The following is a 49,492-nucleotide window of genomic DNA, read 5'->3' on the forward strand; positions in this document are numbered from 1 at the left end:
CCAGCACGACGGCCGTCTTGAAGACGAGCACGAGGAGGTAGACCGCGGTGGCGAGCGCGACGGCGGCCTGGCACCACCACAGCGGCGACGGCCCCCACCCGAACGCCAGGTGCGCGAGCAGCGCGACGGCGATCACCCCCAACGCCAGGACGGCGCAGGCGGCCTGCCCGCGGCTGAGCAGGCGCCTGGCGCTGAGCTCCGCGTCGAGGACGCCGATGCTCGCGTGCCCGGCTCGCTCGCGAGGTGGCGTGGTCATGACACTCGCCTCCGATAGATGTGCTGGACGGCGTCCCGGTAGACCAGCGTGAAGTCATGCGTCAGCGAGGGCCGGTCGCGAAGCGCGCGCCAGGTCCGGTCCTCCCTGCCCGGGGCGGTGCGCGCGTAGATCCACCCGATCCCCTCGCCTGCCGGATCCCGCAGCGCCTGCTCCCACAGGCGGAAGCTGCCCTCGTAGACGATCCGCCCCAGCGGGATGCGGGAGTCGAAGGCGGCGATCTCGTTGCCGTGGTTCTCCATGAGCACCAGCCCGCCGTCGTAGTGGCGCCGCCACCAGTCCACCGCCCGCGCGACGGCGCGCTCGTCGCGGCCCGCGTGCCAGCTCATCGGCTCGGCGAGCGTCGCGGTGCCGGGCACCGCCACGACGGTGGCGATCATGCCGCAGGCCAGCGCGGCGCGGGCCCAGCGGACCCGCGGCGGGGCGAGCGACACCAGGTAGCCGGCGAAGACCGCGGCGCCCAGCGCCATCACCAGCGCGAAGCGCACGTTGTAGAAGCTGCCGTGCACCTCCGGCACGTGGAGCGGGCGCTGGCCCAGGTACAGGGCGAGGACGAAGAACGGCACGAAGATCAGCAGCGTGTACGGGGCCACGTCCTCCACCCGGAGCCGGCGCCGCCAGGCGTACACCAGCGCTCCGGCCGCGCCCGCCAGCGGTGTCAGGAGGCCGAGCGCGTGCGCCATGGCGTGGGCGTAGGTGCTCGCGGCGACGCCCAGCGCGCCGATGTTCGGGTCGTCGGGCGAGACCCACAGCGCCGGCTTGGCGTACTCGCCGGAGTGCCAGTACAGCCAGTCATCGAAGATCAGCCAGCTCCAGGCCACCCAGCCCGCGATCCCGGCGAACGCCGCCACCCCGAAGAAGATCAGGTGTGCCTCCAGCCGGGCGAGATCGCGCCAGCGGCGGAAGGAGACGTACCCCACCACGGCCGTCATGGCCACCGCCAGCACCCAGCCCTCGTAGCGGGTCAGCGTGGCCAGCAGCGTCGCCGCCGAGGCGATCGCGAGCTGCGTGTGCCGTCCGGTGCGGCACCATTGCGCCAGGTGGTGCACCGCCGCGGCGATGCAGGCGAACAGCAGCAACTCGGTCATCGGGGTGCTCTGCAGGTAGAGCACGTTGGGGTTGAGCGCGAGCAGCCCGGCCGCCGTGACCCCGGCCGCCCTGCGGCGCGCGCGCTCGGCGCCCGCCGTCCCGGCGGCGATCAGGTACGCGTACCGCACGGTCACCACGTACGAGGCCATCGAGATCAGCGAGCCCGCCAGCCCCGAGTAGAACAGCGCGTCGTGCCAGACGACGGGCAGGGCCAGCAGGTGCGGCAGCGGCGGCCAGACGCCGCCGAGCTGGGCCAGCCCGGGGGTCGGGCTGTCGATGACCCGGCGGGCGATGAGCAGGTGCGAGCCGCTGTCGTTGTAGGCCAGCACGGAGCCCAGGTCCAGGTGGTACAGGCAGGCCAGGACCGACAGCACCACGCTCGCCGCCGTCACCAGGGCGAGCACCGGGTCCCGCGGCATCCGCCAGGCCGGGCGGCGCGCGCCGAGGCTGAGGCCCGCCCTGGCCCGTGAGACGGCGCGCGGCGCCGGAGCACGGCCCTGCCGGGACAGCGGGAGCTCGACGATCCGCACGTCTCCCCGCGCCGACGCCAGGGACGCGGGCCGCGCCGTCCCGCCGTGGCCCCACTCCTCCAGCAGCCACCGGTCGAGCAGCCGGTAGGAGCAGAGGCCGCCCCGCGCGCGGCTCCTCGGCAGCAGGCGGTCCCACGCGGCCCAGGGCAGCACGGTGGCGCGGCGGGTGCGTGACCGCGCCCGCTCCGGCGTCCCGACCACGGCGTCGGCCCGTTCCTCGCGCTGCACGCGCAGGAGCACGGGCAGGTCGGCGGCGTGGATCCGGTCGCCCGGCCCGACCAGCACGAGCCTGCGCATGTCGGTGCGCTCCAGCGCGGCCAGCACGCCTGCCCGCTCGGCCTCCGCCGAATCCGGCTCACCTTCGTGCGGCACGGTCAGGACGCGGTCGGGATAGCGCGAGGCCAGCATGTCCAGGGCGCCGGGGACGCCACGGGGCTCGCCGACGATGACGATCCGGTGCTCCAGACCCGCCTCCGCCAGCGTGGCGAGCAGCGATTCGACTTCGTGTTCCAGGCATTCGGGCCGGGAGCGCGCGGGGAAGACCACGGCGACGCCGTCGTCCTTCCCCACCGGGTTCAGGCCTGGCGGATGCTCCTGGGACGGCATGCGATGCTCACCGCCTCCGCGCCGCGCCGGCGGTGAATGCCAGACGGAAATATCCGAGATTAACGCGCAAGCTCGCCATCGCCCCGAATCGCAGAACGCGCACATCTCTACAAGTCATGTCTCTCCAACCATGCGATTCGAAAAGGCCACAGGTCGCCAGATTCACGGGGCCGGAAGATTTGCCCGTACCGCCCAACCGACACCGATTATCACTGTTGTCGCAGCTCAGAGCCGTGATATCGCCCCTCAAAGCCTGGCAAAGACTCGTATTGTCCGCACAGGTCGATAGATGTCCGCTTTATGCAGAATGCCGTAGCGATCGCGGACACACCCCGGAAACAGGGCGTGTGCATCCGGAGAATTCACGTGCTCGCAGTTAGCATGACTCCGCGATATTCGCGATGTTCACGTCGCCGAGCGCTAACCAGACCTACGCCGACAAGTGCTTCGACGTGGCCGGCATCAGCGCGGAGGACCGGGCCCCGATCATCCAGTTCGGCTGCGACGAGGAGGTCCACCAGCGCTTCAGGATCCGCCACCTGCCCGACGGCTCGGTGGCGATCCAGACCTTCAACGGCAAGTGCCTCGACGTCCTGCACGGCAGTGCCGACGACGGCGCGCCGATCGTCCAGTTCCGCTGCCACCTCAACCCCAACCAGCGCTTCCAGCTCGCGCCGGCCAGCCGCGGCCGCGTGGAGATCCGCACCTTCGCCGGCAAGTGCCTGGACGTGCGCGAAGGCAGCCTGAACGACGGCGCGCCGATCATCCAGTTCCGCTGCCACGGCGGCGTGAACCAGCGCTTCCACCTCGCGTCCGAGCCGTGGTCCGGCATGTGAGCAACGCGCCGGCCCGCCGGCGGCTGCAGGCGCAGGACCCTGCGCCTGCAGCCGCGCTGGCCAGCGGGGACATCGTCATCCCCGTGCTTGACGAGGAGCGCGCGCTGCCCGGCTGCGTCCGGACGCTGGCCGCCTACCTCGACGCGTTCCCGCTGCCGTGGCGGATCACGATCGTGGACAACGGCAGCACCGACGGCACCTGGCGGGTCGCCACCGCGCTGGCCGCGGAGCTGGAGCAGGTGCACGCCCGGCGGCTGGGCATCCGCGGCCGGGGCGCGGCGCTGCGGGCGGCCTGGCAGGACAGCTCGGCCGACATCGTCGCCTACATGGACGTCGATCTGTCCACCGACCTCGACGCCCTGTTCCCGCTGGTCGCCTCGGTGGCCAGCCGCCATTCCGAGCTCGCCGTCGGCACCCGCCTGGCACCCGGCGCGCGCACGCGCCGCTCGCTGCGCCGCGAGGTGGTGTCGCGGGGCTACAACGCCCTGCTCAGGCACGGGTTCGGGGTCCGGTTCAGCGACGCGCAGTGCGGGTTCAAGGCCGCCAGGACGGACGTGGTCAGGCCGCTGCTGGGCAAGGTCGAGGACGACTCCTGGTTCTTCGACACCGAGTTGCTGCTGCTGGCCGAGCACAACGGGCTGCGGGTGCACGAGGTGCCGGTCGACTGGATCGAGGACACCGACTCGCGGGTACGCGTCGTCAGGACCGCCATCGACGACCTCAAGGGCCTGGCCAGGGTCGCCTGGTCGATCTCCAGGGGGCGGGCCCGGGTGGAGGTGGCGCGGCCGGAGCCGACGCCCACGCATCCTGACGCGGTGGTCGCCCGGCCCCGCGAGGCCACGTTCCTGTCGTTCGCCATGGTCAACGCGGTCTCCTGCGCGCTGTACGCGCTGGTCTACCTCAGCCTGCGCGAGATCTGGTCCCCCGCCGCCACGAACCTCGGCGCCGTCGCCCTGACCTTCCTGGTGAGCGGCGCGGTCCCGCGCCGGTGGACGGTCACCCGGCTCAGGCGCGCCGCCGTGCGCGTGCGCTCCGCGGCGCGCTTCTCCATGGTGTACGCCCTGACCACCGCCGCCGTGCTGGCGGTGCCGGCAGCCGCGGGACGGGCGGCGGAGGTGGGCGCGGTGCTCGCCGCGTATGACCCGCTCGCGCTGTCCCGCTGGATCGCCGGGAGCAGGAGGACCCGGCAACGGTCATGGACGCGCCGCCGCCGCAACGCGCACCGCCGGATGGCATGCCGCCGGATAGCCCGCCGCCACCGCTTCCGATCCCCCGTCTGACGCCGCCGGGCGGCCCGCGTACCCGCTAGCGCTGCCGGGCGGCCCGTGTATCCGCTGGCGCTGCCGGGTGTGCCACGCCCCGGCTTCTAGCGCTCCAGGCGTTGCCGGGCGTGCCGCTCCTCCCGCTGGGTCACCTCCAGCCGCTGACGGGCCTCGTCCAGCTTCTTGCGGGCCTTGGCCAGCTTCTTCTCCAGCCGCGCGACCTTCTCCGCCCGCTCGTCGTGCTCCGCGCGGGCGGCCTCCAGCTCCCCCAGCCACTCCTGGTGCGCCGCCTCCGCCTCCTGGCGTTCGCGAGCCTTCCTGGCCTCGGCCTCCTCACGGGCGCGCGCCTGCGCAGCCTCGTCCTCGGCCCGCTCCTCCGCGCTGCGCCTCCTCCGGGAGACCGGCGCGCGCGGGATGGGCGCGGGCGCGAACCCGCTGTACTGCAATGGCTTGGCCAGGCGCCCCTGGCGCACCTCCGCGGCCGCCCCGGCGTCCACCAGCGCGGCGTCGAGCGTCTGGTCCACCTCGGTGCCGGCCGCCGCCGACAGGCCGCCCCCCTGCCTGGCGAGCCGGCCCGCCTTGGCGGCGACCTCGCCCCTTCGCTGGGTCAGCTCCGCCAGCGCGCCGGCGTCCTGCTCCTGCCAGGCCGCCCGCAGCCGCTCCCCCACGTCGAGGAGCTCGGCCAGCTCGCCGGGATGTTCGCGGGCGAGCCGGTTCACCGCCCAGGCGGACACCGTCGGCTTGCGCAGCCGCGCGATCTCGCGCGAGAGCCGTACGTCGCCCGCGTCCTTGGCCGCACGGGCCTCGGCCGTGCGTGCGGCGGTGAACTCGGACGGCGGCAGCGCGTAGAGCCGGTCCGCCACCTCGTCAAGATCCACACAGGACAAATACCCCACATGCGCGGTTTCCTAGCGCATAGTGGAGGCAGCCCCAGCCGAACGGAGGCATCCGGTGTTCGAACGCTTCACCGACCGTGCGCGCAGGGTCGTCGTCCTCGCCCAGGAGGAGGCGCGGATGATGAGCCACAACTACATCGGCACGGAGCACATATTGCTCGGCCTCATCCACGAGGGTGAGGGACTTGCCGCGCTGGTGCTCGACAGCTGTGGCGTGGAGCTCGACCACGTGCGCGCCTTCGTCGAGCGCGAGGTGGGCCGCGACCCGGCCGCGCCCAGCGGCACGCGCCAGTCCGCCGCCAAGGCGTCGGCGGGGCACATCCCGTTCACGCCGCGTGCCAAGAAGGTCCTGGAGCTGTCGCTGCGCGAGGCGCTGCAACTGCGGCACAACTACATCGGCACCGAGCACATCCTGCTCGGGCTGATCAGGGAGGGCGAGGGCCTGGCCGCCCAGGCGCTGGTGGACGCGGGGGCGGACCTGCCCGACGTGCGCCAGCGCGTGCTGGACCGCGTGGGCCGCGGCTCCAAGGAGCGCCCGGCCGAGATGTTCTTCGCGGGCGGCTCCATGCTGAGCGAGCGGCTCACCCAGATCCAGGAGAGCCTCGACCGCATCGAGCGCCACCTGGGCATCAAGCGGGAGCAGCCGCCCGGCGGCAGGGCCGGCGCGGGCGACGACGAGGGCCAGGGCGAGGGCCGGGGCGAGGGTGAGGGCGAGGGCCGGGCCCTAGGCTGACACCATCGCGCCGACCGGCAGCCGTGCCTCGATCACGCCGGGGTCCTCGGTGTAGCCGAGCGTGGCGCCCAGCGAGAGCAGCAGCCGGCGCATGCGCGCGTTGTCGGCCAGCATGGTGGCCCTGACCTCGGCGTACCCGAGGTCGCGGGCCGCCCGTACGAGCATCCTGGCCATCTCCGTGCCCAGACCGCGCCCCTGCCAGCGGTCCTCGACCAGGAAGGCCATCTCGGCGGTGCCGGGGTCGTTGCTGAACATGAGGTTGGCCATGCCCACGACCTGCCCGTCGTGCCCGGCGACCAGCGAGTATCCCCTGTTCCTGTCGCAGAGTTTGTCGAACATGCGGGGCGGCAGCGCGGGCATGGAGGTGAAGTAGCGGAACCTGCGCGACTCCGGCGAGCACCTGTCGTGCAGGTCGCGCACGGCCTCGCGGTAGATCGAGGTGAGCGGCCGGACGGTGACCTCGACGCCGTCGGCGAGCTTGATCGCCCGCTCCGCGGTGCCGTTCCGCTCGGTGGCGGGCTGGGCGAGCCGGGCGAAGGAGGCCGCCCTGGCCGCCTCGGTCAGGGTGAACGGCAGCTCGGCGCGGCGCAGCCGGACCGCCCGGCGCGGCGCCACCGGCACGACGAGCTGCGTCGGGTCGGGAAGATCACTCACGGCCTCACCATAGACCCACCGCGCGTCGTCGGCGCGCAGCAGCTCGGCGAGCAGCTCGGGCAGCCGCCACGGCATCGTGCGCAGCCTGGAGGCCAGCAGCAGCGCCCTGGTGGGCTCGTCGGTCAGCTCGTGGGCGGTGGCCGGCACCACCCTGACGTTGCGGCCCCCGGCGGCTTCGAGCGCCTCGCGCACGGTCTCGGGGTGGGCGGGGATGTCGGCGACGAACTCGTCAACGGTTCCGTCGGTGTCGGACTGTACGCTCAGGCCGAGGATGTTGCCGCCCCTGTGGGCCAGGGCCGCCGCCAGGGAGGCCAGCCGGCCGGGTCGCTCGTCCACCGTGGTGCGGATGCGCAAGAATCCCATGCACCCGAGCATGCCCGGCGGCTGTTACACGGCCGCTAACGACGTGTTTCATTGCGTATTTCGTCGCAAGATGCGCCGACTTATCCCGATATAGGAGGATATGTCGCCATGAGCGTGCGTGTTCCTTTGTCGTCCGAGTACGTGAACGGCGACGTGTCCTTCTGGTACCGGTCCGCCGGCCTGCCCGTCCCCGGCCCCCGGCTCGACGGCGACCTCCAGGCCGACGTGGCCGTCGTCGGCGCCGGCTACACCGGCCTGTGGACCGCGTACTACCTCAAGCGCGCCCGCCCGTCCATGAACGTGGTGCTGCTGGAGCAGGAGTTCGCCGGGTTCGGCGCGTCGGGGCGCAACGGCGGCTGGCTGACCGGCGACCTGGCGGGCTCGCACGAGCGCTACGGCGCGGGGGCACGGCGGCTGCAGCGCGAGATGTACGCCTCGATCGACGAGGTCATCAGGGTCTGCGAGACGGAGTCCATCGACTGCGACCTGGTCAAGGGCGGCGTGCTGAACGTGGCCCGCACCCCCGCCCAGGCCGCCCGGCTGCGCCAGAGCGTGGCCTCGGCCCGCCCCTGGGGCATCGAGGAGGCCGATCTGCGCCTGGTCGACCCCGCTGACCACGTACGCGTCGCCGGAGCCCTGGAGGCCTCCTGGAGCCCCCACTGCGCGCGCATCCAGCCGGCCAAACTGGCGCAGGGGCTGGCCAGGGCCGTACGCGACCTCGGCGTGCCCATCTACGAGCGCACCCCGGTGACCGAGATCGCCCCGCACCGGGCCGTCACCCCGTACGGCACGGTGTCGGCGGGCCACGTGATCCGCGCGACCGAGGGCTTCACGGCCCGCCTGCCCCACCTGCGCCGGCAGTGGCTCCCGATGAACAGCTCCATGATCGTCACCGAGCCGCTGCCCGCGTCGTTCTGGGACGAGGTCGGCTGGCAGGGCGCCGAGCTGCTCGGCGACATGGCCCACTACTACATGTACGCCCAGCGCACCGCGGACGACCGCATCGCCTTCGGCGGGCGCGGCCGCCCCTACCTGTACGGCTCGCGCGTGGACGCCCGCGGCCACACCCACGAGTGGACGGTCGAGGCGCTGTGGCGGCTGCTGACCGACTTCTTCCCCGCCGCCCGTTCCTCCTCGATCGCGCACGCCTGGTCCGGCGTGCTGGGCGTGCCGCGCGACTGGTGCTCGACCGTGCACGTGGACCCGGCCACCGGCCTCGGCTGGGCCGGCGGCTACACCGGACACGGCGTGACCACCACCAATCTGGCCGGCCGCACGCTGCGCGACCTGATACTGGGCGAGGAGACGGAGCTGACGTCGCTGCCCTGGGTGGGCCGCCGGGTGCGCTCCTGGGAGCCGGAGCCGCTGCGGTGGCTGGGCGTGCACACGATGTACCGCCTGTACCGGGTGGCCGACCACCGGGAGCGGACGATGCCGCGCACCTCGGTGCTGGCCCGCTTCGCCGACCTGATCACGGGACACTAGAAGGGACACCCCCCATGGACATCCTCTTCCGAGGCGGCCGCGTCTTCACCCCGCAGGGCGTGGCGGCGCAGGCCGTTCTGGTGCGCGACGGCGTGATCGCCGCCGTGGGCCCGGAGAGAGAGCTGGCGCGGCACCCGCACGAGACGGTGGATCTGAACGGCGGTCTGCTGGCGCCGGGTTTCATCGACGCGCACATGCATCCGGTACAGGCCGGGCTCGAACGGGCAAAGTGCGATTTGTCAGAGGTATTCGGCCTTGACGCGTACGTGGAAAAGATCGCCGACTATGCCGCAAACAATCCTGATAAAGAATGGATCGACGGCGGCGGCTGGGACATGTCGGCATTCCCGGGCGGCCTTCCCCACCGCGACCAGCTCGACTTCCTCGACCGTCCCGTCTACCTGATCCAGCGCGACCACCACGCCGCCTGGGTCAACACCGCCGCCCTCGCCAGGGCCGGCATCACCCGCGACACCCCCGACCCGGCCGACGGCCGCATCGAGCGCGACGCCGCCGGCGAGCCCACCGGCGTCCTGCACGAGGGCGCCATGGACCTCGTCGGCCTGCTCACCCCGCGCCCGACCGCCCAGGACCTTCACGACGCGCTGGCGGACGCGCAGCGGCACCTGTTCTCGCTGGGCATCACGGGCTGGCAGGACGCCATCGTGGGCTCGTACGCGGGCTCCGACGACCAGCTTCCCACCTACCTGGCGGCGGCCCGCTCCGGGCAGCTGCGGGCCCGCGTGGTGGGCGCGCTGTGGTGGGACCGCACGCGGGGCGCCGAGCAGATCGAGGACCTGGTGGCGCGCCGGGCCTCCGCCGAGGGGCTCGACCGGTTCAGCGCCACCTCGGTCAAGATCATGCAGGACGGCATCACGGAGAACTTCACGGCCGCGACGCTGGAGCCGTACTGCCTGTGCGGGGGCACGGGCCTGTCGTACGTGGACCCGGGCAAGCTCAGGGAGTACGTCGCCGAGCTGGACCGGCACGGCTTCCAGGTGCACTTCCACGCCATCGGCGAGCGCGCGGTGCGCGAGGCGCTCGACAGCCTGGCGGGCACCGACCCGGCCAACCGGCACCACATCGCCCACCTGCAGATCATCGAGCCCTCCGACGTGCCGCGCTTCGCCGCGCTCGGCGTCACGGCCAACCTGCAGCCGCTGTGGGCCACCCACCACGCCCAGATGGACGAGCTGACGCTGCCCTACCTCGGCGAGCCGCGCTCGTCGTGGCAGTACCCGTTCGCGGACCTGCTGGCGCACGGCACCCGGTTCTGCGCGGGCAGCGACTGGCCGGTCTCGAACGCCGACCCGCTGCAGGGAATGCACGTGGCCGTCAACCGCACCGAGCCGGGCAGCTCGGTGCACGCCGACTACCCGACCGCGCAGACCCCGTTCCTGCCCGGCCAGCGCATCGACCTGGCCACGGCGATGACCGCGTACACGGCGGGGTCGGCCTGGATCAACCGCTCGCCCGCCGGCGTCATCGAGCCGGGCCGCCCGGCCGACCTGGTGGTGCTCGACCGCGACCCGTTCGAGCTCCCGCCGGGCGACATCTGGACCACGCAGGTCCGGATGACGTTCGTGGACGGCGAACCGGTCCACGAACGACCCTGAACACGGCGAAGGGCCCCGGGAACGACTCCCGGGGCCCTTCGTCCACGCCTGTACTACCAGGGGGACTTGTTGTTGCGCAGGCGCTCCAGTGCCTCCTCGAGGATCGCCTTGCCGTCCTTGTCGCTCCTGCGCTCCTTCACGTAAGCCAGGTGCGTCTTGTACGGCTCGTTCTTCGGCGGGGCAGGCGGCGCAGACTCGTCCTGTCCGGCAGGAAGGCCGCAACGGGGGCAGTCCCACGTCTCGGGGACCGCCGCGTCGCTGGCGAAACTGGGGCGCGTCTCGTGCATGTTGGCACACCAGAACGAGACCCGCACTCTCGGAGCCGCCTCGCCGCGCTCGGCCTCCCCCATCGGGCCGGCGCCGACTCGGCTGCCACGGATCGCGTTGCCACTACCCACGGATGAACTCCTCGCTCGATCGCCCCGCGTACAGACACGGGGGGAGAATCACTGTCACGCGTTAACTTTGTTGCTCAGGGCCTCATGAGCAGGCCGAGAGCGATGATGCAGACGAACCAGATCGTGCCCGTGATCACGGTCAGCCGGTCGAGGTTGCGCTCCACCACCGAGGAACCACCGAAGTTCGACGAGAAACCGCCGCCGAACATGTCAGACAGGCCACCACCCTTGCCCTTGTGGAGCAGGACGAGCAGGATCATGAGAAGGCTCGCCAGGATGAGGGCGATAGAGATTCCGAGTTCCACGGTATGCCTGTTCCTTCAATGCTCTGTTACGCGTGACGATTCAGACTTGCCTCTTGAGGGTACGACCTGATGTCAAGTCGCACCCCCAGAACGGCTCAGTTAGCCCGGCATATCGGAGAATCGGCAGATCTTCGCGAACTCGTCGGCGTCGATGCTGGCACCGCCCACGAGAGCGCCATCGACATCCGCCTGAGCCATGATCCCCTTGATATTGCCTGACTTGACCGAGCCTCCGTAAAGGATACGGATCCCAGAGGCCACTTCGGCGTCGTAGAGCTCAGCGAGTCTCATTCGCAACGCTCCGCACGCCTCCTGGGCGTCCTCCGGGGTGGCCACCTCGCCGGTGCCGATCGCCCACACCGGCTCGTAGGCCACCACTATCGATTTTGCCTGCTCGGCGCTGATTTTGCGCAGCGCCCCGTCGAGTTGGGCAAGACAGTACGCGATGTGGCCGCCCTCTTGACGCACCGTCAGCGGCTCCCCCACGCACAGGATGGGAGTCACCGAATGCCGGTAGGCGGCCTGCACCTTGGCGTTGACCAGGTCCTCGTCCTCGCCGTGGTACTGGCGGCGCTCGGAGTGCCCGATCGTCACGTACGTGCAGCCCAGCTTGGCCAGCATGGCGCCCGACACCTCGCCGGTGTAGGCGCCCGCGTCGTACTGGGACAGGTCCTGGGCGCCGTAGACGATCCTGAGCTTGTCACCGTCGACCAGGGTCTGGACGCTGCGCAGGTCGGTGAACGGCGGCAGGACGGCGACCTCGGCCTTGTCGAAGTCCTTGTCGTTGAGCGCGAAGGCCAGCTTCTGGACCAGCTTGATGGCCTCGAAGTGGTTGAGGTTCATCTTCCAGTTGCCGGCGATGAGCGGCTTGCGCTGAGTCAACTAGTCCTCCAGAGCCGCGAGTCCGGGAAGGGTCTTGCCCTCAAGGTATTCGAGGCTGGCCCCGCCACCGGTGGAGATGTGCGAGAAGCCGTCCTCGGGCAGGCCCAGCTTGCGCACGGCCGCCGCCGAGTCGCCGCCGCCCACCACGGTGAAGGCGCCGGAGTCGATCAGTGCCTGGGCAACCGCCCTGGTGCCGCCGGAGAACGCGTCGAACTCGAACACGCCCATCGGCCCGTTCCAGAACACCGTCCTGGCGTCGGCCAGCTTCGAGGCGAACAGCTCGCGCGTCCTCGGCCCGATGTCCAGCCCCTCCCGGTCGGCCGGGATGGCCGTGGCCTCGACCACGTCGTGGTCGGCGTCGGCGGCGAAGGTGACCGCCGCGAGCACGTCCACGGGCAGTACGAGCTCCACGCCGCGCTGCTCGGCCTTGTCGAGGAAGCCGCGCACCTCGTCGAGCTGGTCCTCCTGCAGCAGCGAGTTGCCGACCTCGTGGCCCTGGGCCTTGAGGAAGGTGTACGCCATGCCGCCGCCGATCAGCAGCCGGTCGACCTTGGTCAGCAGGTTGGCGATGACGCCGAGCTTGTCGGAGACCTTGGCGCCGCCCAGCACGACCACGTAGGGCCGCTCGGTGTCCTCGGTCAGCCTCCGCAGCACCTCGACCTCGGCCACGACGAGCCCGCCCGCCGCGTGCGGCAGCAGCCTGGGCACGTCGTACACGCTGGCGTGCTTGCGGTGCACCGCGCCGAAGCCGTCGCCGACGTACAGCTCGGCCAGCCCGGCCAGCTTCGCGGCGAACTCGCCCCGCACAGCGTCGTCCTTGGACTCCTCGCCCGGCTCGTAGCGGAGGTTCTCCAGCAGGGCCACCTGGCCGTCCTGGAGGGCCTCGACCGTGCTCCTGGCGCTGTCGCCGACCACGTCGGTGGCGAAGGCCACGTCCTGGCCGAGCAGCTCGCCCAGGCGCGCCGCCACGGGCCTGAGCGAGTACTTCGGGTCGGCCTTGCCCTTGGGCCTGCCCAGGTGGGCGCAGACGACGACCTGGGCGCCGCGCTCCACCAGGGTCTTGATGGTCGGCACCGACGCGCGGATACGGCCGTCGTCGGTGATCGTCTCCCCGTCGAGGGGGACGTTGAGGTCGGCGCGCACGAGCACGCGCCGCCCCTTCACGTCGAGATCGTCGAGCGTGCGCATGCTCATGCTCCCGTTCAGCCGTGCGCTCAGAGGCCGCGGCCCACGAGCTCGATCAGGTCGGCGAGACGGTTGGAGTAGCCCCACTCGTTGTCGTACCAGCCGACGACCTTGACCTGGTTGCCGATGACCTTGGTGAGCCCGGCGTCGAAGATGCAGGACGCGGGGTCGGTCACGATGTCGGAGGAGACGATCTCGTCCTCGGTGTAGGTGAGGATGCCCTTGAGCGGGCCTTCGGCGGCCGCCTTGAACGCGGCGTTGACCTCTTCGACGGTGACCTCGCGGCCGACCTCGACGGTGAGGTCGGTGGCCGAGCCGGTGGGGATCGGCACGCGCATGGCGAAGCCGTCGAGCTTGCCCTTGAGCTCGGGCAGAACCAGGCCGATGGCCTTGGCGGCGCCGGTGGAGGTGGGCACCACGTTGAGCGCGGCGGCGCGGGCGCGGCGCAGGTCCTTGTGCGGGCCGTCCTGCAGGTTCTGGTCCTGCGTGTAGGCGTGGATGGTGGTCATCAGACCCTTCTCGATAGTGAAGGTGTCGTGAAGGACCTTGGCCAGCGGCGCCAGGCAGTTGGTGGTGCAGGACGCGTTGGAGACGATGGTGTGCTGGGAGGCGTCGTAGGTGCCCTCGTTGACGCCCATGACGACGGTGACGTCCTCGTTCTTCGCCGGGGCGGAGATGATGACCTTCTTGGCGCCGTTGTCGGCGTGCACCTTGGCCTTGCTGGCGTCGGTGAACAGACCGGTGGACTCCAGCACGACGTCGACGCCGAGCTCGCCCCAGGGCAGCTTGCCCGGGTCGCGCTCCGCGAAGACCTTGATCGCCTTGCCGTCGACGGTGATCTCGTCGCTCGACGCCTTCACCTCGTAGGGCAGGCGGCCCAGAATGCTGTCGTACTTCAGCAGGTGCGCGAGCGTCGCGGTATCGGTCAGGTCGTTGACCGCGACGATCTCGATGTCCTTGCCGCTGGCGGCGACAGCGCGCCAGAAGTTGCGACCGATGCGGCCGAAGCCGTTGACGCCTACGCGGATGCTCACGGGAACCGATCTCCTCGAACAGATGGCGGGCTGAAACCTCAATCACGAACCTTATCGGACCCAAATTGGTTTAGACCACTGCAGGTCCCGAGGTGTGAATCACCGTTCTGGCGACACGTTTTGCGAGGTTCGAGTAAAGTGCCCGACTCGTCGGAGTAAATTCGTGCATTCTCTGGGGGCTGAGATGTCACATAAGCGGTCCGGCCTACTCTGGGGGCTCCTCGCGGGCCTGCTCGCCGCACTCGTCTGCGCGGCCGGCCTGGGGGCGGCCATCCTGTTCCAGCAGCGCCTGCCGGGCGCCGTCATGTCGTTCGGCGGCGGGCTGCCCGTCTCGCTCGCGCTGTCCCTGCTGATCGCCGTCGTGGTGGCGCTCGCCATCGGCGCCGCCCGCCCGCGCAGCCTCCTCCTGCTCCCCATCGCCGCGCTGTACGCGGGCGGCGCGGTGGCGGCCGGCCAGGTCACGGGCAAGGCCGTCATGGACGGCGCCGCCCTGCGCACGCCGGACCGCTCCCCGGCCGGCATGGGGGACGTCACCCTGGAGAACCTCAACGCGGGCCTGGGGGGCGCGCTGTCGCTGTACCGGGGCACGCTGACGGAGACGGGGGCGGCCTGGCTGTGCATCGCCGTGGCGGCCCTGGCCGCCTTCGCCCTGGTCGCCCTCCGCGTCACCCGCGTCCGCCGGGCACAGCGCGCCGAAGAGGCCGCGGCGCAGGCGGAGCAGGAGCCGGAGTACCGGGCCCCGTTCGAGCCCGCCCAGCAGCCCACCCCCAAGCCGGCGGCGGACCTCTTCACCCCCCGCAACCCGGCCAGGGACTGACATCCCACCGCACACCGTCCAAGGCCGGCCACCCCAACGACCTGGCGCCGCACCACGCCAAGCGCGCACCGGCAGAGTGTGCGAGATCACCCCACCGATCGCCGCCACACGGCGCGGAGCACGCCTCCCCTACGTGCCCGCTGCGCTTACGGCCGGCGATCCGGCCCATCGCCGCACGGTGACCGGGTCACCACGCCCACGGCCCACTGTGCGCGCGTCACGGCGGCCCGCCACCTCCACCGCAGGAGCGTCTCCCTGGACAGGGCCCAGCCACGTACGTCGGGTGGGCCCTCCCGGGCCTGCCGTAACAGAAAAAAGATCACCCAGTTACGGGGCGAGCATGTCCACGGTGAGGTTCGCCTCGGTGTTCGGGATGCCGAGATCCGACGCCCGCTTGTCGGCCATCGCCAGCAGCCGCCGGATGCGCCCCGCGATGGCGTCCTTGGTCAGCGGCGGGTCGGCGATCTGCCCCAGTTCCTCCAGCGACGCCTGCTTGTGCTCCACCCGCAGCCGCCCCGCCACCACCAAGTGGTCGGGCGCCTCGTCGCCCAGGATCTCCAGCGCCCGCTGCACCCGCGCGCCCGCCGCCACCGCGGCCCGCGCCGAGCGCCGCAGGTTGGCGTCGTCGAAGTTGGCCAGCCGGTTGGCGGTGGCGCGCACCTCGCGGCGCATCCGCCGCTCCTCCCAGGCCAGCACGCTGTCGTGCGCCCCGAGCCGGGTGAGCAGCGCGCTGATCGCGTCGCCGTCGCGCACCACGACCCGGTCCACGCCGCGCACCTCGCGCGCCTTGGCGTGGATCTTCAGCCGCCGCGCCGAGCCCACCAGCGCCAGCGCCGCCTCCGGCCCCGGGCAGGTGACCTCCAGCGACATGGACCGCCCCGGCTCCGTCAGCGAGCCGTGCGCCAGGAAGGCGCCGCGCCAGGCCGCCTCCGCGTCGCAGGCGGCCCCCGCCACCACCTGGCGGGGCAGGCCGCGCACCGGGCGGCCGTGGTTGTCGATCAGGCCCGTCTGCCGGGCCAGCGCCTCACCGTCGCGGTAGACGCGCACCACGTAGCGGGAGCCCTTGCGCAGCCCGGCGGGCGCGAGCACGAGCACCTCCGCCTTGTGGCCGAACACCTCCCCGATGTCCTTGATCAGCCGCCGTGCGGTGGCGTTGGTGTCGAGCTCCGCCTCGATCACGATGCGCCCGCCCACCAGGTGCAGGCCGCTGGCGAACCGCAGCAACGTCGAGACCTCCGCCTTCCGGCAGCACGGCTTGAGCACCGGCAGGCGGCTCAGCTCGTCTTTCACCACACCTGTCATCGCCATGCGTTAGTCCTCTCCCCCATTCAGACCGGCTCCTCCGAGTCTCTCGCACCTTCGCGCCACGCCGACCAGGATCAACGCTTCGAGAGGAAAATCTCGTCCAGGACGGAGGCAAGACGTCGTGGGTCATGCCTCGGCGAGCCGTCCGTGGCCGCGACGTCGGCCATGACGAGCCGCGCGCCGAGCGCGGCGGCGGCCTTCTCCAAGGCGTCGGGGTCGTCCACCACCCCGGTGTCGGCGAGCACGACGTCGATCGACAGATCGGGGGCGTGCTGTCTGAGCACCTCCAGATGCTGCTGGGGGGAGAAGTCGTCGGTCTCGCCCGGCTGCGGGGCGAGGTTGAGCGTGACGAGCCGCCTGGCCCTGGTCGCGTGCAGCGCCCTGGCCAGCTCGGGAACCTTCAGATGCGGCAGCACGCTGGTGAACCACGATCCGGGCCCGAACACGACCCAGTCGGCCTCCTGCACCGCCGCAACCGCCTCGGGCCGCGCCGGCGGGTCTTCGGGCACCAGGGAGATGGCCTGCACCCGGCCGGGGGTCAGGGCGCACGCCACCTGCCCGCGGATGGTCGAGATGACGCCGTCGAGCTCCACCTCGGCCACGATGTCGAGCGGCACCGAGGCCATCGGCAGCACGCGGCCGTGCGCGCCCAGCAGCCGCCCGACCCAGTCGAGCCCGGCCACGGGGTCTCCGAGCAGCTCCCACAGCGCGACGATGAGCAGGTTGCCGACGGCGTGGCCGTGCAGGTCGCCCTCGCTGCGGAAGCGGTGCTGGACGACCTCGCTCCACGTGCTGCCCCACTCGTCGTCGCCGCAGAGCGCGGCCAGCGCCATGCGCAGGTCGCCGGGCGGCAGCACGCCGAGCTCCCGGCGCAGGCGCCCGCTGGACCCGCCGTCGTCGGCGACGGTGACCACGGCGGTCAACCGGTCGGTGACCATCCGTAATGCCGAAAGGGACGCGTACAGCCCGTGCCCGCCACCGAGCGCCACGACGGACGGCCCGAACCCGGCATACCTCGTCCCGCCGGCCGCCCGCCCGTCCGCCGCACGAACCTCGCCGCCGCCGCCCGCGTCCCCGGACGCGGGCGCGGGCGCGTTTCCCGGCGCGCCCACGTTTCCCGGCGCACCCGCGTCCCCGGCCGCACCCGCGTTCCCGGATGCGCCCACGTCCCCGGACGCGTCCGTGTTCGCGGGCGCGCGCCCTTCCTCGCCGCGTGCCACCGAACCCGGCGCATGTTCCGAACGACCCTCTACCGGACGCGGCAGAGCAGCTTCGAAGCCTTCATCGGTCACTCCCGCCCCACATCCCGGTGGCTCACCTGGACCTCCATCCCGCGGTCGCGCAGCCGGGCGGCCACCTGCTCGGCCATGGCCACGCTGCGGTGCTTGCCGCCCGTGCAGCCGACCGCGAGCGTCGCGTAGCTCTTGCCCTCGCGCGTGTATCCGGCCGCGACCACCTGCAGGACCTCTTCGTAGGCGTCGAGGAACTCCTTGGCCCCCGGCTGCCCGAGCACGTAGTCGCTGACCGCGGGGTCAAGCCCGTTCATCGGCCGCAGCTCGGGCACCCAGTGCGGGTTGGGCAGGAACCGGCAGTCGACCACGAGATCGGCGTCGACCGGCAGGCCGTACTTGAACCCGAACGACACGACGTTGAGCCGCAGCCCCGGCCGGTCCTCCCCGCCGAAGTAGGCGACGATCTTGTTGCGGAGGTCGTGCACGTTGTGCGTGGAGGTGTCGATCACCAGGTCGGCGTTGGCGCGCACCTCGCGCAGGATCCCCCGCTCCCGGGTGATGCCGTCGACCAGCCGCCCCTCGCCCTGGAGGGGGTGGGGCCTGCGCACGTTCTCGAACCTGCGCACCAGCTCCTCGTCGCTGGCCTCCAGGAACACCACGCGCACGCGGACGCCGCGCCCTTCGAGCTCCTCGATGGCCGCGTTGAGATCGGTGGTGAACGCCAGACTGCGCACGTCGACCACGGCCGCGACCTTGTCGGCGGCCAGCTTGACCTTGCCGGCCTCCTCGGCCATCGCGAACAGCAGCCCGGGCGGCAGGTTGTCGATGACGAACCAGCCCAGGTCCTCGAGGGCCTTGGCCGCGGTGCTGCGCCCGGCCCCGGACATGCCGGTGACGATGACGAACGCGGGCTCGGTGCTCATCGCCCCACCTCATGTTCGGTGCGGACGACACCCTGGCATCCTGGCGAGATCAAGGTGACTCTCCCTTCAGCGTCGACACGATGACCTCGGCGATGGACGGGCCGATGCCGGGAACCTCGCAGATTTCGGCGGCAGTGGCCTCGCGTAGCTTCTTCACGGAGCCGAAGTGCTTGAGCAGCGCCTGCCTGCGCGCCGGCCCGAGGCCGGGCACGCCGTCGAGCGCGCTCTCCTTCACCGTCTTGGACCTCTTGGAACGATGGTAGGTGATGGCGAACCTATGTGCTTCGTCTCTCACCCGTTGCAGCAGGTAGAGACCCTCACTTGAACGAGGCATGATCACCGGCTGGTCGTCGCCGGGCAGCCACACCTCCTCCAGCCGCTTGGCCAGCCCGCACACCGACACCTCGTCGATGCCGAGCTCGTCGAGCGCCCGCTGCGCCGCGGCCGCCTGCGGGCCGGCGCCGTCGACCACGACGAGGTTGGGCGGGTAGGCGAACTTGCGCGGCCTGCCCGTCTCGGGGTCGATGGGCCCGTGACCGTCGTCGTCATCGGCGGCCAGCTCGCCCGTGGCGGAGCGTTCCTCCAGGTAGCGGCGGAACCGCCGCATGATCACCTCGTGGATCGAGGCGACGTCGCCCTCCTTGGTCTTGACGGCGAAGCGGCGGTACTCGCTCTTGCGCGCCAGGCCGTCCTCGAAGACCACCATGGACGCCACGACGTTCTCGCCCTGCAGGTGGGAGACGTCGTAGCACTCGATGCGCAGCGGCGCCTGGTCGAGGCCGAGCGCGTCGGCGATCTCCTGCAACGCCTTGCTGCGGGTGGTCAGGTCGCCGGCGCGGCGGATCTTGTGCTGGGCGAGCGACTCCTTGGCGTTGCGCTCGACGGTCTCCATCAGCGAGCGCTTGTCGCCGCGCTGCGGCACCCGCACCTCGACGCGGGCGCGGCGCTGCTCGCTCAGCAGCTCGGCGACCGCCTCGTTGTCAGGCGGCAGGGCGGGCACGAGCACCTCGCGGGGCATCGAGTCGGGGCCGGCCTCGGCGTACATCTGCAGCAGGAACTGCTCGACGAGCTCGCCGGGCGAGGTCTCCTCGACCTTGTCGACCACCCAGCCGCGCTGGCCGCGGATGCGGCCGGCGCGGACGTAGAAGACCTGGACGGCGGCTTCGAGCGGGTCTTCGGCCAGCGCGATCACGTCGGCGTCGGTGCCCTCGCCGAGCACCACGGCCTGCTTCTCCAGCGCCCGCTGCAACGCCTGGATGTCGTCGCGCAGCCGGGCCGCCCGCTCGTACTCCTGCTCGGCGGCGGCCTCGCGCATCTCCTTCTCCAGCCGCTTGATGAAGCGGCCGGTGTTGCCCGCCATGAAGTCGCAGAAGTCCTCGGCCAGCGCGCGGTGCTCGTCGGGGGTGACCCGGCCGACGCAGGGCGCCGAGCACTTGTCGATGTAGCCGAGCAGGCAGGGGCGGCCGATCTGCCCGGCCCGCTTGAACACCCCGCTGCTGCACGTGCGCACCGGGAAGACCCGCAGCAGCAGGTCGACGGTCTCGCGGATGGCCCAGGCGTGGGAGTAGGGCCCGAAGTAGCGGGTGCCCTTGCGCTTGGCGCCGCGCATGACCTGCACGCGCGGGAAGTCCTCGCCCATGGTGACCGCGAGGTAGGGGTAGGACTTGTCGTCGCGGTACTTGACGTTGAAGCGGGGGTCGAACTCCTTGATCCAGGAGTATTCGAGCTGCAGCGCCTCCACCTCGGTGCCGACGACCGTCCAGTCGACGTCGGCGGCCGTGGTCAGCATCGTCTGGGTGCGCGGGTGCAGGGCGGAGAAGTCGGCGAAGTAGGAGTTGAGCCGCTGGCGCAGGCTCTTGGCCTTGCCGACGTAGATCACCCGGCCGTGCGCGTCCCTGAACCGATAGACCCCGGGGGATTCGGGGATGGAGCCCGGCCTGGGCCGGAAACTCAAGGTGCTACCCGCTGATCTCGCCACGCATTCAGCCTAGTAGCCCGCACCGACAAGGTTGCCCGCCGTACTCTTCGCGCACGTACGGCGCACGTACGGCGCACGCACGGCGGGCGCACCCCGGCTAGGCCAGCATGATCTGGTCGTTCTCCACCTTGATCTGCTGGGCGGCCAGCGGCTGCTCGGCCGGTCCGGCCGTGACGGAGCCGTCGGTGATGGCGAACTTGCTGTTGTGGCAAGGGCACACGATCGCGTCGCCCTCGACGCTGCCGACCGGGCAGCCCTTGTGCGTGCAGAGCGCGCTGAACGCCTTGAACTCACCGGCCGTCGGCTGGGTCACCACGACCTTCTGCTCCTTGAAGATCGTGCCTCCGCCCACGGGGATGTCGGCGGTCTTGGCCAGCGCGCCGCCTGCCTGCGGTGCGCTGGACGCTGAGGTGCTCGCGCCGGCCTGTGGCGCGCTCGATTCCGCGGCGGTTCCCGCCGTCGTGGCGCTGTCGGTGCCGCCGCTGCACGCGGTGATCGCAAGCGCCAGGCCACCCGCGCCGACGCTTGCGAACACCGCCCTGCGGCTCTGAAGGTCATCTGCCATGCAGCTCACCCAAGCGAACCAAGGTGAGAAATTCATGAGACCTTTCTCAGGCGAGTCTGATCTTCTCGCCGTCCACCTCGATCTGCTTCTCCTCAAGCGGCTCGGTCGCGGGACCGTTCGCCACGGAGCCGTCCGTGATGCTGAACGCGCTGCCGTGGCAGGGGCAGTTGATGGTGTCGGCGACTTCGTCGACCGTGCAGCCCTGATGGGTGCAGACCGCGCTGAACGCCTTGAACTCCCCCGCCGTGGGCTGCGTCACCACGATCTTCTGGTTCTTGAAGACCTTCCCGCCGCCCTCGGGGATGTCACCGGTGTTCGCCAGCGCCTTGGGCTTGGCCTCGCTCTTCTTCTTGGGCGCCTCGGACGACGGCTCCTCCGCAGGCGGCTCGACCTCCGCTTCCGTGGTCGGCGAGCCGTAGCTCGCGCAGGCCGTCAGAACGGCCGCGAGCCCAGCGCTCCCGGCACCGAGCATCACCGTCCGGCGCGTCGTTTCCGTCATGGTGCGTCCTCCCAGATTGGCTCTCACTCCCAGGTACGGCCAGCGCCCTGGCGCCGGTTCAGCGTGCCCGACGCCAATCCGGTTGGACTACGCACATTTACCTGTTCAGGCCACCACGATCCCGTCGCCTTCGACCTTCACCTGGAACGACGCGAGCGGCGCGGTCGCGGGGCCCTTGGTGGCCTGCCCGGTGTCGGCGGCGAACTCGCTGCCGTGGCAGGCGCACCTGATCACGTTGTCCTTGGGGGTGGAGACCTTGCAGCCCTTGTGCGTGCACGACGAGCTGAACGCCTTGAAGACGCCCTGCGTGGGCTGCGTCACCACGACCTTCAGGTCATCGATCAGCTTGCCGCCGCCCACGGGCACCTCGGCCGTCTTCGCCAGGACCTTGCCCTTGAGGTTCGGCTTGGCCTGCGCGCCCCCGGCCCCGCACGCCGTCAGCGCCAGCCCGCATGCGGCGACGCCGGTCGCGCCCAGCATGTCCCGACGTCCCAGCCCGGTTTCCGACATGGCTCCGCCCCCGATCGTGTGATTCATTCGTGCTCGCACCTCGTGTCGCTTTTGCCCCCCGTAGGTGCGGCCGTTACCAGGGTATTGACGCGACCCTTTGGTCCGGTCAGCGGGTGGTAGGCCGACGGTCAGCGGCGGGCCGCAGCCTGCGGTCATGACTCTCCCAGCCGAACGCCCGCCTGCCTCTCCCGTCTCCCCGCCCGGCCGTCCCCGCTGGTGGCGACGGCCGTGGGTGGCGCCGCTGATGGTGGTGGCGGCCGCGTTCCTGGCGTTCTCGCTGCCGCCGTACCTGTCGCTGGACCCCGGCCGGTCGCGCGTGCCCGCTCCCGGCTTCTTCCCGCCGCACTTCGTGCTGCTCTCGATGCACGTGGTGTTCGGCTCGATCGCGATGGTCACGTGCTGCCTGCAGATCTGGCCGTGGTTCCGCGCGCGTCACCCGCGCGCGCACCGGCTGATCGGCCGCGTGTACGTGTTCGGCGGGTGCCTGCCGAGCGGGCTGCTGGGCCTGGTGGTGGGGCTGGCGACCCCGTTCGGGCCGGTCACGATGGCCAGCGACGTCATGCTGGCGCTGCTCTGGCTGGGCTGCACGCTGGCCGGGTGGCGGATGGCCAGGCGGCGCCGGTTCGTCGACCACCGCCGGTGGATGGTCCGCAGCTTCGCGCTGACCATGTCCATCATCACCAACCGGCTCTACAGCGTGCTGTTCGCGATCCTGCTGGAGCCGCAGCTCGAGACCACCTTCCACGGCGACGTGGCGCTGTTCACGAGCACCGTCGCCGCCCTGGCCGCCTGGCTCGGCTGGACACTGCCGCTCCTGGCCGCCGAGTGGTGGCTCGAACGCACCTCCCCCGCCAGGCGCCGCCACCGCGCCACCGCCGGCGACCCGGCAGGCAGCATCCGCCACACCTCGCCGGACCTGACCGGCAGCACCACCGCACCCGCCGCTGACCTGACCTGACCTGACCGGCAGCACCCGCCGCACCTCGCCGGTGACCGGCCGGCGAGCATCACCGAGGTACGCCCGCCCGTCCCTCCACGGACGGGCGGCGTACGACGTCTCAGCGGCGCGTGTCAGCGGCGTCCATGCGGCGCCTCAGTGGGCGAGGATCTTGCGCAGGAAGCGCCCCGTGTGACTCTCGTCCACCAGCGCGACCTCCTCCGGCGTGCCGCTGGCCACGAGCGTGCCGCCACGGGACCCGCCCTCGGGCCCCATGTCGATGATCCAGTCGGCGGTCTTGATCACATCGAGGTTGTGCTCGATGACGATCACCGTGTTCCCGCCGTCCACCAGCCGCCCGAGCACCCCGAGCAGCCGCCGGATGTCCTCGAAGTGCAGACCGGTGGTCGGCTCGTCGAGGACGTAGATGGTCCGCCCGGTCTGCCGCCGCTGCAGCTCGGAGGCGAGCTTGACGCGCTGCGCCTCACCGCCGGACAGCGTGGTCGCCGGCTGCCCCAGCCGCACGTACCCCAGGCCGACGTCGTTGAGCGTCTGCAGGTGCCGCTTGATCGCGGGGATCGCCTCGAAGAAGCCCAGGGCCTCCTCGATCGGCATGTCGAGCACCTCGGCGATCGTCTTGCCCTTGTAGTGGACCTCCAGCGTCTCCCGGTTGTAGCGGGCGCCGTGGCAGACCTCGCAGGGGACGTAGACGTCGGGCAGGAAGTTCATCTCGATCTTGATGGTGCCGTCGCCCGCGCACGCCTCGCAGCGCCCGCCCTTGACGTTGAAGCTGAAGCGCCCCGGCTGGTAGCCGCGCACCTTCGCCTCGGCCGTGGCCGCGAACAGCTTGCGCACGTGGTCGAAGACCCCGGTGTAGGTGGCCGGGTTGGAGCGCGGCGTGCGCCCGATCGGCGACTGGTCCACGTGGACCACCTTGTCGACCTGGTCCATGCCGTTGATCCGGGAGTGCCGCCCCGGCACCGTGCGCGCGCCGTTGAGCTCCTTGGCCAGCGCGTTGTACAGGATGTCGTTGACCAGCGTCGACTTCCCTGACCCCGACACGCCCGTGACGGCCGTGAACACGCCCAGCGGGAACTCGATGTCCACGCCCTTGAGGTTGTGCTCGCGCGCGCCCTTGACCGTGATCTGCCGCTTCTTGTCGCGCTTGCGGCGCTTGGCGGGGATCGGGATGCTCCTGCGCCCCGACAGGTACGCCCCCGTCAACGACTCCTCGCTGGCGAGGAGGTCCTGGACGGTGCCGGAGACCACGACCTGGCCGCCGTGCTCACCCGCGCCGGGGCCGATGTCGACGACCCAGTCGGCCGCCGCGATCGTGTCCTCGTCGTGCTCGACGACGATCAGCGTGTTGCCCATGTCGCGCAGCCTGATCAGCGTGTCGAGCAGGCGCATGTTGTCGCGCTGGTGCAGGCCGATGGACGGCTCGTCCAGCACGTACAGGACGCCGACCAGGCCCGAGCCGATCTGCGTGGCCAGCCTGATGCGCTGCGCCTCGCCGCCCGCCAGGGTCGCGGCGGCGCGGTCCATGGTCAGGTAGTCGAGGCCGACGTCGAGCAGGAAGCCCATCCGGGCGTTGATCTCCTTGACCACCCGCTCGGCGATCTGCATGTCGCGGTCGGACAGCTTGAGCGCGGCCAGGAACTTGGCGCACTCGCCGATCGACATGCCCGAGACCTCGGCGATCGACTTGCCCGAGACGGTGACCGCGAGGCTGACCGGCTTGAGCCTGGCCCCCTTGCAGGCGGGGCACGGGATCTCGCGCATGTAGCCTTCGAAGCGCTCGCGCGCGGCGTCGCTCTCGGCCTCGGCGTGCCGGCGCTGCACCCACGGGATGACGCCGTCGTAGGTCGTGTAGTAGGAGCGCTGGCGGCCGTAACGGTTGCTGTAGCGGACGTGCACCTGCTCGTCGTGCCCGTACAGCAGCGACTTCTGCGCCTTCTTCGGCAGCCGGTCCCACGGCGTGTCGAGCGTGAACCCGACCGCGTGCCCGAGCGCCTCGATCAGCCTGGAGAAGTACTCGCTGGTGTGACCGCCGGACCACGGGTGGAGGGCGCCGTCGCCGAGCGTGCGCTCGGGATCGGGCACCACCAGGTCGGGGTCCACCTCCATCTTGGTGCCCAGGCCCGTGCACTCGGGGCAGGCGCCGAAGGGGGAGTTGAAGGAGAACGAGCGCGGCTCCATCTCCTCGAACGACAGGTCGTCGTAGGGGCAGTAGAGGTGCTCGGAGTAGAAGCGCTCGCGGCCCGGGTCGCCTTCCGGCAGGTCGACGAACTCGAGCGTGATCGTGCCGCCGGAGAGCTGCAACGCGGTCTCGACCGAGTCGGTGAGCCGGCGCCGTGCCGACTCCTTGACCGACAGGCGGTCGACGATGACCTCGATGTCGTGCTTCTCGTACTTCTTCAGCGTCGGCGGCTCCTCCAGCCGGACCACGGTGCCGTCGACCCTGGCCCGGGCGAAGCCCTTGGTCTGCAGCTCGCGGAACAGCTCGGCGTACTCGCCCTTGCGCTGCCTGATGACCGGCGCGAGCACCTGGAAGCGGGTGCCCTCCTCCAGCTCCATCACCCTGTCGACGATCTGCTGCGGCGACTGGCGGGCGATCGGCCGCGCGCACACCGGGCAGTGCGGCTTTCCGATGCGCGCCCACAGCAGCCGCAGGTAGTCGTAGACCTCGGTGATGGTGCCGACGGTCGAGCGGGGGTTCTTGCTGGTGGCCTTCTGGTCGATGGAGACCGCGGGCGACAGGCCCTCGATGAAGTCGACGTCGGGCTTGTCCATCTGGCCGAGGAATTGGCGGGCGTACGCCGACAGGGACTCGACGTAGCGCCGCTGGCCCTCAGCGAAGATCGTGTCGAAGGCCAGGCTCGACTTGCCCGAGCCGGACAGGCCGGTGAAGACGATCAGCGAGTCTCGCGGCAGGTCGAGCGAGACGTCCTTGAGGTTGTGTTCTCGTGCACCACGCACGATGAGGCGGTCTGCCACGGCGATCCCGGAAGTCGAAAGGCGGATAGGTCCACGGGGGATGGTAGACGGCGGCTCCGACAATTTCGGCGGCCCGCTTCGCGGCCCCCGAAAATCCGTCCCTCACAGGTTACGGGCAACTCCCCCGCAGGAAGGAGCCCTTCAACATTCAACCTCCTGACCTGCGGCTTTATGCCCGCCCTGCCACGCCACCCTAGATGACAAAATCCCTGGACATGACCGTCCTACCTGCGCTGCAGGCCGAGCTCGCCTCGGCGACGAACCAGCTGCTGGCCACGGCCGCGACCCTCTCCGGCGCCGACGCCGCCGCACCCTCTCTCCTACCCGGCTGGACCAGAGGACACGTCCTCGCCCACCTCGCCAGGAACGCCGACTCCTACATCAACCTGCTGACCTGGGCGAAGACCGGCGTCCGCACCCCTCAGTACACCTCCCACGAGGCCAGGTCGGCCGAGATCGAGGCCACCGCCGCCCGCCCGGCGGCCCGTCTCCTGGCCGACGTCGAGGACGGGGCGGCCCGTTTCGCCGCCGCCGTCCGCGACCTCCCCGCGCACGCCTGGTCGGCGCCGGTGGAGGGGATGCGCCCGCCGCCCCACCCCGCCTGGTACGTGCTCGTACGCCGCCTGCGCGAGGTCGGCATCCACCACGTGGACCTGGCAGCCGGATACGGCCCGCCGGACTGGCCGGAGCCGTTCGTCCGCCGCGAGCTGCACGACATCCGCCGCACCTGGTCACGCGAGCACAGCACGGTGAGCGAGATCGTGCTCACGGAGCGCGCCCCGGACGGCGGCGAGGCGGCGGTGATCTGGCCGGGGCTCGGTCAGGGACCGGCCGTCACGGGCACGCCACGCGACATGCTTGCCTGGCTCACCGGCAGGTCCGGGGGGCAGGGCGTTAGTCTGTTGCCCGCGGGGCAGTCGCATCTGCCAGGTCCCGGGGGCGCCGATCTTCCAGAGCCGCCACCGTGGCTGTCGATGCCGGCCCCCGCTGATCTACCCGCGACGCCCCCGAAGGACTACCCATGACCTATACAGGTGACGTCCAGGTCGGCGGCCCCGCCGACGTGCGCGAGCTGCCCGCGCTGACGATCTGCAAGCTCGCCGTCGGCCCGTACGACAACAACGCCTATCTGCTGCGCTGCACCGAGACCGGTGAGGGCCTGCTCATCGACGCGGCGGCCGACTCCGACCGGCTGCTCGCCCTCATGGCCGACCAGCCGGTCGGCACGATCGTCACCACCCACCAGCACGGCGACCACTGGCAGGCGCTGGAGCAGGTGACGAAGGTGACCGGCGCGCAGGTCATCGCCCACCCGCTCGACGCGCCCGCCCTGCCCGTGCCCGTGGACCGCACGGTCGAGCACGGCGACACGATCACGGTCGGCGCGGTCACCCTGGAGGTCATCCATCTGCGGGGGCACACACCGGGCTCGATCGCGCTGCTGTACGACGGCGGCGACGAGGCCGGGCCTCACCTGTTCACCGGCGACTCGCTGTTCCCCGGCGGCGTCGGCAACACGTGGGACGACTCCGAGCGTTTCACCCAGCTCTACGCCGACGTGGTGGAGCGGATCTTCGACCGCCTGCCCGACGAGACCTGGGTCTACCCGGGCCACGGCAAGGACACCACGCTGGGCGTGGAGCGTCCCGCGCTGCCGGAGTGGAAGGCCAGGGGCTGGTAGCCGGGTCGCGGGCGGCTCACTGGCGAGCGGCCAGCACGCGGACGATCCGGTCGGCCGCCAGGGCGGGATCGTCGGTCAGCCCGACGAGCTCGCCCCACGACCACCGGTAGAACCACCCCTCGGAGAGGGGCACGCAGTCGACTGTCTCGGCCAGCATGACCGTGTCGGGGTGGCTGATGCGCAACGCGGGCGGGTACGACCGCAGCAGGGCGGTCAGCCCGCGTTGCTCCAGCTCCGTGGCCAGCTTGCCGAGATGGTACGTGCGCGTGTGCTCGCGCGGCGTGGCCGACATGGCTCCATCAAAGCCGAAGTATGACGAAAAATCCCGCCACTTGCGGATCGGTTAGCCTTTGTAGTGCCCGACGCGCTGGGCTTCCTTGCGCTGCTCGCGCTTGTAGAACAGGACCCGCAGCGGGATCGCCGCCACGAGCGCGATCTGCATGGTCGCGCCGATCTTGATGGGCAGGTCGCCGCCCGAGGGCCAGGCCACCCAGAACGTGAGGAACGCCACGTTCACCATGATCCACCCGAGGACGACCGCCGCGAGCTGCCCCTTCGGCTTGGGGTACTCGATGCGGCTGACCATCAGCCAGGCCACGCCGAGCACGGCCAGCAGCGACCAGACACTCGGCTGGAACAGCAGCACGATGGAGATCACGGTCATGGCGCCCATCGGGATGGGCAGCCCCATGAAGTCGCCGCTCTTGGTCTTGACGCAGGCGAACCTGGCCAGGCGTACGACACCGGCGACGAGCACGGCCGCCGCCGCGGCCAGCACCGCCATGAACGGCACCTGCTGCGTGAAACCGCCCCAGATCACGACCATGAACGCGGGCGCGAACCCGAAGCTGATGACGTCGGCGAGGTTGTCGAGCTCGGCGCCCATCGCCGAGGCGCGGAAGCGGCGCGCCACGAGCCCGTCGAACAGGTCGCAGGTCGCGCCGATGAGCAGCAGCACGATGGCGGTCGCGAAGTAGCTGGGAGCGGGCGTGAACCGCCCGCCGTCGACCTGGAGCTGCTGGATGGCGGAGTAGGCCAGCACGCACACCGCGAGGAACCCGCAGACGGCGTTGCCGAGCGAGAGCGAGTCGGCGGCGGACAGGCGGAACGCCTTGCCGACCGGGCCGCGAGGCTCTTCCTCTTCCGCCTGCCAGCTACCGGCGTCAGCCGCGGTCAATTCTGGTCACCCCCGCCACCGTCTTCTGGCCCACGGACACCGCGGGAGCGATCCCTTCGGGCAGGTAGATGTCGACCCGCGAACCGAACCGGATGAGCCCGATCCGCTCGGCCTGCTCCACCTTGGCCCCGGCGGTCAGGTACGGCACGATCCGGCGCGCCACGGCGCCCGCGATCTGCACCATCTCGATGTCGCCCAGCGTGGTCTCGAAATGCCACACCACGCGCTCGTTCTGGTCGCTGTCCTTGTTGAACGCCGGCAGGAACCCACCTGCCACATGCTGCACGGAGGTGACATTTCCCGCAAGGGGGGCACGGTTGACGTGCACGTTCAGCGGGCTCATGAAGATCGCGACCCGGGTGCGGCCGTCGGGCCACGGGTCGATGCTCTGCACCACGCCGTCGGCGGGCGACAGCACGCGGCCCTCGCCCGGCGTGCGGTCGGGGTCGCGGAAGAACCAGAGCATGCCCCCGGTGAGCGCGCTCAGCGGCACCGCCGCGAGTGCCCATCGCCGGTCTCGGCGCGTCAGCAGAGCGGAGGCGGCCGCCGCAGCCGCCGTCGGGAGGAGCCACGGGGAGACCCCGCGCGCGAGCCTCATGCGGCTCGGCTTAGCAGAATCGTCTGACACGTACAACCTTTGGTGGTTACTGGACAAGGCGCTTTGCCGTGATGTTACAGAACCCGCAACCATGACACGGCAGAACTACACAAGCAAAGCGCCTCGAAGCCCATTTCGCTAGACCTGCTCCGGATGCGGCTCCTCGCCCTTGCGCGCGTCGATGCGGGCCTTGACCAGGCTCGCCACGGTGGTGATGACCATGGTGGCGCCGATGACCGAGAGCGACACCCAGATGGGAATTTCGGGCGCCCAGGAGACATGGCTGGAGTGCAACGCCTCCAATACGAGCTTAACCCCGATGAACCCCAGGATGAACGCCAAACCGTAGCTGATGTACACGAGCCGCTGCAGCAGCCCGCCCAGCAGGAAGTAGAGCTGACGCAGCCCCATCAGGGCGAACGCGTTGGCCGTGAAGACGATGAAGGGGTCCTTGGTGAGCCCGAAGATCGCCGGAATCGAGTCGAGCGCGAACAGCAGGTCGGTGCTGCCGATGGCGACCATCACGATGAGCATCGGCGTCACCATGCGCTTGCCGTCGATCTTGACGGTGACCTTGGAGCCGACGTAGGTCTCGGTGGTCGGGAAGGCCCGGCGCACCCACCGCAGCACGACGTTCTCGTTGAACTCCTCATCGTCGCCCTTGAGATGCTGGCGGACGATGTTGATCGCCGTGTAGACGAGGAAGGCGCCGAAGACGTAGAACAGCCAGCCGAACCGCTCGAGCGCCGCCGCGCCCAGCGCGATGAAGATGCCGCGCATCACGAGCGCGAGCAGGATGCCGACGAGCAGCACCTTGTGCTGGTACGCCTTGGGGACGGCGAACCGGCTCATGATGATGAAGAAGACGAACAGGTTGTCGACGCTGAGGCTGTATTCGGTGATGTAGCCCGCGAAGAACTCTCCGGCTCTGTCGCCTCCGGAGGTGAACCACAGCAGAATTCCGAACGCCACGGCGAGAGCGACATAGAAGGTGACCCAGTAGCCGGCCTGCCGCATGGAGAACTCACGTGCTTCTCCGCGGTCGACGATCCACAAGTCAACGGCAAGGACGACAAGAAGACCGCCGATCACGGCGATCCAGGCCCACAAAGGTTCAGTCACTCAGACCCTCCGGCAAGCATGCTTCAGCGCCGGAGGTCTCTCCCGCCCGCGGAAAACTGCGGACCGGCAGCCCCGGGGGCCCCGTGGAGCGGGGCTGCACCGTGATGACGAGGCTGTCGCGAAGGGATACTCCCCTCCCTAACCCAGGCAGTATATGAGAACGCATGGACCACGCGTAATCATCCTCCGGGCGTCATGCCCGGTACACCCCGAGCACGTCCGCCACGACCTCGTCGCTCCCGGGCATCTCCCGCCCCCGCCGCTCGGCCGCCGCTGCCAGCGTCCGCGCAGTTCCAGGCGTCTCCAGCAGCTCCCGTACGGCTTCGCGGAACTTCTCCGCCTCCCCGTAGGGCACGAGGATCCCGGCGTCCCCGAGAATCTCAGGAATCCCGCCCACCTTGGAGGCGATGGCCGGTGTCCCGGTCATGAGCGCCTCCCTGAGCGTGAGCGGCTGCCCCTCCCACCGGCTCGGCATCAGCAGCGCGACGGCCGCGCCGAGCAGGTCGGGCACGTCGTCCCGGTTGCCCAGCAGCACGACGGGCAGCCCCTCGGCGTCGATCCTGCGCTGCAGCTCGCCCCGCAGCGGCCCTTCCCCGGCCACGACGAACAGCGGCTCCCCGCCTCCCCCGCCCGGCGCTCCCGGCGACCCGTGAACACCTCCACCCGCGGCTCCGGCCGACGACCCGTCAGCACCCCCACCCGCGGCGCCAGCCGACCCGTCAGCACCCCCACCCGCGGCGCCAGCCGACTCATCAGCACCCCCACCCGCCGCTCCAGCCGACCCGTCAGCACCCCCACCCGGCACTCCCGCCGGCCCGTCGCCGACGGCGCGCCACGGCCCGGCCGCGATGTCGAGCAGCGTCTCCAGCCCCTTCTGCTGGGCCAGCCTGGCGACGGTGAGCAGGATGGGCCGGTCCCCCGCCTGCAGTTCGTCCCTGATCTCCTGAGGCGTCCGCTTCGCCGGCCGCGGCACGGGCGCCGCCACCATGGCCGCCCGGACGTCACGAGCGCCGAGTCGCCGCATCCGCTCGGCCAGGTCCGGCGAGACGGTGAGCACGTGCCCGGCCCGCCGTGCCACGATCCGCTCCAGCACCCCGTAGACGAGACCCACGAACCCGCCCGCGGTCAGCGCGTTGTGCAGGGTCACCACCGGGCCCCGCCGCCCCAGCGCGGCCAGCGCCCCGGCCCGCAGCCCATGGGCGTGCACGACGTCGGCGCCCCGGGTCAGCCGCCGGACCGCCAGCACCGCCCGCAGGTCGTTCACGGGATGCGGCCGGTCGGAGACGGGCACCTCGACGAACCTGGCCCCCGCGCCGCCGAACGAGAACTGCTCCTCGACACTCCCCGGCCCGATCACGAGCACCTGGTGCCCGCGCCGCACGAGCCCCTCCACGAGCATCAGCACATGCCGCCCGGTGCCGCCCGACGTGGTGCCCAGCACGAAAGCCACCCGCACGCCCCGCTCCCTCCTCATCCCGTCACCACGATCCTGCCGCCACCGAGCACTCAGCCGTCCCCGGCCCCACCACACCGAGCACTCAGCCTCGCCGCCCCATCACTGAGCACCTCAGTTCGTTCCCGCCGCTACCCCCGAGCACCTCAGTTCGTTCCGCCGCTACCCCCGAGCACCTCAGCCGTTCCCGCCGCCACTTCCGGGCGCCTCAGTCGTTCCCGCCCCGCCGCAGCAGCTGGGTCACCGCCGCCGCATCGGCCCGGTCCACCAGGGCCACGACGGCCCCGCCCACGACGAGCGCCACGACCGCGCCCAGCACCGCCGCCCCCGCGTTCGCCCACACGCCGCTCACACCGAGCAGCGCCACCGCGCCGGCCCCCGCGAGGTACCCCAGCACCCCTCCGGCGACCGCCGCCGCCCCGGCCCTGACGAGCCCGGCCACGGCCGCGCGCCCGCGTGCCCGCACCACCGACCACAGCAGCATCCCGCCGCCCACGCTCATGCCCACGCTCATCCCGAGCGCCATCCCGCCGATCTCCCACTCGTCGGGCAGCACCACCACGAAGACGGTCTGCGCCACCATCACGACACCCCACCCGGCCACGGTCCCGACGGCCACCGCCCGCCCCCGGCCGGCCGCGTACAGCACCCGGCTCAGATGCGCGATGAGCCCGTATCCGACGAGCCCCGGCGTGAACAGCGCGATCGCCGCCGCCAGCTGCTCCGGCGGCACCTCGCTCTTGTCCGCCAGGAACACCACGGCGCCGGGCCCCGACGCGGCGGCCAGCATGCCGGCGGCCAGCCCCGACACCAGCACCACGGCCCGGGTCGTGCGCGCCGCCAGCGCCGCGAACGCCTCGGGCTCTCCCGCCTGCGCCGACAGCCGGGGGAACGCGCTGGTGGCGATGGGCACGGCCAGCACCGCGTAAGGCACCAGGTAGATGGCCCACGCGTAGTTGTAGACGGCGATGGCCCCGTTGCCGATCGCGTGGTTCGACAGGACCAGCACCACGATCATGGCCGCCTGCTGGGCGAGGAGCGCCGCGATGCCCGCCAGCGCGAGCCTGCGCACCTGCCCGGCCACCCCGTCGGGGAACCGTAAGGTCGGCCGCCACCGCAGCCCCAGCCGCGCCACGGGCCCGATCACGGCCAGCACCAGCGACAGCACGCCCAGGCTCGTGCCCACCGACAGCGCCAGCTCGGCGGGCCTCGGCACCGCCCCCGGGTCGCTCTCCCCGCCGCTGAGCGGCACGAACAGCAGGTACGCCACGATGACCACGATGCTGGACACCAGGGGCGCGACCGCCGGCCCGGTGAACCGCTTGTGCGACTGCAGCACGCCGTAGAGCACCACGGCGACGCCGTACAGGGGGATCTGGGGAGCGAACACGACCAGCATGCGCGTGGCGACCGCGCTCACCTCGCCCACCTCGCACCGGTCGATGGCGCCGCCGAAGAACAGCCCGACGATCGGCCCGGCGAACACCGCCAGCAGCACGCCCACCGGGACGAGCACGACCAGCACCCAAGTGAGCAGCGCCGAGCCGATCCACCCCGCCCGCTCCCGCGAGCCCCGATCGGCGGCACCGGCCAGCATGGGCACGACCATGCCCGCCAGCGCGCCGCCGGCCACGACCTCGAAGATGATGTTGGGGATCTGGTTGGCCGTCATGTAGGCCGTGGACAGGCAGTTGGTGCCGACGGTGGTGGCGAACGCGTACTGCTTGGCGAACCCGATGACGCGCGCCAGCACGGTGATCGCCCCGATGAGCATCGCGCCGCCCGCGACGCCCCGCGCCGTCACCACACCCACCCGGCCTCCCTCAGCCATCTACGCTACGCAGACATCCTGGCAGGCCGGGCCGACAGTCGGGGAACGCGGATCACACGGGGTCGACCGGGCGGCGGCCGAGCATGTCGATGCCGTTGAGCACCCGGTTGCCGGCGATGACCTTGGTGAAGCTGACCTTCTCCGCCGCCGCCGTCAGCGCCACGACGGTGCCCAGCAGCGCGTACCGGCCGGGCCTGCCCAGCTCGGTGACGGCGGCCAGGCCGAGCAGGGCGCCCAGGGCGTTCGCGCCTGCGTCGCCGAGCATCGCGCGCTCGCCCAGGTCCTCCGGCAGCAGCGCGGCGGCGGCGCCGAGCGGCGCGGCGGCCAGCGCGGCCGTGGCGGGCGAGCCGCGGAACAGCGCGGCGGCCAGCAGCGGCCCGCCGGTCAGCAAGCCGACCTTGATGGCCCGGCCGGGGCGCAGGTCGAAGAGGTTGGCGAGGTTCGCGGTGGCGGCGATGGTGGCGCCGTTGGCCAGGGTGTCGACGGGGCCCTTGGAGACGAGCGCGGCGGCGGCCAGGCCACCGGCGCCGATGCCGAGGATCTTGACGGCGCCGCTGGTGACCTCGCCGCGGGCCAGCGCGCTGAGGTGCCCCTTGAAGCCCTTGGACGAGGTGGTGCCGTAGAGGTCGTCGTAGGCGCCCACCGCGCCGCTGCCGACGCCCGCGAGCAGCGCGGCGGCGCGCACCCGGGGGGGCAGGCCGGGCGTGAGCGCGACGGCGGCGCCGGCGCCGGCCGCGAACGCGGGGCCTTCGAGCAGAGTGATGGGCTCGCCGCGGTGGTTCTTCCTGGTCCAGCGGCCGCTCAGATCGGCGGGCCGGCCGCGGGTGAACGCCGTGTAGGCGGCGCGGGCGGCCACGGCGCCGATCGCGGCGCCGGCGATGGCGTACAGCAGGCCACGGGCCCGGCTGGCAGGCATGTCAGCTCCCTGACGTGGTGGTGGGGGACGGGGTCGCGGACGTCACCGCGGGGACGGGGGCCGAGGCTCCCTTGCCCACGCCGTACTGGCCGGCACGCCCGGACATCTGCTCCCGGAGAGAGTAGACGATCGCGACGCGCCCCACGGGCATGTCGGCGGTATCCACCGTGGACACGCGCTTGGAGACCTCGCCCTCGTCGCGTACGGCGCTGATCGCGTCGCCGGGCGAGGCCGCGGAGTCGGCCATCCCGGCCAGCACCGTTCCCTGGCTGCCGACGTCGAGCCCGTCGGCGACGGAGACGATCGCGCCCGCCTGCGTCTCGGCGTTCTCCCCCTCGTACGCCCGCTCCGGCGCGAACATCACCACGAGCGTGGCCCGCTTGACCGGGTCGCCCTCGGCGGTGAGCAGCCCGCCCGCCTCGAACGTGCTCAGGACGTCGGCGGTGGCGGGGTTCGGCGTGCCACCCTGGGCCTGGTCGGTCGTGACCAGGGCGGCGGCGAGCAGCGCGGCGGCCCTGTCCCAGCTCGTCGCGGTGGCGGGGAAGACCATGTTGACCGGCTTGAGCTGGTTGACCAGGCCGTCGAGCACGCCCTTGGTCTTGGGGTCGAAGAACTTCTCGCTCAGCGCGACCCGGCCGGAGATCTCCGCGCCCGCCTGGTCGAGCACCTGCTCGGAGGCCTCGCGCACGGCGTTGCTGGAGCCCGGCGACTCGACCAGCAGCACCCGCTGGCCGGCCAGGTCGCCGGCCACCAGGTCGGCCGTGGCCGAGATGATGAACTGGTCGTTGCCGGCCTCGCGCCCGCGGAGGGTGTCGATCTGCGCGCGCAGCTCGTCGTTGGACGCGGTGAGCCCCGCGGTCACCTCCTCGATGGACTTGACCGCCGGCCCCTGCAGCAGGGTGGTGCCCAGCACGATCCCCACCGCGAGGGCCAGGAAGATCGCGACGGTGGAGACGAGGTGGTAGCGAAAATCGATCACGAGAAGAGTCCGACCAGCCAGAAGATGAATGCGTTCCAGAGGTCTTGCAGGCCGTTCAGCCAGGTGCGGCCGAGGGGCGACAGGCCGAGCGCGACCCCCATGGTGATCAGCGCTGTGATCACGAGCAGGAGCAGTTGGGAGGTGGTGATGCGGCTGCGGTAGAGCCTGCTGACGCCCTTGGCGTCGATGAGCTTGCTGCCGATGATCAGCCGGGTGAGGAAGGTGCTGGCCATGCCGGAACGGCCCTTGTCGAGGAACTCCTCCAGCGTGCCGTGCGTGCCGACCGCGACGATGAGCTCGGCGCCCTTGTCGTCGGCCAGCAGCATCGCGATGTCCTCGCTGGTGCCGGTGGCGGGGAAGATCACCGCTTCCCGGCCGAGCTGGTGCACGCGCTCCAGGCCGGGGGCCCTGCCGTCGCGGTAGGCGTGCACGACGAGCTCGGCGCCGCAGGTCAGGGCCTTGGTGGAGACGGAGTCGAAGTCGCCGACGATCACGTCGGGCAGGTAGCCGGCCTCCAGCAGCGCGTCGGCGCCGCCGTCCACGCCGACGAGGACGGGACGGTACTCGCGGATGTACGGGCGCAGCGTGGCGATGTCTTCCTTGTAGTGATACCCACGCACCACGATGAGGACGTGTCTGCCCTCCATGGGGGTGCGGATCTCAGGCACGCCGACTCCGTCGATGAGAAGCTTGCCCTCACCACGAACGTACTCCATCGTGTTGACGGCGAAAGCCTCGATCTGCACGGCGAGGCCGGCGCGCGCCTCCGCCATCGCGGACTCGACGGTCTCCAGGCTCTGCTGCTCGCCCTTGCCGACCACGTCGTCGTCGAGGTAGACGACCCCGTCGCAGACGCGTACGACGTCGCCGTCCTTGACCCGCTCGAACAGCTCCTGGTTGGCGTTGTCGATGAACGGCACGCCGTTGTCGAGCAAGATCTGCGGCCCCAGGTTGGGGTAACGGCCGCTGATGCCGCTGGCGACGTTGACCACGGCCGCGGCGCCGCACGCGACGAGCGCCTCCGCGCTGACCCGGTCAACGTCGACATGGTCGATAATGGCGATTTCCCCGGGCTGGAGGCGTTTGGTGAGCCTCTTGGTACGCCGGTCGATCCTCGCCACTGCCGTTACACCGGGAAGGCCCTCGACCTTCCTACCGCGGAGGCCCGGCATTCTGCTTCCCGGAACCTTCATCAAGACCATCCTGCCAGAGCGAAACAGCGCGGAGGCCACGCATGGCGCGGCGTGTCCGCTATGTCACCCAGGATCACCTGTCCGCTGCCGCCAGGCCCAGGAGTTCCTCCGCGTGGGCCCGGCCCAGCTCGGAGTCCTCCATACCGGCCAGCATGCGGGAGAGTTCGCGTACGCGGCCCTCATGGTTGAGCGTGACGACACCACTGCGCACGACGCTGCCGTCGCTCGCCTTCTCGACCACGAGATGCTGGTCGGCGAACGCCGCCACCTGCGGCAGATGTGTGACGACAATCACCTGCGCGGTGCGGGCCAGCCTGGCCAGCCTGCGCCCGATCTCGACCGCCGCCTTCCCGCCGACCCCCGCGTCGACCTCGTCGAACACGAACGTCGGCACGGGGTCGGCGCCGGCGAAGACGACCTCGATCGCGAGCATCACGCGGCTCAGCTCACCGCCGGAGGCGCCCTTGTTGAGCGGCAGCGGCGGCGCGGCGGGATGCGCGGCCATCCGCAGCTCCACCTCGTCGCGCCCCTCGGGGCCGAACTCCGCGGCCTGGGTGAGCTGGACCACCACCCTGGCGTGCGGCATGGCCAGCGCCGTCAGCTCCTCGGTCACGGCCTGGCCGAACCGCTCGGCGGCGGCCTGGCGCACGCCGGTGAGCTGGTCGGCCAGCTCGGTGAGGCGGGCGGTCAGCTCGTCGTACTCGCGGGTCAGCTCGTCGATGCGCTCGTCGTCGCCCTCCAGCTCGGCCAGGCGGGCGGCGGCCTGCTGCGCCCAGGCCAGCACGCCAGTGCTGTCCTCGGCGTACTTCCTGATCAGGCTGGACAGCACCGACCGGCGCTCCTGCACGGCAGCCAGCCGCGCCGGGTCCGCCTCGATCGACTCCGCGTACGACGCCAGGTCGGTGGCCACGTCGGAGATCAGGTATCCGGCCTCGGCCAGCCGGTCGGCCACCCCGGCGAGCTGGGCGTCGAAGTCGCGCACCGCCTCGACGGCCGCCCGCGCCTCGCCCAGGAGCGAGATCACGTCGTGCGGGCCGCCCGCGGCCTCCATCGGGTCGCCGAGCAGCGCCGTGTGCGCGGTCGTCGCGGCACTGCGCAGGGCGTCGGCGTGCGAGAGCCGCTCCTCCTCGCTGCGCAGCTCGTCGTCCTCGCCCGGCTTGGGGTCGACCTTCTCGACCTCCTCCAGGCCGAACCGCAGCAGGTCGGCCTCCTGCGCCCGCTCCCTGGCCCTGGTGGTCAGCTCCTCGATCTGCGCGGCCACCTGCTTGTGCCGCTTGTACGCCTGGGAGTACGCCCGCAGCGGCTTGACCAGGTCGTTGCCGGCGTACCTGTCGAGCGCGGCCCGCTGCCTGGCCGGCTGCAGCAGCCGCTGCTGGTCCATCTGCCCGTGGACGGCCACCAGGTCGTCGGCGAGGTAGGTCAGCGTGCCCACGGGCACCGTGCGCCCGCCGAGCCACGCCCTGGACCTGCCTTCGGCCGAGACGGTGCGTGAGATGATCAGCTCGCCGTCCTCGGCCTCGCCGCCGATGTCCTCCACCTGCTGGGCGACGCGCCCGCCCGGCTCGATGACCAGCGTGCCCTCCACGCTCGCCCGATCGGCCCCCGGCCGCACGCGCGAGGGGTCGGCCCGGCCGCCGAACAGCAGCCCGAGCCCCGTCACGACCATCGTCTTGCCCGCACCCGTCTCGCCGGTGACCACGTTGAAGCCAGGCGAAAGCTCGAGCACGGCCTCGTCGATGACGCCGAGCCCCTGGATGCGGACCTCCTCGACCCTCGGTCGCACTGCCCACTCCCGTTCACTGCCGTGTCTGACGCCGCTGCCCGCCCCCAGGTGGCCCCTGGAAACGGCCGGTCATTGCCCACGTGATCCTACGCGCTCCGCCCTCCATTCACTCAGGGTCGCGCCCTTCCGCGCCACCCCTGGACGGGAAGCTCGAACTTGGCCACCAGCCGGTCGGTGAAGGGCGCTCCGGTGCTCTCCACGCCGTGCAGCCGCGCCAGGCGTACGGGCTCGGCGCCCCTGCGAACCTCCACCCGGGTCCCGGACGGGAGTTCGAATCTACGCCTCCCATCACACCACAGAACCCCGCCAGGCGTGTCCGGCAGGATCTCAACGGCCAGCGTGGAGCGGGGCGAGACGACCAGCGGCTTGGCGAACAGCGCGTGCGCGCTGATGGGCACCATGAGCAGCGCCTCGACCTCGGGCCAGACGACGGGGCCGCCGGCGGAGAAGGCGTACGCGGTGGAGCCGGTGGGAGTGGCGCAGATCACCCCGTCGCACCCCCATCTGGACAGCGGCCGGCCATCGATCTCGGCGACCACCTCCAGCATGCGCTCCTGCTTCTCGACGGTGGCCTCGTTCAGCGCCCAGGTGTCGGCCAGGACCCGGCCGTTCTGCCTGGCGAGAACATCGACCGTCATGCGCTCCTCGACGTCGTAGCGGCCGGCCACGACGCTGTCGACCGCCGCCGACAGGTCGGCGACCTCGGCCTCGGCCAGGAACCCGACGTGCCCCAGGTTCACGCCCAGCAGCGGCGTGCCCGCCGGCCGGGCCATCTCGGCGGCGCGCAGCAGCGACCCGTCGCCGCCGAGCACGATCATGACCTCGGCGTCCTTGGCGGCGCCGGGGTCGGCCGGCACCGCGTCGGCCTTGTCGCAGCCGATGTCCGCGCACTCGGTGTCCAGCACCCTGACGGTGATGCCGGCGTCGACCAGCCGGTTGATGACCAGCCGGGCGCTCTCGATGGCGGCGCCGCGCCCGGTGTGCACGGCGACCAGCACGGTCCGATTCATTGCGGCCCTTCCGCGACGGCACGCTGGATCTCGGCGTCGAGGTCGGCGACCTGCGGCGCGCCCTCCCCCTTGCCCAGCCAGAGCAGATATTCCACATTTCCCGACGGCCCCGGCAGCGGGCTGGCGGTCACGCCGCGCACGCTCAGCCCCAGCTCCAGCGCCTTGGCCGCGGCGTCGCGCACGGAGCGAGCGCGCAGCCCGGGGTCCCGTACGACGCCGCCCGCCCCGACGAGGTCCTTGCCCACCTCGAACTGCGGCTTGACCAGCATCACGAAGTCGGCGTTCGGCGCGGCGACGCCGGCCAGCGCGGGCAGCACCAGCCGCAGCGAGATGAACGACAGGTCGCCCACGATCAGCGTGGGCGGCTCGCCGACCATCCCGGGGGTGAGGTCGCGCACGTTGACGCGCTCCATGACCGTCACCCGCTCGTCGTTGCGCAGCGACCAGGCGAGCTGCCCGTAACCGACGTCGACGGCGAGCACGTGGCCGGCCCCGCGGCGCAGCAGCACGTCGGTGAAACCGCCCGTGGACGCCCCCGCGTCGAGGCAGCGGCGGCCCGCCACCTTCAGGGCCTCGAACGCGTCGAGCGCGCCGAGCAGCTTGTGCGCTCCGCGGGAGACGTAGTCGGGCCCGTCGTCGGAGGCGGCCACGACGATGGCGGAGGCGGTGTCGACCTGGGTGGCGGGCTTGCGCGCCCGCTGCCCGCCGACACTCACCCGGCCGGCCTCGATGAGCTGCGCGGCCTGCTCACGCGATCGGGCCATGCCGCGGCGGACGAGCTCGCTGTCGAGACGGATCCTGCGGCTCACCGGCGCCCCGCGTCCGCCGACTCCTCACGAGTCGTCTCGTCCACGGCGGCCAGCGTGCTCTCCAGCTCGGAGAACGCCTCGTCGAAGACCGCGACGTGCTCGCTCACCGGCAGCTCGCCCAGCCGGCCGAGGCGGGCCACGACGGCGTCGACCCGCTCGTCACCGGTCTCCTCCGGCACCACACTCATGACTCGACCGTAACGCCTCCCGCGAGCACCCGGGACCTTGGCAGGCGTGTCACGCGTTGAAGCACATACGGGGGTGCTACTGATGTGGAACGCTACCGTCCGCAAAGGGAAGAAGGGATGCGCATCATGGCAAGCGTCGAGGAGTGCCGGGCGGCACTGGCCAAGCTCGTCGCGCAGTTCGACGAGATCGACGAGGAGGACCGCGCCAAACACGTGGTCGAGCGTACGGTCAGCTGCCGGGTGTCCGACCTTGACGTGACCTTCCACGGCCGGCTGCACCACGGGGGGCTGGACCCGTTCACGCAGGAGCCGCCGGCGGACGGCAAGCCGGCCGACGTGAAGCTCACGATCGTGAGCGATGACCTGGTCGCGCTGGTCGACGGGGAGCTGGATCTGGCGCGGGCGCTGCTCGGAGGGCGGGTGAAGATCGACGCGAGCTTCGGCGACCTGCTGCGGCTGCGCCGACTCATCTGAACGTCCGGCCGCCCGCCCCGGGCGGCCGGCCCGCTTGACGCCTCCTGCCGCCCAGATATTTAATGATTTCATTAACTATTATGCGACAGATGAATCAGTATGGGTTTGATCATCGAGGTCGAGCACCTGAGCCGCACCTTCGGCGAGTAGACCGTCGCCGTGGACGGCCTCACCCTGGAGATCCCGCCCGGGGAGATCTTCGGCCTCCTCGGCCCGAACGGCGCGGGCAAGACGACCACGATCAGGATGCTCTCCACGCTGCTGCGGCCCAGCGGGGGCAAGGCGCGCGTGTGCGGGTTCGACGTGGTGCGGGCGGCTGCCGAGGTACGCGGCCGCATCGGCTACGTGATGCAGCAGGTCTCCTCGATGGGTCACTACATGCTGACCGGCAGGGAGAAGGCCGAGATCGAGGCGGCCCTGTACCACGTGCCCAGGCGGCGGCTGAAGGCCAGGGTCGCCGAGGTCCTCGACCTCGTGGGCCTGACGCGGCACGCCGACCGGCTCGTCCAGGAGTACTCCGGCGGCATGCAGAAACGCCTGGACCTGGCCTGCGGCCTGCTGCACCGGCCGGAGCTGCTCATCCTCGACGAGCCCACCCTCGGCCTGGACGTGCAGTCGCGCCACCACATGTGGGAGCACATCCGCGCCCTCTGCGACGCCGGCATGACCGTGCTCCTGGCCACCAACTACCTGGACGAGGCCGACCGCCTCTGCGACCGGCTCACGATCATCGACCACGGCCGCCAGGTGGTCACGGGAACGCCCGCCGAGCTGAAGGCCGCGCTGGCGGCGCAGTCCCTCGACGAGGTCTTCCTCCGTCACACCGGGCACGCACTGCGGGAGGAGCCGCGCTGATGTGGTCACAGGAGGTGCTGGCGCTCTCGCGGCGCTGGCTGCTCATGACGCTGCGGGAACGCCTGAACCTGCTGTTCAGCGTCCTCCAGCCGGCCGTGTGGCTGGTGTTCTTCGCCGGCGGCATGGGCGGCGCGGTGGACGAACGGGTGGTGGGGACAGCCGACTACATCGCCTTCGCGGTGCCGGGCGTCATCGCGTTCACCGTGGTGGGCAACGGGGTGACGGCGGCCATGCCCCTGCTGTTCGACAAGGAGACGGGATACCTGGACAAGCTGCTCAGCATGCCGATCAGGCGCAGCTCGCTGATCGTGTCGCGGTTCGTGTTCCAGGTGGGCATGAACTCGGCCCAGGTGCTGGTGATCCTGCTCGTGGCGCTCGCCCTGGGCGCGCGTCCCGCCTCGGGGCCCTTGGGGGTGCTGGCGATCCTGGCGGCCACGGCGCTGCTCACGCTGGCGCTCACGGCCGCGGCGATGGCGCTGGCCTGCGCGGTGCCCTCGCACGGGACGTTCTTCGCGGTCACCGGGTTCGCCTCGCTGCCGCTGCTGTTCATGAGCAACGCCTTCGTGCCTCTCACGGCCATGCCCGGCTGGATGGAGGCGGTGGCGCGGGTGAACCCGCTCACGTACGCGATCGAGGCGATGCGCCTTCTGGTGTTGCGGGGGTGGGGTGGCGGGGTGCCGTTGTCGCTGGGGGCGCTGGTGGTGGCCTCGGCTCTGCTCCTGACGGTCGGAGCCTGGCAGTTCACCCGCCAGACCAGCCACCGCATCACCTGACCGGCAGCCGTTCGCTCGCCCCGGCCGACCACCGCACGCCCCCACCCCACCCGCCACCAGCCGAGTGGCATCACCGGCCGCCCGTCACCCACCCCCCGTGGGCCGTTGCCCGTGGCCCCTGGACCGTGGGTCGTGGGCGGTGGGCCGTCGGCACTGGGTCGTGGGCGGTGAACCCTCGGCACCCTGGGCCCTGGGCCGTTCATTGGGCACCCATCACCGCTCACCCCACGCGATCGAGCACCGGCTTGACCGCGTCCTCCTCGACCCTCCCCGCACCGGCCACCGCCCAGGCGGCATCGCAGGCGGCCCTCAGCCCGTCGATCCGGCTGCCCTCACCCTCGAGACGCAGCACCCCGTCCCGCCACTCGGCCCGCCATCCCCCGCAAGCACCCTCACGTACCTCGGGGTAGGGCAGGAGCAACGTCCCCAGGTCCTCCCCCATGTACGTGGGCCGATGCCGAGGCTCCGCCGTCAGCACATCGGCCGCCGTCGCCACCCCGGTCAGCACCAGCAGGCTCTCGACCCCCGCGTTGGAGGCCCCCTCGATGTCGGTATCGAGCCGATCACCGACGACCAGCGGCCGCCGTGCCCCCGTACGGATCATCGACTCCCGGTGCAACGGCGGATCAGGCTTGCCCGCGTAGATCGGCTCGACCCCGGTGGCGTGCGCGATCACCCGCACCATGGCCCCGTTCCCCGGCAGCTCCCCCCTTCCGGTCGGCATCGTGCTGTCCGCGTTGGACGCCACGAACAACGCCCCCTGCCTCACCGCCAGTGCCCCCTCCGCCAGCAGCCCGTACGACAGCCCGGGCGCGATCCCCTGCACCACGGCGACGGGCGACTCGGCGGCGGTGGAGACGGGCCGCAGCCCGCGGTCCCGTAGGGCCAGCCGCAACCCGGACCCGCCGACCACGAGCACCTTCGCGCCGGGCGGCACCCGCTCCGCGATCAACCGGGCGGCGGCCTGCGCCGAGGTCACCACGTCCTCGGCCGAGGCGGGCGCACCCAGCTCCCGCAGGTGGGCCGAGATGGCCGCCGGCGTGCGGGAGGCGTTGTTGGTGACGTACGCCAACCGCACACCACGCCGCTGCGCCTTCTCCAGCGCCGCCGGAGCCCCCGGCACCGCGTGGCTGCCCAGATAGACCACGCCGTCGAGGTCGAGCAGCAGGGTGTCATAGCCGTCGATCAGCACAACGCCTCTTCCCGTTTGACTCTCACGTTGCGTGAGACTTTAGCGTCGCCCTCGTACCCACCTAGAGAAGGGATGACCATGTCGGCGAACCTCAACCTCACCGCCGAGGACCGCGCCGAACTGTTCGGCGACTTCGACCCTGACGAGCACGCGGCGGAGGCGGAGCAACGCTGGGGCGGCACCGACGCATGGACGGACGCGATGCGCCGCTCGTCCTCCTACACCAAGGAGGACTGGAAACGCTTCATGGCGGAGGCGGGCGAGATCACCACCCGCCTGGCGGACGCGCTCCGCTCCGGCGCGCCCGCGGACGGCGACCTGGCCATGGACCTGGCGGAGGAACACCGGGCCCACATCTCCCGCTGGTGCTACGAGTGCACGTACGAGATCCACCGCGGCCTCGGCGAGATGTACGTCTCGGACCCTCGCTTCACCGCCTCCCTCGACGCCACGGCCCCGGGCCTTGCCGCCTACCTCCGGACCGCCATCACCGCCAACGCCCAGCGCCACAACGCCTGACCCACCTCCCCTTGAGCCCACGACCCGGAACCCTGCCCCTTCCGGGTCGTACGGCCACAAATCGATCTCTCCCCTGCCCACCGTGGGCAGCTACGGCGACCGCCCACCGGCAACCACACCATGCCAAGCCCAGGTCCTCGCCCCACTCCATGCTCAGGCGCGAACACGCGGCACGTGCACAACCAGCCGCACGCACACCCCGTCAGTACGGACACGAGCCGAGCCGGGAGCCGAAGTCGGAGCCCGGGGCCGGGAGCCGAAGCCTAAACCGGAGCCCAGGGCCGGGAGCCGGGAGCCGGGAGCCGGGAGGCGGCGCCGGGAGCCGAGGGCCGGGAGTCGAGGGCCGGGAGTCGGAGCCGGCAGGCGGGTCGGGGCGGCCGGGTCCGGGAGCCGAAGCCCGAGCCGAGAGCCGGGCCGGAGCCCGGACGAGGGCACAGTCACTTCCACAGCCGCAACGGCAACGCAGCGCAAGGACCCGATCCCCCTTTCGCAGGGAACCTGCCTACGCCCCCACTGCAGGCACCGCCGCACCCGCGCAGGACCCGGTTCGCCTCAAGCCACAGGACCCGAGACTCAACACCCCACCTACATCTCCCGACGAGCCCGCAAGGTGGCACGCACACTCTTCAGAGCCGACACGTAATTCCGCTCGTCCGGTCGCATGGCAACGGCGATGGCCAGCGGTTCCTGCGCCCCTTCCACGTCGCCGGTCCGCCACAACGCCAACCCCAACCCGAAGTAGGCATAATCCTCAGCCGGATTGGCATCCACGATCTGCCGAAAACTGGCCGCCGCCTCCGCATACTGCCGGGAGTTGAACTGCGCCCGCGCCAGCGCCTCCAAGATGCTGCGCGATTCAGGCTCCGCCGCCGCGGCCCGTTCGAGCAATGCCGCCGCAGCAGCGGGGCTGCCCTCCTGCAGCAGCTTCACCCCGCGCTGGTACCAGTCGTACACCCCGCCCCGGGGAGCGCCTCCGCTCTCATCATGAACATTCCCATCCTGACCCATGCGTGAGAACTCCTTCATCGCTGTACGGCGACCTGGCTCCGACCTGCCTCGGAACGGACACGACCGCAACCATGGGGCGACTTCTGGAAGGCGCAAGCATTTGTGGGAGCATGCCCGGTATGGGGACTCCTGAACTGCCGGTACCCGCTGGACTGGTGCTACGGCCCTTCCGAGGCGTGCGTTTCGCTGTCGAAGATCCCGCCAAGGTGACCTCCCCACCGTACGACCTGATCTCCGACGCCGACGTAGAGGTCCTTCTGGACTCCCACCCGAACAACGTCGTCCGCCTCATCCTTCCCTGCTCCTCCCGAAGCAACTCCTCCCCCGGCACACCCACCGACGACGGCCACCCCTCAGCCCCACCCGCCACCCCGTCTCAGCCGGGCCCCTCCCAGACAGCATCCCCGCAGGCAACCCCCTCCGAGGCCGAGTCCCCGCAAGCAGCCCTCTCCCAAGCGGCACCCTCCCAGGCAGCGCCCTCCCAGGCCGCTCCACCACAGTTCCGCCCCGATGCGGCTTCCCCCACCGGAGAAACCCCGCTCCAGCCTCGCTACGCCGTTGCCAGGGACACCCTCAGGGACTGGCTGAACGCAGGCGTCCTGGTGCCGGACGACGTACCCGCGCTGTACGTCTACGAGCAGAGCGGCCCGGACGTTCTGCAACGCGGCCTGATCGGCGACGTTGGCCTGGCTGACCCGAGCCAGCGCATCATCCTCCCTCACGAGGACGTCTTTCCCGGCCCCATCGCCGACCGCCTCGCTCTCATGAGCACCACCCAGGCCAACCTCGAGCCCATCTTCCTCCTGTACGACGGCGACAACGGCACGGCCACGCGCCTGGTGGACGAGGTGGCCTCAGAGCGGCGCCCCCTCGTCTCGGCGCGCACCGAAGACGGCCTGACACACCGCCTCTGGGCGATCACCGCCCCGGAAGAGATCGCCGCGATCAACGCCGACCTCCACCACCGCCAGGCCCTGATCGCCGACGGCCATCACCGGTACGCCACCTACCGCGTCCTCCAACGCCAGGAACGTGCCGCCCGCCACATCCCCCGTCCGACCTCCACCAGCGACACCCATTCCGGGCAACCATCGGCTACCGGCGGCTCAGCAGCTCCGCCCGCCGCCCCCGGCGAAGCCGGTGTGAGCGAGCACGCCGGCACGGGCACCGCCGCTCCCGCGTACGACGAAGCAGCCCTGAGCCCGTGGGACTTCGGCCTGGCCCTGCTCGTCGACTCCCGTGCGTACCCGCCCGACCTCAAGGCCATCCATCGGGTCGTCCAGGGGCTGCCCCTGGACGAGGCCGTGTCCAGGGCCAAGAGCTCGTGGCAGGTGCACGACTACGAGGACCTGGCTGCAGGCCTGGCCGCGCTCGAGAGGGCACCGGAGCCCGCCTTCCTGCTCGCCGGCGAGCAGGGGTCGCATCTGCTCACCGACCCGGACCCGGTCCAGCTTTCCCGCGCCATGCCGCCTGACCGCTCCGACCGCTGGAACTCCCTCAACACCTCCGTGCTCGCCGAGTTCGTCCTGCCCGTGGTGTGGGGCATGCGCGACAACGACCAGACCGTACACATCGTCCACCACGACACGGATGCCGCCGTGAGCCTGGCCATCCGTACCGGCGGCACGGCTGTCATCCTCAAGCCGCTCGTGGTCGATGACGTGCTGGCGATCGCCGCCGGTGGCGAACGAGTCCCCCGCAAATCCACCTCCTTCGGTCCGAAGCCGAGAACCGGTCTGGTTCTGCGCACATTCGCCATCGACTGAGGTAACGGCTCCCAGGCAGGCGTCCAAGCGCATCCACCTTCCCTCTGCACCGCCCCGCGCACGTCAGCTCCTGTAACCCAGCCCTCAGCCACAGCGCCCTTCAGCCAGGCGCCACTCCCGGCCCACACCGGCCCCGCCCCTCCGGTGTCCCTTCAGCCCCCGGCCGGCGCCTCTGCAGAGCCTGCCGCGCGCATCGCGCCGACCAGCCCGATCAGCCGGTGGGTGCCAGGTAGGGCACCTGCCGCGGAATCAGGGCGGCGAGCTGCGCCGGGTCGGCGCCGGTCGCCGGGAGGGCGGGCTCGGGGAGCCGGGGAGGCTCCGGAAGGCCGGGAAGCTCGCCCTCGCACGGCTTGGCGGTGCTCACTTCCACCTCGTAACGCCAGGTCTTGCCGGTGGATGGGCCGTAGACGCGGCATCGGAACGAGCCCGTCACCTCGATGTAGTCCCGAGGTTTGAGGCTGCGGACGACCGCGGCCGTCTCCGGGTTGAACGTGATGCACGGGACGCTGTCACTGAGCGTCGCCCCACGTCTGTGGCGGCGACGGCGAACGATGATGCGCCACTTCGTCAGGGTGTCGCCGCTCGGCAAGGGGTGCTCTTCGGCCGGCGCTGACAGCCTCCCCACCAGCAAGACTTCGTTTCGGTCCACGATCGTCCTCCTGTCGATGCTCTGGTGGAGATCACTCTCTACGATGAGGGGATGCCGGATCGGCTGGAACGCCGTTCTGGGGATAACGGCTGGAGGCTCGGGAGTGCCTGTGGACAACATCACCGCGCTCGGCGGCGACGTCTATGAGATCGACACCAAAATGGCCGGATTCTCGGGCATCACGGCTGGTTATCTGATCCTCAGTGACCGGCCCTGTCTCGTGGAGACCGGCACCTCGACCTCGGCACCCGTGGTACGGGACGCGATCGCCTCGCTCGGCGTCGGCCCGGACGACCTCGCCACGGTGGTCGTGACCCACATCCATCTCGATCATGCCGGGGGTGTCGGCGACATCGCCAGATTCTTCCCGTCCGCGCAGGTCGTCGTACACGAGAAGGGCGCCCGTCACCTCGCCGAGCCGTCACGGCTCATGGCCAGCGCGCGTATGGTGTGGGGCGACCGGCTCGACACCCTCTTCGGCGAGTTGTCCCCCACCGAGGCAGAACGCATCGTCGCCCTCGGCGACACCGGCGCCGTCGACCTGGGCAACGGGCGCACGCTGAGCAGCCACTACTCACCCGGTCACGCGAAACACCACGTGGGGCTGGTCGACTCGGCCACGGGTGATTTGTACGTCGGTGACGCGGCCGGCGTCTATCTGCCCGAGACGGGGGATCTGCGCCCTGCGACCCCTCCGCCGGACTTCGATCTGAAGACCGCGCTCGACTCGATCGCCCTGTTCGAGGCGCTTGAGCCGCAACGGTTGCTGTTCAGCCACTATGGGCCGGTCGAGGCCGTTAGGGAGACGCTTGAACGGTCGGCGGAGGAGCTTCGGGTCTGGGTCGATCTCACCCGGCAGGCCCGGTCCGAGGGCATGGATCTGGATCACGCCGTCGCCATGGTGAGGGAACGCACCAAGGAGCGTTACAGCGCGATGACCGCCGACGAGGCCACGTCCGAACAGTTCGAGCTGTTGAGCGGTGCTCCGTCGAACGTCGCGGGGATCATGCACTGGCTGGACCGCGTCTCGCCATGATCCTCCCCACCACGTACTGCTGCGCACTCCTGCCGTTGGCCGAGCGTGAGGTGGGCGGGGGTTTGAGGGCTTGAGGTAGGAGCCGCGCAGGCACCAGGTACTGTCCGCCCGCCCCTGGGTGACGGCATGCGCCTGCACTGCGAGTGTGCGCCCTGGTGCCGGCGGTGCCCGGGGCATACCCCACGGCGGCGACTCTCCATGCCCCATGGCCGGGCCCCACGGCCGCAGCTCCTCGTGGCGCCATGGCCCCCACCACGCGGCGGCGGCTCTCCATCGCACATGTCCGGCCCCCACGGCCGCGGCTCTCGGGGCGCATACCCCAGGCCACACGGCGATGGCTCTCCGCAACGAATGCCCCAGGCCACAGCGGCGCAGTGCCCCGTCACCTGGCCTGGCGTCCGCCTGGCCAGCATGGAGTCCGCCTTGCCGCCCGGCACACCGGGCACGCCTGGCACGCCCGACACGCCTGCTCGAGGTTGCGTCCACGGGAGTGGTGTACGAGTTTGACCTGGTCAAGAGGCGTGGCGTCGTGAAATGGCGACGGCCATCGCGTGATCCTTCAAAGGCGC

The 49,492-nt window shown here is 71.2% G+C and carries 47 protein-coding genes and 1 pseudogene (1 of these 48 cut by a window edge); 15 read left to right on the plus strand and 33 right to left on the minus strand.

The genetic code is table 11. From position 1 onward, the window contains the following. Together AB0I79_RS29900 and AB0I79_RS29905 are read right to left on the minus strand one after the other, a co-directional pair. On the minus strand, positions 1-256 hold the 5' portion of the coding sequence (locus AB0I79_RS29900) for a glycosyltransferase (RefSeq protein WP_357879625.1). 1,223 nt of this gene lie to the left of the window's left edge; the window shows 256 of its 1,479 coding nt (coding positions 1-256); the start codon lies at positions 254-256; its stop codon lies beyond the left edge, outside the window. After that, a complete protein-coding gene (locus tag AB0I79_RS29905) occupies positions 253-2,499 on the minus strand; it encodes a hypothetical protein (RefSeq protein WP_357879628.1) in 2,247 nt (748 codons plus the stop codon). Before AB0I79_RS29905 ends, AB0I79_RS29900 begins: the two co-directional genes overlap by 4 nt. 401 nt (positions 2,500-2,900) lie before the next feature. On the opposite strand from AB0I79_RS29905, the gene AB0I79_RS29910 reads away from it, so the two are divergent. Together AB0I79_RS29910 and AB0I79_RS29915 are read left to right on the plus strand one after the other, a co-directional pair. Next, positions 2,901-3,335: an RICIN domain-containing protein gene (locus AB0I79_RS29910; protein ID WP_357879631.1), complete on the plus strand. Its 435-nt coding sequence runs from the start codon at positions 2,901-2,903 to the stop codon at positions 3,333-3,335. Beyond that, on the plus strand, positions 3,332-4,615 hold the full coding sequence (locus AB0I79_RS29915) for a glycosyltransferase (RefSeq protein ID WP_357879634.1): 1,284 nt from the start codon (positions 3,332-3,334) through the stop codon (positions 4,613-4,615). The genes AB0I79_RS29910 and AB0I79_RS29915 overlap by 4 nt, the downstream gene beginning before the upstream one ends. A gap of 86 nt (positions 4,616-4,701) precedes the next feature. On the opposite strand, the gene AB0I79_RS29920 is transcribed toward AB0I79_RS29915, so the two are convergent. Next, positions 4,702-5,475 carry a hypothetical protein gene (locus tag AB0I79_RS29920; RefSeq protein WP_357879637.1) on the minus strand — a complete coding sequence of 258 codons (774 nt, stop codon included), beginning with the start codon at positions 5,473-5,475 and terminating at the stop codon, positions 4,702-4,704. 73 nt (positions 5,476-5,548) lie between these two features. Between AB0I79_RS29920 and AB0I79_RS29925 the strand changes: the two are divergent. Beyond that, positions 5,549-5,998: pseudogene (locus tag AB0I79_RS29925) on the plus strand (Clp protease N-terminal domain-containing protein); the annotation flags it as partial. Positions 5,999-6,217: 219 nt separating this feature from the next. Here the strand turns inward: AB0I79_RS29925 and AB0I79_RS29930 are convergent. Next, on the minus strand, positions 6,218-7,243 hold the full coding sequence (locus AB0I79_RS29930; RefSeq protein ID WP_357879640.1) for a GNAT family N-acetyltransferase: 1,026 nt from the start codon (positions 7,241-7,243) through the stop codon (positions 6,218-6,220). A 108-nt stretch (positions 7,244-7,351) separates the two neighbouring features. Here AB0I79_RS29930 and AB0I79_RS29935 point away from each other — a divergent pair, with 108 nt between their 5' ends. After that, a complete protein-coding gene (locus AB0I79_RS29935) occupies positions 7,352-8,728 on the plus strand; it encodes an FAD-dependent oxidoreductase (protein ID WP_357879644.1) in 1,377 nt (458 codons plus the stop codon). Between the two features lie 14 nt (positions 8,729-8,742). Next, positions 8,743-10,344 (plus strand): amidohydrolase, encoded by a 1,602-nt coding sequence (locus tag AB0I79_RS29940; protein WP_357879647.1) that lies wholly within the window; start codon positions 8,743-8,745, stop codon positions 10,342-10,344. A 53-nt stretch (positions 10,345-10,397) separates the two neighbouring features. Here AB0I79_RS29940 and AB0I79_RS29945 read toward each other — a convergent pair whose 3' ends face one another. From AB0I79_RS29945 to gap, 5 genes are all read right to left on the minus strand, one after another. Next, positions 10,398-10,742 carry an RNA polymerase-binding protein RbpA gene (locus AB0I79_RS29945; protein ID WP_185103360.1) on the minus strand — a complete coding sequence of 115 codons (345 nt, stop codon included), beginning with the start codon at positions 10,740-10,742 and terminating at the stop codon, positions 10,398-10,400. A gap of 74 nt (positions 10,743-10,816) precedes the next feature. After that, positions 10,817-11,047: a preprotein translocase subunit SecG gene (gene secG, locus AB0I79_RS29950; RefSeq protein WP_185103359.1), complete on the minus strand. Its 231-nt coding sequence runs from the start codon at positions 11,045-11,047 to the stop codon at positions 10,817-10,819. A 99-nt stretch (positions 11,048-11,146) separates the two neighbouring features. Next, positions 11,147-11,929 (minus strand): triose-phosphate isomerase, encoded by a 783-nt coding sequence (gene tpiA, locus AB0I79_RS29955; RefSeq protein WP_357879650.1) that lies wholly within the window; start codon positions 11,927-11,929, stop codon positions 11,147-11,149. Beyond that, a complete protein-coding gene (locus tag AB0I79_RS29960) occupies positions 11,930-13,117 on the minus strand; it encodes a phosphoglycerate kinase (RefSeq protein WP_357879652.1) in 1,188 nt (395 codons plus the stop codon). 26 nt (positions 13,118-13,143) lie between these two features. Next, complete coding sequence (gap, locus tag AB0I79_RS29965) at positions 13,144-14,148, minus strand: type I glyceraldehyde-3-phosphate dehydrogenase (protein ID WP_357879655.1); 1,005 nt, start codon at positions 14,146-14,148, stop codon at positions 13,144-13,146. Positions 14,149-14,332: 184 nt separating this feature from the next. Between gap and AB0I79_RS29970 the strand changes: the two genes are divergently transcribed. Beyond that, positions 14,333-14,965 (plus strand): hypothetical protein, encoded by a 633-nt coding sequence (locus tag AB0I79_RS29970; protein ID WP_357879657.1) that lies wholly within the window; start codon positions 14,333-14,335, stop codon positions 14,963-14,965. Positions 14,966-15,292: 327 nt separating this feature from the next. Here the strand turns inward: AB0I79_RS29970 and whiA are convergent, their stop codons facing one another. From whiA to AB0I79_RS30005, 7 genes are all read right to left on the minus strand, one after another. Continuing rightward, a complete protein-coding gene (gene whiA / locus AB0I79_RS29975) occupies positions 15,293-16,273 on the minus strand; it encodes a DNA-binding protein WhiA (protein ID WP_138670245.1) in 981 nt (326 codons plus the stop codon). A gap of 71 nt (positions 16,274-16,344) precedes the next feature. Continuing rightward, positions 16,345-17,259 carry a uridine diphosphate-N-acetylglucosamine-binding protein YvcK gene (yvcK, locus tag AB0I79_RS29980; protein WP_357879763.1) on the minus strand — a complete coding sequence of 305 codons (915 nt, stop codon included), beginning with the start codon at positions 17,257-17,259 and terminating at the stop codon, positions 16,345-16,347. 299 nt (positions 17,260-17,558) lie between these two features. Continuing rightward, positions 17,559-18,425, minus strand: coding sequence for an RNase adapter RapZ (gene rapZ, locus AB0I79_RS29985; protein WP_185103353.1), 867 nt, complete (start codon positions 18,423-18,425; stop codon positions 17,559-17,561). A gap of 49 nt (positions 18,426-18,474) precedes the next feature. After that, positions 18,475-20,403: an excinuclease ABC subunit UvrC gene (uvrC, locus tag AB0I79_RS29990; protein ID WP_357879660.1), complete on the minus strand. Its 1,929-nt coding sequence runs from the start codon at positions 20,401-20,403 to the stop codon at positions 18,475-18,477. 97 nt (positions 20,404-20,500) lie between these two features. Further along, positions 20,501-20,968, minus strand: coding sequence for a Rieske (2Fe-2S) protein (locus AB0I79_RS29995; protein WP_357879664.1), 468 nt, complete (start codon positions 20,966-20,968; stop codon positions 20,501-20,503). A 46-nt stretch (positions 20,969-21,014) separates the two neighbouring features. Beyond that, on the minus strand, positions 21,015-21,467 hold the full coding sequence (locus AB0I79_RS30000; protein WP_357879667.1) for a Rieske (2Fe-2S) protein: 453 nt from the start codon (positions 21,465-21,467) through the stop codon (positions 21,015-21,017). Positions 21,468-21,572: 105 nt separating this feature from the next. Then, positions 21,573-22,004 carry a Rieske (2Fe-2S) protein gene (locus tag AB0I79_RS30005; protein WP_357879670.1) on the minus strand — a complete coding sequence of 144 codons (432 nt, stop codon included), beginning with the start codon at positions 22,002-22,004 and terminating at the stop codon, positions 21,573-21,575. A gap of 127 nt (positions 22,005-22,131) precedes the next feature. Between AB0I79_RS30005 and AB0I79_RS30010 the strand changes: the two genes are divergently transcribed. After that, positions 22,132-22,935, plus strand: a complete 804-nt coding sequence (locus AB0I79_RS30010) for a DUF2306 domain-containing protein (protein ID WP_357879673.1) — start codon at positions 22,132-22,134, stop codon at positions 22,933-22,935. Between the two features lie 135 nt (positions 22,936-23,070). Here the strand turns inward: AB0I79_RS30010 and uvrA are convergent, their stop codons facing one another. Next, positions 23,071-25,911, minus strand: a complete 2,841-nt coding sequence (gene uvrA, locus AB0I79_RS30015; RefSeq protein WP_357879676.1) for an excinuclease ABC subunit UvrA — start codon at positions 25,909-25,911, stop codon at positions 23,071-23,073. A gap of 215 nt (positions 25,912-26,126) precedes the next feature. On the opposite strand from uvrA, the gene AB0I79_RS30020 reads away from it, so the two are divergent. Continuing rightward, the gene (locus tag AB0I79_RS30020) at positions 26,127-26,936 is read left to right on the plus strand and encodes a maleylpyruvate isomerase family mycothiol-dependent enzyme (RefSeq protein WP_357879679.1); all 810 of its coding nucleotides are present in this window, start codon (positions 26,127-26,129) and stop codon (positions 26,934-26,936) included. After that, a complete protein-coding gene (locus AB0I79_RS30025) occupies positions 26,933-27,592 on the plus strand; it encodes an MBL fold metallo-hydrolase (RefSeq protein WP_357879682.1) in 660 nt (219 codons plus the stop codon). The genes AB0I79_RS30020 and AB0I79_RS30025 overlap by 4 nt, the downstream gene beginning before the upstream one ends. Before the next feature lie 16 nt (positions 27,593-27,608). Here AB0I79_RS30025 and AB0I79_RS30030 read toward each other — a convergent pair whose 3' ends face one another. The 13 genes from AB0I79_RS30030 to AB0I79_RS30090 form a co-directional block, all read right to left on the minus strand. Beyond that, positions 27,609-27,884, minus strand: a complete 276-nt coding sequence (locus tag AB0I79_RS30030; RefSeq protein ID WP_357879685.1) for a hypothetical protein — start codon at positions 27,882-27,884, stop codon at positions 27,609-27,611. A gap of 51 nt (positions 27,885-27,935) precedes the next feature. Beyond that, the gene (pssA, locus tag AB0I79_RS30035; protein WP_357879688.1) at positions 27,936-28,769 is read right to left on the minus strand and encodes a CDP-diacylglycerol--serine O-phosphatidyltransferase; all 834 of its coding nucleotides are present in this window, start codon (positions 28,767-28,769) and stop codon (positions 27,936-27,938) included. Next, the gene (locus AB0I79_RS30040; protein WP_357879690.1) at positions 28,756-29,367 is read right to left on the minus strand and encodes a phosphatidylserine decarboxylase; all 612 of its coding nucleotides are present in this window, start codon (positions 29,365-29,367) and stop codon (positions 28,756-28,758) included. The genes pssA and AB0I79_RS30040 overlap by 14 nt, the downstream gene beginning before the upstream one ends. Positions 29,368-29,505: 138 nt before the next feature. Beyond that, positions 29,506-30,489: a TerC family protein gene (locus AB0I79_RS30045; protein WP_357879693.1), complete on the minus strand. Its 984-nt coding sequence runs from the start codon at positions 30,487-30,489 to the stop codon at positions 29,506-29,508. A 193-nt stretch (positions 30,490-30,682) separates the two neighbouring features. Further along, entirely contained in the window at positions 30,683-31,945 is a 1,263-nt protein-coding gene (locus AB0I79_RS30050; protein ID WP_357879696.1) for a glycosyltransferase family 4 protein, read from the minus strand. A 205-nt stretch (positions 31,946-32,150) separates the two neighbouring features. After that, positions 32,151-33,755: a lipid II flippase MurJ gene (locus AB0I79_RS30055; protein ID WP_357879699.1), complete on the minus strand. Its 1,605-nt coding sequence runs from the start codon at positions 33,753-33,755 to the stop codon at positions 32,151-32,153. 70 nt (positions 33,756-33,825) lie between these two features. Continuing rightward, positions 33,826-34,689: a hypothetical protein gene (locus tag AB0I79_RS30060; protein ID WP_357879701.1), complete on the minus strand. Its 864-nt coding sequence runs from the start codon at positions 34,687-34,689 to the stop codon at positions 33,826-33,828. A 1-nt stretch (position 34,690) separates the two neighbouring features. Then, positions 34,691-35,668: a copper transporter gene (locus tag AB0I79_RS30065; protein WP_357879703.1), complete on the minus strand. Its 978-nt coding sequence runs from the start codon at positions 35,666-35,668 to the stop codon at positions 34,691-34,693. Beyond that, complete coding sequence (steA, locus tag AB0I79_RS30070) at positions 35,665-36,861, minus strand: putative cytokinetic ring protein SteA (RefSeq protein ID WP_357879707.1); 1,197 nt, start codon at positions 36,859-36,861, stop codon at positions 35,665-35,667. The genes AB0I79_RS30065 and steA overlap by 4 nt, the downstream gene beginning before the upstream one ends. A 73-nt stretch (positions 36,862-36,934) precedes the next feature. Next, positions 36,935-38,644: a DNA repair protein RecN gene (recN, locus tag AB0I79_RS30075; RefSeq protein WP_357879710.1), complete on the minus strand. Its 1,710-nt coding sequence runs from the start codon at positions 38,642-38,644 to the stop codon at positions 36,935-36,937. A 110-nt stretch (positions 38,645-38,754) separates the two neighbouring features. Then, positions 38,755-39,654 carry an NAD kinase gene (locus AB0I79_RS30080; protein WP_357879713.1) on the minus strand — a complete coding sequence of 300 codons (900 nt, stop codon included), beginning with the start codon at positions 39,652-39,654 and terminating at the stop codon, positions 38,755-38,757. Further along, the gene (locus AB0I79_RS30085) at positions 39,651-40,463 is read right to left on the minus strand and encodes a TlyA family RNA methyltransferase (protein WP_357879716.1); all 813 of its coding nucleotides are present in this window, start codon (positions 40,461-40,463) and stop codon (positions 39,651-39,653) included. The genes AB0I79_RS30080 and AB0I79_RS30085 overlap by 4 nt, the downstream gene beginning before the upstream one ends. Beyond that, positions 40,460-40,651 carry a hypothetical protein gene (locus AB0I79_RS30090; protein ID WP_357879718.1) on the minus strand — a complete coding sequence of 64 codons (192 nt, stop codon included), beginning with the start codon at positions 40,649-40,651 and terminating at the stop codon, positions 40,460-40,462. Before AB0I79_RS30090 ends, AB0I79_RS30085 begins: the two co-directional genes overlap by 4 nt. Positions 40,652-40,777: 126 nt before the next feature. Between AB0I79_RS30090 and AB0I79_RS30095 the strand changes: the two genes are divergently transcribed. The 3 genes from AB0I79_RS30095 (at position 40,778) to AB0I79_RS30105 (ending at position 42,753) form a co-directional block, all read left to right on the plus strand. Continuing rightward, positions 40,778-41,125 carry an SCP2 sterol-binding domain-containing protein gene (locus AB0I79_RS30095; RefSeq protein WP_357879721.1) on the plus strand — a complete coding sequence of 116 codons (348 nt, stop codon included), beginning with the start codon at positions 40,778-40,780 and terminating at the stop codon, positions 41,123-41,125. 159 nt (positions 41,126-41,284) lie between these two features. Then, the gene (locus tag AB0I79_RS30100) at positions 41,285-41,980 is read left to right on the plus strand and encodes an ATP-binding cassette domain-containing protein (protein WP_357879724.1); all 696 of its coding nucleotides are present in this window, start codon (positions 41,285-41,287) and stop codon (positions 41,978-41,980) included. Continuing rightward, a complete protein-coding gene (locus AB0I79_RS30105) occupies positions 41,980-42,753 on the plus strand; it encodes an ABC transporter permease (RefSeq protein ID WP_357879727.1) in 774 nt (257 codons plus the stop codon). The genes AB0I79_RS30100 and AB0I79_RS30105 overlap by 1 nt, the downstream gene beginning before the upstream one ends. 220 nt (positions 42,754-42,973) lie before the next feature. On the opposite strand, the gene AB0I79_RS30110 is transcribed toward AB0I79_RS30105, so the two are convergent. Continuing rightward, positions 42,974-43,945: an HAD-IIA family hydrolase gene (locus tag AB0I79_RS30110; protein ID WP_357879731.1), complete on the minus strand. Its 972-nt coding sequence runs from the start codon at positions 43,943-43,945 to the stop codon at positions 42,974-42,976. A gap of 78 nt (positions 43,946-44,023) precedes the next feature. On the opposite strand from AB0I79_RS30110, the gene AB0I79_RS30115 reads away from it, so the two are divergent. Continuing rightward, the gene (locus AB0I79_RS30115) at positions 44,024-44,464 is read left to right on the plus strand and encodes a TipAS antibiotic-recognition domain-containing protein (protein ID WP_357879734.1); all 441 of its coding nucleotides are present in this window, start codon (positions 44,024-44,026) and stop codon (positions 44,462-44,464) included. A 585-nt stretch (positions 44,465-45,049) separates the two neighbouring features. Here AB0I79_RS30115 and AB0I79_RS30120 read toward each other — a convergent pair. Further along, on the minus strand, positions 45,050-45,472 hold the full coding sequence (locus tag AB0I79_RS30120) for a tetratricopeptide repeat protein (RefSeq protein WP_357879766.1): 423 nt from the start codon (positions 45,470-45,472) through the stop codon (positions 45,050-45,052). Positions 45,473-45,591: 119 nt separating this feature from the next. Here AB0I79_RS30120 and AB0I79_RS30125 point away from each other — a divergent pair, with 119 nt between their 5' ends. Continuing rightward, positions 45,592-47,238, plus strand: a complete 1,647-nt coding sequence (locus AB0I79_RS30125; protein ID WP_357879737.1) for a DUF1015 family protein — start codon at positions 45,592-45,594, stop codon at positions 47,236-47,238. 211 nt (positions 47,239-47,449) lie between these two features. On the opposite strand, the gene AB0I79_RS30130 is transcribed toward AB0I79_RS30125, so the two are convergent. Continuing rightward, positions 47,450-47,887, minus strand: coding sequence for a single-stranded DNA-binding protein (locus tag AB0I79_RS30130; RefSeq protein ID WP_357879740.1), 438 nt, complete (start codon positions 47,885-47,887; stop codon positions 47,450-47,452). Between the two features lie 109 nt (positions 47,888-47,996). Between AB0I79_RS30130 and AB0I79_RS30135 the strand changes: the two genes are divergently transcribed. Next, entirely contained in the window at positions 47,997-48,923 is a 927-nt protein-coding gene (locus AB0I79_RS30135) for an MBL fold metallo-hydrolase (RefSeq protein ID WP_357879743.1), read from the plus strand. Positions 48,924-49,492 lie beyond the last annotated feature (569 nt).

The sequence above is a fragment of the Nonomuraea sp. NPDC050202 genome, assembly GCF_040656115.1.
GTDB lineage: Bacteria > Actinomycetota > Actinomycetes > Streptosporangiales > Streptosporangiaceae > Nonomuraea.

Coding starts and splice junctions, on each gene's coding strand:
- AB0I79_RS29910 (WP_357879631.1), top strand. CDS start 2,901: ATGTTCACGTCGCCGAGCGCTAACCAGACCTACGCCGACAAGTGCTTC.
- AB0I79_RS30080 (WP_357879713.1), bottom strand. CDS start 39,654: ATGAATCGGACCGTGCTGGTCGCCGTGCACACCGGGCGCGGCGCCGCC.
- AB0I79_RS30040 (WP_357879690.1), bottom strand. CDS start 29,367: ATGAGGCTCGCGCGCGGGGTCTCCCCGTGGCTCCTCCCGACGGCGGCT.
- AB0I79_RS30000 (WP_357879667.1), bottom strand. CDS start 21,467: ATGACGGAAACGACGCGCCGGACGGTGATGCTCGGTGCCGGGAGCGCT.
- AB0I79_RS29935 (WP_357879644.1), top strand. CDS start 7,352: ATGAGCGTGCGTGTTCCTTTGTCGTCCGAGTACGTGAACGGCGACGTG.
- whiA (WP_138670245.1), bottom strand. CDS start 16,273: ATGGCGATGACAGGTGTGGTGAAAGACGAGCTGAGCCGCCTGCCGGTG.
- rapZ (WP_185103353.1), bottom strand. CDS start 18,425: ATGAGCACCGAGCCCGCGTTCGTCATCGTCACCGGCATGTCCGGGGCC.
- AB0I79_RS29960 (WP_357879652.1), bottom strand. CDS start 13,117: ATGCGCACGCTCGACGATCTCGACGTGAAGGGGCGGCGCGTGCTCGTG.
- AB0I79_RS30005 (WP_357879670.1), bottom strand. CDS start 22,004: ATGAATCACACGATCGGGGGCGGAGCCATGTCGGAAACCGGGCTGGGA.
- AB0I79_RS29970 (WP_357879657.1), top strand. CDS start 14,333: ATGTCACATAAGCGGTCCGGCCTACTCTGGGGGCTCCTCGCGGGCCTG.
- AB0I79_RS30020 (WP_357879679.1), top strand. CDS start 26,127: ATGACCGTCCTACCTGCGCTGCAGGCCGAGCTCGCCTCGGCGACGAAC.
- AB0I79_RS30060 (WP_357879701.1), bottom strand. CDS start 34,689: ATGCCTGCCAGCCGGGCCCGTGGCCTGCTGTACGCCATCGCCGGCGCC.
- AB0I79_RS30010 (WP_357879673.1), top strand. CDS start 22,132: ATGACTCTCCCAGCCGAACGCCCGCCTGCCTCTCCCGTCTCCCCGCCC.
- AB0I79_RS29995 (WP_357879664.1), bottom strand. CDS start 20,968: ATGGCAGATGACCTTCAGAGCCGCAGGGCGGTGTTCGCAAGCGTCGGC.
- AB0I79_RS30095 (WP_357879721.1), top strand. CDS start 40,778: ATGGCAAGCGTCGAGGAGTGCCGGGCGGCACTGGCCAAGCTCGTCGCG.
- AB0I79_RS30120 (WP_357879766.1), bottom strand. CDS start 45,472: ATGGGTCAGGATGGGAATGTTCATGATGAGAGCGGAGGCGCTCCCCGG.
- steA (WP_357879707.1), bottom strand. CDS start 36,861: ATGAAGGTTCCGGGAAGCAGAATGCCGGGCCTCCGCGGTAGGAAGGTC.
- AB0I79_RS30090 (WP_357879718.1), bottom strand. CDS start 40,651: ATGAGTGTGGTGCCGGAGGAGACCGGTGACGAGCGGGTCGACGCCGTC.
- AB0I79_RS29930 (WP_357879640.1), bottom strand. CDS start 7,243: ATGGGATTCTTGCGCATCCGCACCACGGTGGACGAGCGACCCGGCCGG.
- AB0I79_RS29940 (WP_357879647.1), top strand. CDS start 8,743: ATGGACATCCTCTTCCGAGGCGGCCGCGTCTTCACCCCGCAGGGCGTG.
- AB0I79_RS30105 (WP_357879727.1), top strand. CDS start 41,980: ATGTGGTCACAGGAGGTGCTGGCGCTCTCGCGGCGCTGGCTGCTCATG.
- AB0I79_RS29905 (WP_357879628.1), bottom strand. CDS start 2,499: ATGCCGTCCCAGGAGCATCCGCCAGGCCTGAACCCGGTGGGGAAGGAC.
- AB0I79_RS30115 (WP_357879734.1), top strand. CDS start 44,024: ATGTCGGCGAACCTCAACCTCACCGCCGAGGACCGCGCCGAACTGTTC.
- AB0I79_RS30125 (WP_357879737.1), top strand. CDS start 45,592: ATGGGGACTCCTGAACTGCCGGTACCCGCTGGACTGGTGCTACGGCCC.
- AB0I79_RS30030 (WP_357879685.1), bottom strand. CDS start 27,884: ATGTCGGCCACGCCGCGCGAGCACACGCGCACGTACCATCTCGGCAAG.
- AB0I79_RS30025 (WP_357879682.1), top strand. CDS start 26,933: ATGACCTATACAGGTGACGTCCAGGTCGGCGGCCCCGCCGACGTGCGC.